This is a genomic window from Enterobacter sp. BNK-8 (assembly GCF_048685095.1).
Taxonomy (GTDB): domain Bacteria; phylum Pseudomonadota; class Gammaproteobacteria; order Enterobacterales; family Enterobacteriaceae; genus Enterobacter; species Enterobacter quasiroggenkampii.
Window position 1 is genome coordinate 3,135,929 of the sequence record NZ_JBLQTN010000001.1, and the last position, 57,671, is coordinate 3,193,599.

Here is a 57,671-nt window from a genome sequence, read left to right on the forward strand (position 1 = left end):
ACGGGCGTCTCGAAATGCGCGACGGCGCAGCCTGGCTGGATGGCGTGAAGTTACCCCCGCAGGGTCATGCTGCCGAAGAGTAGTCTCTTTGAATTGCCCGGCGGCGCTTCGCTTGTACGGGCCTACGGTCCCGTAGGTCGTGATAAGCGCAGCGCCCCCCTCCCCCAACCCTCTAAATTCCCCAACAAAAAAAATAACTGTCATACTTTTCTGGCACTGTTGGACATATCGTGGAAATGCTCGCCATAATAAGGACGAGACGGATTTACCACGTCCTGTGATTGAACTGGAGTGTGAGCTGTAATGGGTCAGGAAAAGTTATATATCGAGAAAGAGCTAAGCTGGTTAGCATTTAACGAACGTGTACTCCAGGAAGCGGCTGACAAAAGTAACCCGCTGATCGAACGCATGCGTTTTTTGGGCATCTATTCCAACAACCTGGATGAGTTCTACAAGGTTCGCTTTGCCGAGCTGAAGAGACGCATCATCATCAGCGAAGAACAGGGCCTAAACTCGCACTCGCGGCACCTGCTGGGCAAAATCCAGTCCCGCGTGTTGAAAGCCGATCAGGAATTTGACGGCCTGTATAACGAACTGCTGCTGGAGATGGCGCGTAATCAAATCTTCCTGATTAACGAACGTCAGCTTTCCGTTAACCAACAAAACTGGCTGCGCCACTATTTTAAACAGTACCTGCGCCAGCACATTACCCCGATTCTCATCAACCGCGAAACCGATCTGGTGCAGTTCCTGAAAGATGACTACACCTATCTGGCCGTAGAAATTATCCGCGGTGAATCCATCCGTTACGCGCTGCTGGAGATCCCGTCCGACAAGGTCCCGCGCTTCGTGAACCTGCCGCCGGAAACCCCGCGTAGACGCAAGCCAATGATCCTGCTAGATAACATCCTGCGCTACTGTCTGGACGACATCTTCAAAGGCTTCTTCGATTACGATGCGTTAAACGCCTACTCGATGAAGATGACCCGTGACGCCGAATATGACCTGGTGCACGAGATGGAAGCCAGCCTGATGGAGCTGATGTCGTCCAGCCTGAAACAGCGCCTGACGGCCGAGCCGGTACGCTTTGTCTATCAGCGCGATATGCCGGACGCCATGGTGGAGATGCTGCGCGAGAAGCTGACCATTTCGCGCTATGACTCCATCGTGCCGGGTGGCCGTTACCACAACTTTAAAGACTTTATTGGTTTCCCGAACGTCGGCAAAGCCAATCTGGTGAACAAGCCGCTGCCGCGCCTGCGCCATCTCTGGTTCGATAAATTCCGCAACGGTTTTGACGCCATCCGCGAACGCGATGTCCTGCTCTACTATCCGTATCACACCTTTGAACACGTGCTGGAACTGCTGCGTCAGGCCTCGTTCGACCCGAGCGTGCTGGCGATCAAAATTAACATCTACCGCGTGGCAAAAGATTCCCGCATCATCGATGCGATGATCCACGCGGCGCACAACGCCAAAAAAGTGACCGTGGTGGTGGAGCTGCAGGCGCGCTTCGACGAAGAGGCGAACATTCACTGGGCGCGTCGTCTGACGGAAGCCGGTGTACACGTCATCTTCTCCGCGCCGGGGCTGAAAATTCACGCTAAGCTGTTCCTGATCTCCCGTAAAGAGGGCGACGAGGTGGTGCGCTACGCCCACATCGGTACCGGGAACTTTAACGAGAAAACGGCACGAATCTATACCGACTACTCGCTGCTGACCGCCGATGCCCGCATCACCAACGAGGTGCGCCGGGTCTTTAACTTTATTGAGAACCCGTACCGTCCGGTAAGCTTCGACTATCTGCTGGTCTCGCCGCAGAACTCGCGCCGTCTGCTGTACGATATGATCGATAAAGAGATCGCCAATGCCCAGAAAGGGCTATCGTCCGGCATCACGCTGAAGCTCAACAACCTGGTGGACAAAGGGCTGGTAGACAGGCTGTACGCCGCGTCCAGCTCCGGCGTGCCGGTTAACCTGCTGATCCGCGGCATGTGCTCGCTGATCCCGGAACTGGAAGGCATCAGCGACAATATTCGCGTGATCAGCATTGTTGACCGCTACCTGGAACACGATCGGGTCTATATTTTCGATAATGCGGGTGATAAACAGGTCTATCTCTCTTCGGCAGACTGGATGACGCGCAATATTGACTACCGAATTGAAGTCGCGGCACCGCTGCTGGATCCGCGCCTGAAGCAGCAGATCCTCGACATCATCGAGATTCTGTTCAGCGATACCGTGAAAGCACGCTATATCGACAAAGAACTCAGTAACCGCTATGTACCGCGCGGCAACCGCCGCAAAGTGCGGTCGCAACTGGCGATTTACGACTATATCAAATCACTCGAGCAACCCGATTAACCTATGCCGATAAATGATAAGACCCCACGCCCGCAGGAATTCGCCGCGGTCGATCTAGGCTCTAACAGTTTCCATATGGTCATCGCCCGTGAGGTGGATGGCGCGCTGCAGATCATCGGTCGTCTGAAGCAGCGCGTGCACCTGGCGGATGGCCTTGATGAACGCAGCATGCTCAGCGAAGAGGCAATGGAGCGTGGGTTAAACTGCCTGTCGCTGTTTGCTGAACGCCTGCAGGGCTTCTCGCCCTCCAGCGTCTGCATCGTGGGCACCCACACCCTGCGCCAGGCGCTGAACGCGCCAGAGTTTCTCAAGCGGGCCGAAAAGGTGATCCCCTACCCGATTGAGATCATCTCCGGTAACGAGGAAGCGCGTCTGATTTTCATGGGCGTCGAACACACCCAGCCGGAAAAAGGGCGCAAGCTGGTGATCGACATCGGCGGCGGTTCTACGGAGCTGGTGATCGGCGAAGACTTTGAGCCTCGCCTGGTGGAAAGCCGCCGTATGGGCTGCGTCAGCTTCGCGCAGATGTATTTCCCGGGCGGCACCATCACCCGCGAGAACTTCCAGCGTGCGCGTATGGCAGCTGTCCAGAAACTGGAAAACCTGGCCTGGCAGTACCGTATTCAGGGCTGGAACGTGGCGCTGGGCGCGTCAGGCACCATCAAAGCGGCGCATGAGGTGCTGCTGGCAATGGGTGAAAAAGACGGGTTCATCACGCCCGAACGCCTGACGCTGCTGACCGACGAAGTGCTGAAGCATAAAAGTTTTGACGCCCTCAGCCTGCCGGGTCTTTCCGACGAGCGTAAGGCGGTCTTCGTGCCGGGGCTGGCCATCCTCTGCGGCGTGTTTGACGCTCTCGCCATTAAAGAGTTGCGCCTTTCCGACGGCGCGCTGCGCGAAGGCGTGCTGTACGAAATGGAAGGCCGTTTCCGCCATCAGGATATTCGCAGCCGCACCGCGCAAAGCCTGGCTAACCAGTACAACATCGACCGCGAGCAGGCGAAGCGCGTGCTGGACACCACGGTGCAGATGTACGAGCAGTGGGAAGAGCAGAATCCGAAGCTCGCGCACCCGCAGCTTGCCGCGCTGTTAAAATGGGCCGCGATGCTCCATGAGGTGGGGCTGAACATCAACCATAGCGGCATGCACCGCCATTCGGCCTATATTCTGCAAAACAGCGATCTGCCGGGCTTCAACCAGGAGCAGCAAACCATGATGGCGACCCTGGTGCGGTATCACCGCAAAGCCATCAAGCTCGACGACCTGCCGCGCTTCACGCTGTTCAAGAAAAAGCAGTTCCTGCCGCTCATTCAGCTGCTGCGTCTTGGCGTGCTGCTCAATAACCAGCGTCAGGCGACCACCACGCCGCCCACGCTGAAGCTTAAAACCGACGACCATCACTGGACGCTGAGCTTCCCGCACGACTGGTTCAGCCAGAATGCGCTGGTCCTGCTGGACCTGGAAAAAGAGCAACAGTATTGGGAAGCGGTCACCGGCTGGCTGCTCAAAATTGAAGAAGAGAGCGCTGACGTCGCCGCGTAACGGTTCAGGCGTCCGCGCAGGACGCCTCCGTTTCCAGCAGTGATTCCAGCGGCGCTGGCCTGCCAATCAGATAGCCCTGCACATAATCGATGCCTAGCGCGTGAACCGCGCTACGTATCTCCTCGGTCTCGACATACTCTGCTACCACCAGCATCTTCTTCATGCGCGCCAGATGGCAGATAGACGCCACGATCTGATAATCCAGGCTGTTGTTGACAATATTGCGGATAAAGCTGCCGTCGATCTTGAGAATGTCGGCATCCACGCTTTTCAGCCGCGCATAGCTTGCATAGCCGGTCCCGAAATCATCAATCGCAATGCGTACCCCCATTTTCTGCAACTGCTGGAGGATGTGTAGCGCCTGCTCCCCGCTGCCGAAGGTGCTGCACTCCGTCACCTCAAAAATCAGCTGCCACGGCTCAATGGCGTATTTCGCCAGCAGGCGACTCACCTCAAGCGGGAACGGCACCCGGCATACGGTTGAGGGGGCCAAATTAATGGCAAAACGCTGGCCGGGCAGGCTCTCGCGATGCGCGGCCAGGAAGCGCAGCGTATGCTCAAGCACCCACAGGTCCACCCGGGAGGACAAACCAAACTCCTGCGCGACAGGCAGGAACTGGTCGGGAGAGATCAATAGCCCGTTTGTATCCGGCATCCGCAGCAGGACTTCGTGATAGCGATCGCCACGCAGGCCGCGAACGGGTTGAACCAGCAGGGTGAATTCGTCGTTATCGAGCGCCTTTTGCAGGCGGCTCATCATCGCGACTTTATCCTTCAGGCTGCGCTGCAAATGGACGGCACCACGCTGCTGAAGATTTTCCGGATGGTTTGAGGAGAGTGACATATCGGCCACCACCCCCAGCTCACCCAGCACCAGATAAAGATGGTTAACCGGGGACCGGACATAGCAGTAGCTTACGCCCACCTGCGGCTGCAGCGGCATGCCGTCCCAGACAAAGCGGAACTGCTTGATATGCTCGTCCAGGGTTTCAATTCGCTGCTGGTGCGATTCCGCGTTGAGCCGCACCGCCATGTCATACCCGGTGAGGTGATACACCTGCTCGTTGGGCTGGAGGGTACCGTTTACCCACTGCGCCAGCTGCTGTTTGTACAAAATACGCAGCAGCACGCCGTAATTTCGGCCCAGAATTTCCAGCTCCGGAATGCGCAGCAGGCAGAGCGCCGACCACGGATTCTTCGCCAGATCGCGCGACAGCGCCCGCAGGTTAGGCATATGGACGACCGGGTCGAGCAGCGCCAGCCTGCGGGAACGTTTATTCACGGCGCGCTGGCGAGTCGCCAGCATCGACATATAAATCACCACAAACGAGAAGACCAGGTAACTGGACGAGGTGATCGCCAGCTGAATGTCATACCCCTGGTTCAGCGGGATATAGTGATAATAGTAGTGAATTGACACCAGCAGCACCGGCGTCCAGATCAGCGATATCAGCTTATAGCCAAAACGCATCGCGCCCCAGAGCATCACCGGCATCAGCAGCGACAGGGTATAGTTTGTGGTGAATATGGAACTGTTTTCATTCATCGGGAGCAGCAGCAGCGTAAGCAGTCCGCCTAGCACAATCGCCCACAGCACAAACTCAGCGACCGTCACCTTTTTGTCTATCTGGGCACGGATCTGCGAGAAAAGACTTTTAATATAGCGCGGATGACGAATCAGGCGGATCAGCAGATAGCTCAGCGGCACGCCCGTCAGCCCGCTGACCAGCAGCGCCTGGTAGTTGATGAGCGTACGAATATTAAGAGGGTTTAATCCCGCAAGGCTCTGGCGGCTCTCATACACGCCCAGATACACGGCAAACTGAAACAGCACCAGAAACAGCGTCGCGGGGCAGAAGGCCTGCCAGAAGATGCGCTGCGCCATCAAGCGGATGTCGCCGTACGCCGTCATATTGCGTCTGGGCGCAAACACCCGGTAGCCGCCCCAGCTGAGCACTAAAGGGACGATAAAATGGAGCACACCGGCAACCGTTTCAAACATCCCGACCGACGGGTAATAGCGGATAAACAGGGATAATACGATCCCGGGCAGCGCTTCCAGGCCAAAGAACATCATCAGCGAAAGCAAAAATGAGAGCGGTAAATAATAGAGTGCCACAATGCCGTCGCCCAACTGCGTAAACGTATTCGCAACGCTCAGCGCGGGAAGTAAAACCACAGGTAAAATAAGCGGCAATGCCCACCAGCGGTTTGCATTGTTTTTCAGGAAAGCGAGAATAGTCATAGATGCCCGGTTAAACCCCTATCGCTCCAGAGGGAAATAAAGACAGGCATCCAACCTGACGTACGCGCCGCCCGGCAGCATTTCGGGCGAACAGTGTGGAGGAAGGATTTTAAATATCAGGGCCGGGAATCCGTTGACATAAATCAAACTACTTTACGCAAATAACATTTTGTGGCGTTTTTTCGACATCTTTTTCTTCATATTATCAATATGGTAAATGCATTGATTAATTTCAATAACATTAATTAATGTAAACATTGACGGTTATTTACACATCACAGAATTGACCCCATCTTCCCGCTGTGCCTTAATATCCTTATCGCCCGGAAGGGCTTATCCAGGAAAAACAGAGTGAGTCAGGTCACGCGTATGCGCAAACGACATCGATTTAACACCCGAATGACCCGCATCATACTGCTCATCAGCTTCCTGTTTTTCTTTGGCCGCTTCGTTTACTCTTCGATTGGCGCCTGGTACCACCATCAGGATAAAACCCAGTCGCAGCAATCCAGCCTGACCGTCGACACCGCTGACCGCTAACCCGCCGAAGGATGTTGCACGAGCCGAATAAGGGCCGCGATCCCTTTGCTGAGGATTTTATCCTGCCGCATGACCACCGCCAGCTGCCGCTGCAGCATGGGCTTCAGCGACATCACGCATAGCCCTTCGCGATCGACCTCCTGTTCCACCGCCATGCGCGGCACGATGCTGTAGCCCAGCCCTGCGCGAACCATGCGTTTGATCGCCTCGATGCTGCCAAGCTGCATCACCGGCGCGATCGCTAAACCCTGGGCGGCAAACCAGCCGTCGATCAGCGCCCGGGTCCCACTGCCTGATTCAAAGGCTATCAGCGGATGAGCGTGCAGCGCGGCTGGGGTGAAGTCCCTGAATGCAGCCTGCTGTTCCCTTGAGGCGATAAAGACAAACTCTTCGTCCATCACCGGCATCACGTCCAGCGCTCTGCCACTCACCGGCAGCGTGACCAGCCCCATATCGAGACGGTTCTCTTCGATAGCTCTGACGATGTCGAGGGTGTTGCCCGTCGTCACCCCCACGCTCAGGAGCGGATAGTCGTGGCGTAGCTGCTCCAGCAGCGGCGGCAGAAGATGGATGCAGGCCGTTGCGCCCGTGCCAAGGGTAATGGTGCCGCTTACGTCGTGGCTAAACGCATTCACGGCCCGGATGGCGTCATCCACCACCTGCTGAATACGCTCCCCGTGCGCCAGCAAGGTTTCTCCGGCAGCCGTCGCCTTAATCCCTCGCCCGGTACGCTCCACCAGCCGCGTTTGCAGAAACTGCTCCAGCTGGCGTATTTGCAGGCTGACGGCGGGCTGGGAGAGGCCCAGCACGTCCGCTGCCGCTGAAAAACTGCCGCGCTGGATCACCAGACGGAAGGTGGCGAGATAGCCCAGATTAAGCGTCGTCATTCAAAGTTTCTCTTATACCGCGCATAAGGTTGCGGCCCTGCCAGCACAATACCGCGCCCGTTATGCTCAGGACAACTGCATAGCGGAATGAACACTCATGGAAATACCTGCCCTGCCACACCGCCTCGCCCTCACAGCCGGGTGCAATCAGCTCATCAACTGGGGGATCTCGTTTTATATGCCCGGCACCTTTGCGCTGGCCATTTCAGCCGACCGGGGATGGTCATCACCGCAGATTTACCTCGGCCTGACGCTGGCGATGCTGGTGATGGCGGTAGTATCCCCTTTTGTCGCCCGCCTGCTGGCACGCTTTGGCGGTCAGAAGGTGGTGATGGGCGGAACGCTGCTGATCGCCGCAAGCTGTGCCTGTATGGCGTATACCCGGACGCTTTATGGCTGGTACGGCGCCTGGCTGGTCACAGGCGTGGGAATGCGCCTGTCGCTGTACGATGCGCTCTTCGCCGCGCTGGTCAACCTCTACGGACAGCAGGCGCGAAGAACAATCTCGCGCGTCACGCTGGCGGGCGGGCTGGCCTCCGTCGTCTTCTGGCCGCTGGGCGATGCGCTGCTTCACGTGATGCGCTGGCAGGACGCATTACGCATTTATGCCCTGCTTGGCCTGCTGAGCGCGTTGCTGATCCGCACGCTTCCCCGGCAGCGGCTGACGGTGAAGACGAAAATCGCCGCACCGCCGCTGAACAACGAGCGCCGAAACGGCTGGCTTTATGCCGCCTTCATTGCCCTCATCACCTTTGTCTCTAACGGCACCTCCACCCATCTGCCGGAGTTTATTGCCCACTACGGTCTGCCGGTCGCTATCGGCATGCTGTGGGGAATCGGCCAGACGGGCGCGCGCTCGCTGGAAGTGCTGGCGGGGGCTCGCTTAACGCCCTTCACGTTAACGCTTTTTACCGCTCTCGCCATGCCGCTCTGTTTTCTTGTTGGGTTGAGCAGCGCCCTGTTTGTCTGGTGTGCGGCCGGTTTTGTGCTGGGCTATGGGGCCATCAACGGGCTGGTTACCCTTGTCAAAGCCACCCTGCCGCTGGAACTGTTTAGCGCGGAAAGCTATGCCCGCCGCACGGGCTTACTGCTTATCCCCGGTCAGCTTATGGCCGCAGCCTCACCGTATGCCTATGCGTGGCTAAATAAAACGCTGGGGATCGCGGGTGCAATGGGGGTATCGACGGGCCTGACGCTGCTGATTGCCGGGCTGGCGATAGCCATTGTGCGCCGTCCCGGGAGGCAAACTGTATCGCACTGTATCCCGCGGGCCACGGTGACAAACGGGTACAAAACGCCCCCTCCGGCAAATATCTCCGATACATAAAAATGGTTTTCTTTCCCTGTCGCCATTGAGAACTGATGAGGAGAGAGAGCAATGATTCGTCGCTACGTAATTTTCCCCCTGCTTGTCCTGACATCCGTCGCAGGTGCCCAGGCCACTCCCCTGGACAATCTGAGCGCCGCGGACGTTAACGGCCCCGCCGCCGTTGCCCCGCTGGCGCAGCCGCAGCCGCCTGCAAAACTGATCGTCGATCCGCCGCTTGCCGGGCCGCTGAGCAAAGGCGCGGTGTTTATCCAGTACCGCGCCGAAAACCTTCGCATCGAGCCGGTATTCGGGCCCGACGCGCTCAAGGTCACCCCGCGCATCGGGCACATTCACGTGGTGGTGGATGACGCGCCGTGGCACTGGGCTGACACCAGCGGAGAGCCGGTGATCCTGGTGGGGCTGCCCGCCGGTAAACACAAGGTGACAATAATTCTGGCCGACCCGACGCACAAGCCGCTCGACCACAAAACCGTTGAATTCACCGTCCCGCCCCACGCGGCGGTCCACCATTTTTAAGGAGTCTGAAGATGAAAGCACTGTCTGTAGTCACGGCAGGCCTGCTGGCGCTTTCCGCCAGCGCCTTTGCGCAGAGTAAAACCAGCGTCGTGCTGGTCCACGGCGCGTTTGCCGACGGCAGCAGCTGGAATAAGGTCATTACCCTGTTGCAGAAACAGCACGCAGAGGTCATTGCCGTCCAACTGCCGCTCACGTCGCTAAAAGATGACGTTGCCGCCACAAAGCGGGCCATCGCCCGCGCGCAGGGTGACGTAGTGCTGGTGGGTCACTCCTGGGGCGGCACCGTGATTAGCGAAGCGGGCAACGATGCGCGGGTAAAATCGCTGGTGTATGTGGCGGCTTTCGCGCCGGACTCCGGCCAGTCGACGGCGGACCTGGCAGGAAGCTACCCTGCACCGCCGGGCAGCGCGGGCATTGCCAAAACAGCGGACGGCTATTTATACCTGCCGACGGAAGCCGTCAGGAAGGATTTCGCGCCGGACGTGAAACCGGGTGAACAACAGACCATTGCGGCCACGCAGGGGCCAATAAAGGGCGAAGCTTTCGCAGAAAAAGTGACTCACGCCGCGTGGCACAACAAACCGAGCTGGTATGTGGTGAGTCAGAATGACCGGATGATTAACCCGGCGCTTGAACGCGCGATGGCGAAGACGATCCACGCTAAAACCACCGAGGTGGCGGCGAGCCACGTGTCGATGGTGAGCCAGCCGCAGATCGTTGCCCGGACAATTGAGCAGGCGATTGAAGCAAAGTAATTTTTTGCGAATTGTAGGCCGGGTAAGCGCAGCGCCACCCGGCAAAAACAGCCTCAGCGCCCGCCATCCGCGGGATAATCCCGATTAATCCACGCGTGGTCCTCTTCCCAGGTGAACATCCACTTGCGCACCGGCCCGGCCATCACGTTGAGATAATAGCTGTCATACCCGGCCATCGTCGCCACCGGGTGGTAGCCCTTCGGCACCATGACCACGTCACGGTTGTAGACCGCCATACACTCATCCAGCGCTCTGTCGTCGGTGTAAACCCGCTGCATGCAGAACCCCTGCTCCGGGTTGAGGCGATGGTAGTAGGTCTCCTCCAGGTAAGTCTCCTGGGGCGGGTTATCCGTGTCGTGCTTGTGGCTCGGGTACGAGCTGGTGCAGCCCTCGTTGGTCCAGACCTCCACCACCAGCAGGCTGTCGGCGGGCTTGTCTTCCGGCAAAATGTTGTGCACGTAGCGCTGGTTATGGCCCTTGCCGCGCGCCTCAGCGTCGATATCCTGCGGCGCAATCAGCCGCGTCGGACAGGTGCCCTTGCCCGGCGCAGCGCAGACCGCCAGCTCCAGCGTCGTCAGCGCCTTCACCTGCACCGTCTCCTGCGGAGTGACGTACACCGCCCACGGCTTGATGCGCTCGAACGGGCTCATCCGCTCGCCGATGTCGTTAAACTGCGCGGAAGGCGTGCTGATGGAGGCGCGTCCTGCCACCAGCACCAGGCAGCGCTCTTCGCGGACGGCGGGCAGCGTCAGCGTCTGCCCCTCCTGTAGCTCATACGCCTCAAAGCCGACGTACCCCCACCCTGCGCTTTCCGGCGTGACGGACTGGGTGCACCCCTCCGCGTTCGGCTGTTGCCAGCGTGATAACAGACGTGACATGTCATCTCCTCAAATCAGTCCGGCGTCGCGCGCCAGACGGCTCAGATTGTTATACCCCAGACGGGCGTAGGTCAGCGGATGGGCAATGGCCGGATCCTGCTCCGCCTCCACCACCAGCCAGCCGTGATAGTCCTGCGCCTTCAGCAGCTGCATAATCGGCGGATAATCCACGCAGCCGTCGCCCGGCACCGTAAACACGCCGCTCAGTACCGCATCAAGGAAGCTGGTTTTGCGGTTTTTCACGTCCGCCAGCACGTCGGCACGCACGTCTTTGCAGTGAACGTGGTTGATACGCGACGCCCAGCGCTGCGCCACCGCCAGCGGATCGGCCCCGGCAAAGGTCAGATGACCGGTATCCAGCAGTAGCCCCACCGCGTCGCCGGTGTGGGTCATCAGATTGTCCACGTCGTCGGCGGACTCAATCACCGTGCCCATATGGTGATGGTAGGCAATCTGCACGCCCTGCTGCTGGGTGTAGCGGGCAAATTCGGTAAGCTTCTCGCCATACTCCTTCCAGCGCGCCTGCGGGAAGCGCGGGCGCAGGTGCACCGGGGTCTGCTGCTCGCCGTGAATGCAGCCGCTCACTTCCGCAAAGACCAGCACCTTCGCCCCCAGCTCGCGCAGGAGCGTCAGGTGGGACTGCACGGCGGCGATCTCCTCCTCCACGCTGCGCTCCAGCAGGCGGCCGGAATACCAGCCGGAGACCAGCTGCAGGTCGTGGCGCTGCAGGATGGGGCCGAGCAGGCGCGCTTCGCGCGGGAACTTATTGCCCAGCTCGAAACCGGCGAAACCGGCCTCTTTACCTTCGCTCAGGCAGGTCTCCAGCGACGTCTCCGCGCCGAGAGAAGGCAGATCGTCGTTTGTCCACGTCAGCGGGTTAATGCCCAGTTGTACACTCATTGTCGTCTCCATTATGCGTGTCCGCGCTCGCGCCACCAGGCGATAAGCTGCAGGTAGTTGTCCCGGATGCGCGCCACCAGCTGCGCATCGTCAATATCGTGCTTCAGCCACGCGCGGGAGGCATCGCCAAACAGCGTGCGCCCTACGGCGAAGCCTTTTACTACCGTCTGCCCCGCTGCGGCCCTGAAGTCGGCGCGCAGCTGTTCCGCCGGAGCGTCCAGGCCGAGGATCACCACCCCGCGGCAGTGCGGGTCCCGGCGTTCGATAATCTCGCTCAGCGCCGTCCAGCCCTCCGCTGAGAGCGGCGGCAGCTTCCACCAGTCGGGATAAATGCCGAGGTTGTAGAAGCGGGAAATGGCGCGCAGGTAGAGCTCGTCGCTGCGCGGCATGCTGGCGGGAAGGATCACCTCCAGCAGCAGCTCGTGCCCGGACCGGCAGCAGGCGTGATACACCTCGGCAATTTTCTGCTCCTGCTCCAGGCGCAGGCCGTGAGCGTCTTCCGGATGGAAAAAGACCAGACACTTCACCACGTGCTCCTGCGGCCAGCTGATGAGCTGGGTGCCAATGTTGCCATGCTCCATCTCCAGCGGACGCGAGCCCGGCAGCTCAATGGGGCGACCAATCCACCACCCCTCGCCGGTGATGGCGTTCAGCGCGTCCTGACCAAAGGTGCCGTCGCACAGCAGGCCGGCTTTGCCCTCCAGCCCGGCGCGGCTCGCCGCCTCGCGGCTGGCCTGCAGGATCAGCTGCTTCAGCGCCGGAATGCGCCCGATCGACGCGCCGCACTGCAGCGCCATATCCTCAAGCTGGCTGCGGTGGTCGAAGGCCATCACGCACAGCTCCGGCCACTCGCGGCGGCGGGTGGTCACCCGGTGGAGGTGGTTCAGACGCGGGTCGAGGTCCGGGCGCGGCACATCCGCAGCGCGGGAGAGATAGTCATCCAGCTCGATTTTGCTCGGCATCGCCGGGGCGCAGCCGTGGCGCGAGACCACCAGCGCGCCGCAGGCGTTGGCATAACGACACGCCTGCTCCCAGCCCTCGTCGTTCAGGTAGCCGCGCAGCAGGCCGGACATAAACGCGTCCCCCGCGCCGAGGACGTTCAGCACCTCCACGCGCACGCCGGTCACCGTCAGGCCGTCGTCCAGCCGGGGTGGAATGGCGTCGGTATAGACCGAGCAGCCGAGGGCGCCGCGCTTGCAGACCAGCGTTGCTTCACTCACGGCACGCACCTGCCCCAGCGCCTGCAGGGTCTCCGTGCTGCCGCCCGCAATGTGAAACTCCTCCTCGGTGCCGACAATGACGTCGAAGAGGTGCAGCACCTCCTGCAGCTCGCGGGTGACCTTATCGGCGGCGATAAAGCGCGTTTCACCGTCGCCTAAGGAGGTCAGCCCCCACAGCACCGGACGGTAGTCGATGTCCAGCACCGTGCGCACGCCGTGACGGCGGGCATAGCCCAGCGCCGTCAGCACCGCCTCGCGGGTCTGAGGATGAGAAAGGTGAGTCCCGGTGATGGCAAGACAACGTGCGGAGGCAATGTAGCTTTCGTCCACATCGCTGGCCGTAATGGCCATATCCGCGCAGTTATCGCGATAAAAAATCAGAGGAAAGGTGTCCCGGTCTTTAATGCCGAGTAGCACCAGCGCCGTGAGGCGGTCTTTATCGGTGATCAGATGGCTGGTATCACAGCCCACCTGGTTAAGCTCTTCCCGCAGGAAGCGGCCCATATGTTCATCGCCGACGCGCGCCAGCATCGACGAGCGCAGGCCCTGGCGCGCGGTGCCGTACGCCACGTTGCCGGACGAGCCGCCGAGGTATTTGGCAAAGCTCGACACATCCTCCAGACGGGCACCAATCTGCTGACTGTAGAGGTCTACCGCCACGCGGCCCATGCATATCACATCAAACTGCTTTTCCACGTTGATACCTCATCAGACAATGTCGTTCACGTTCAGCCAGCGGCCTTCCCGGTGCGAGAGCGCGATCGCGTCCAGCACGCGCGACACCTTCCAGCCCTCTTCGAAGTCCGGCCACATCGGCACGTCGGCGGCAATCCCGTCCACCAGATCGCGCACCTCCACCGTTTTTTGATCGTTAAAGCCTATCCCGTGGCCTGCGCCCATGCAGAACGCGGCGTAGTCCGGGTGTGCAGGGCCGACGAGTAAGGTACGGAATCCCTGACGGTTCACCGGATCGTCATGCAGATAGAGCTTCAGCTCCGCCATGCGCTCCTGGGTGAAGCTGATGGCGCCTTTCGTCCCGGTAATGACGTACGACAGCCCCATCTTGCGGCCGCAGGCGACGCGGGAGGTTTCAATCACGCCCTGCGCCCCGCCCGCGAAGCGCACCATCGCGTGGGCCTGATCCTCGTTTTCGACGGCAACCATGTCCGACGAGCCGGCCTTCGCCGGGCGTTCCGGGACCACGATCTTCAGGTCGCCGCAAACCTGCTCAATCTCCCCGACCAGGTACTGGGCCATGTTGACGATATGCGCCGCCAGGTCGCCCAGCGCCCCCAGCCCGGCGGTCTCTTTAAAGCAGTGCCAGTGGATGGGCGAGCGCGGGTCGGCCATATAGTCTTCGTTGTGGGTGCCGTAGAAGTGGATCACCTCGCCAATCTCGCCGCGGGCGATAATCTCCTTCGCCAGCTGCGCCGTCGGGTTTTTCATGTAGTTGAACCCCACCAGCGTTTTCACCCCGGCCCGCTTCGCGGCGTCGACCATCTCGCGCGCGTCGTGGGCGTTCAGCGCCAGCGGCTTCTCCGAGTAGACGTGCTTGCCGTGGCGGATCGCCTCCAGCGCCATCTCTTTATGCAGATGGTTGGGTGAGCAAATATCCACCACGTCGATCGCCGGGTCGGCCACCAGCGCCCGCCAGTCGCTGGTGGAGCGGTTGAAGCCAAACGCCTGCGCGCGCGCTGCCGCCAGCTCCGGCGTGACTTCCGCCACCATCTCGCGCACCAGCCTGCCGCGCAGGTTGAACACCGTCGGGGCCTGGGCATAGGCGATAGCGTGCGCCTTGCCGATATACCCGGTGCCAATCAATCCAATACGAACCTCTTTCATCGTGATCCTCACAGTGCGCCGCGACGGCTCTTGGCGTAGGTATCAAACGCCACCGCCAGAACGATAATTAATCCGGTGATAATCTGCTGGTAGTAGGCCGAGACGTTCATCAGCACCAGGCCGTTAATCAGAATCCCCATGATGATGGAGCCGATAATGGTGCCGCCGATGCGCCCGTAGCCGCCCATCAGCGAGGTGCCGCCAATCACCACCGAGGCGATGACGCGCAGCTCAAAGGAGATCCCGGCCACCGCCTCGGCGCTCCCCAGACGCGCGCTCAGAATGAAGCCCGCCAGCCCCGCCAGGCAGCCAATCAGCACGTAGACGCTGACCAGCACGCGCTTGACGTTCACCCCCGCCAGGCGCGCTGCCTCCGGGTTACCGCCGATGGCGTAGACGAAGCGGCCCCAGCGGGTTTTATGCAGCGCCAGATAGCCGCCGAGGGCGACGATGGCGAAGATCCAGATCGGAATGGAGATGCCGAGCAACTCCCCGCGCCCCCACCAGCGGTAGCCCTGATCGAAACCGGCAATCGGCGCGCCGTCGTTGATCACCAGCGTCAGGCCGCGCCAGATGGTCATCCCGCCGAGGGTCACGATGAACGGCGGCAGGCGCAGGCGGGTCACGCCCAGACCGTGCAGGAAGCCAATCGCCGTGCCCATCGCCAGGCAAATCCCGAGCCCAATCAGCCAGCTCATGCCGCCCCAGGCGTTCGGGTCGACGGTGGTGAAGTTGTCGCCCTTGATCACGTACGCCGCGGTCATGGCGCAGACCGCCAGAATGGAGCCCACGGAGAGGTCAATCCCGGCAGTCAGGATGACGAAGGTCATCCCTACGGCCATGATCCCGTAGATGGAGACTTCGGTCAGGATGTTGAAAATATTGCGTTCAGAGAAAAAATTACTGTTCTGCGACTGGAAGAAGATCAGCAGCAGGATCATGAAAATCAGGACCCCGAAGCGCTCGAAGAAGGCGATGGGATCGATGCGTCCGGCGCGTTTGACCGGGGCCTGCGTTTTAGAAATCATCTGCGTCATGAGAAACTCCGTTATGCCGCGTTCAGGGCGTTGTGGTTGATGGCCATCATCGTCATCAGCCGTTCTTCGTTAGCGTCGTCACCGTGGATCTCGCCGGTCACCCGGCCTTCGCTGAGGGTGATGATCCGGTCTGACACCGCCATCACTTCAGGCAGATCGGAGGAGATTACGATCACCGCCACGCCCTTTTTCGCCATGTCAAACAGCACCTGGTGCACTTCTGATTTGGTCCCCACGTCGATGCCGCGCGTCGGCTCATCGACGATCAGCACCCGCGGGTTGAGCGCCATGCAGCGCGCGAGGATCACTTTTTGCTGGTTACCGCCGGAGAGCTTGCGCACCTCCTGCGTGCTGTTGACCATTTTGATCTGCAGCGCCTTGCGGTAGGACTCGATCAGATCGTCCTCTTTGCGGGTGTTCACGAACCAGCGCCACTGCAGCAGCGAGGAGAGGCAGGAGAGCGACAGGTTGTCGCGAATCGACAGCCCCAGCACCGCCCCCTCTTTTTTGCGGTCTTCCGGTACCAGCGCCACGCCCTGGTCGAGGGCATAGAGCGGGTCGCGCGGCTGGTACGGTACGCCGTCCAGCTCAAAGCTCCCGGCGGTAAACGCGTCTGCGCCAAACAGGCAGCGCGCCACCTCGGTGCGCCCGGCGCCCACCAGTCCGGCAATGCCTAAGACCTCCCCGGCGTGGACGTGGAAGCTGATGTCGTGCAGAGCGATGCCGTGCGGATCCAGCGGCGGCTTTTCGCGGCTCAGCCCCTTCACCGCCAGGCGGACGGGTTTGTCCTCATGATGGGTTTCGCTGGCGGGACGGCGATTAAAGGCCACGTCGCGCCCGACCATCAGGCGGATCAGCTGTTCGACGTTGGTCTCCGCCACCGCACCGGTGCCGGTAAAACGGCCGTCCTGGAAAACGGTGAAGCGGTCGCAGAGCTGGAAAACTTCGTGCAGGCGGTGGGTGACATAGATAATGCTCACGCCACGGTTTTTAAGCTCGCGCACCACGCGGTGCAGGCTTTCCACCTCGCTGTCGCTCAGCGCGGCGGAGGGTTCGTCCATAATGATTAAGCGGGCGTTGAGGGTCAGCGCCCGGGCGATCTCCACCATCTGCTGCTGGGCAACGCTCAGGCGGGCGACCGGGGTGGTCGGTGCAACGTTCAGCTGCAGATAGTCGAGAATGACCTGCGCCTCCTGATTGACCGCCTTTTCGTCGACGATCAGGTTACGTTTACGCGGCTCGCGCCCGAGAAACATGTTTTCCGCGACGGTCATGTTGGGCAGCAGGTTGAATTCCTGATAGATGGTGATAATGCCCTTGTTCTGCCGTTCCACCGGGGAGTCGTCCACCGGCAGCGTTTCGCCGTTGAACCAGATATCCCCGCGGGTTTGCGGCTGCGCCCCTGCGAGCGCCTTCAGCAGCGTGGATTTACCCGCCCCGTTTTCCCCCAGCAGGGCGTGGATCTCGCCCGCGCCGACGGTCAGCTGGGCGCTGCTTAACGCCCAGACGCCGGAAAAGCTTTTTGCCAGGTCGGTCACTTTCAGTAAGGGTTGCGACATCGGTCTGCTCCTCCTTTAGAGTGAGCCGCCGCGCCAGCGGCGGCTGCGGATAAATCAGTTACCGGCCTCACCGATACGCTCAGCCTGCTGCAGGTTCTCTTTGGTGATCAGCGTCGGCGGGTAGTCGGCCCCGGTGATGGCTTTTTTCTCGCGCACGTTGGCCACCAACTGGCTCATCGCCGTCTGCACCGCAAAGCCCGGACGCTGATCCGCCGTCACCGCCAGCCAGCCGTCGCGCACGCGGGCCAGCGCTTCCGGTACCGCATCAAAGCCGGTGACCAGAATTTCGCCCGGCTTCACGCCCTGGCTCTGCAGGGCTTCAATCGCCCCCAGCGCCATGTCGTCGTTGGCTGAGAGGATCACCTGAGGACGTTTCGGCAGCGAGGGCAGCACGCTTTCCACGATGCGCATCCCTTCAGAACGCATCCAGTTGCCGGTCTGATCGGCGACGATCTTGTACTTATCCCCGCCTGCCTTCAGGCTGTCGCGGATCCCTTTGGTGCGTTCGATGTTGGAGGAGGAGCCCGGCTGGCCGGTCAGCAGAATGATCTCCGCCCCGTCGGGGAATTTGGTTTTGACGAAGTCGCCAATCGCCTGGCCGCCTTTGTAGTTGTTGGCGCCAAAGTGCGGCACCTTCTTCTGGCTGTCGACGGAGCGATCAAGGGTAACTACCGGCAGCTTCGCATCCTGAATTTCATCCACCGCGCTGGAGACCGCGTTCACGTCGTTCGGGGAGACGATAAAGCCCTGCGCCCCGCGGGTGATGGCGTTTTCCAGGTCAGCCACCTGCTTCGGTGAACTGCCCTGCCCGTCCAGCACCTGAAGCTTCACGCCCATCTCTTTTGCGGCTTTTACCGCCGTGCGCTGCATGTGAACTTCAAACGGCATGGCCAGGTTTGGCGTACTGAAAACAATTTGCTCGTTTTCGGCGAGGGCGGCCCCGGACGTCATGGCGATGAGGGCGGCTACGATCAGTTTTTTCATTATTATGTCTCTCTGTGTAGGGTTGTGGTGTTTAGAGGACGATCTCGCGCTGGCTGCGCAGTGACTCCAGCGCTTTATCCGCAAGGTACAGCGCACGTTCACCATCATCGCCGCTGCAGTCAGGCACCGCTTCGCCGCGCAGGACCGCGACAAAGTGTTCCCATTCCGCGGCGTAAGCGGATTTGTAGCGCTGCAGGAAGAAGTGTTCCGGCAGCGCGCTGGTGCAGCCCTGTTTGCCGTAGTGCTGCACCTGGTTTTCCAGAATGTTGCCCGCGCACAGCAGCCCTTCGGAGCCGTGCAGTTCCAGGCGCTGGTCGTAGCCATACGAGGAGCGGCGGCTGTTGACGATGGTCGCCATCGCGCCGGAAGCGTATTTCAGGACGATAAACGCGGTATCGATATCCCCCGCCTCGCCAATCGCCGGATCGACCAGGTTGCTGCCCTGGGCATACACCGACACCGGCTCTTCGCCCATGATGAAGCGGGCCATGTCAAAATCGTGAATGGTCATATCGCGGAACATGCCGCCGGAGACGCGCACGTACTCCGCAGGCGGTGGAGACGGATCGCGGGAGATGATCAGCAGCGATTCCGGCTTGCCGATGCGCCCGGCTTGCACGTCGGTTTTCACGCGGCGGAACTGCGGGTCAAAGCGGCGGTTAAAGCCGATAAACAGCGGCACGTCATACTCTTTGACCACCTTCAGGCAGTCGCGCACGCGGGCGAGGTCGAGGTGGACCGGCTTTTCACAGAAGATGGCCTTGCCGTGGCGGGCGGCCATTTCAATCAGGTCCGCGTGGGTATCGGTCGCGGAGGCGATCAGCACGGCGTGAACGTTAGGGTCGGTCATCGCTTCAGTCAGGCTCTGCTGGCGGGCCTGATACTGCGTGGCGAGGCGGGTGGCAAATTCCTGATTCGGGTCAACCACGGACCAGAGCGTGGTCGCGCCGTGGCTGGCGATGTTAGCTGCATGTACCTGGCCAATTCGGCCAGCGCCCAGTAAAGCAATGTTAAACATAACGGCTCCCGGTGTTGGTGAATGCTGTGAACTAACGACCCTATAAATAAAACATTTATTTCATTTTTATAAATAGTGAAAATTATGTTTTTGAGTGCGGGTTAACACTTTTGAGATGAATGAGATAAATTTTGTTATCAATCTCACAACATGGGAGGACATACAGCAGCTCCCCTCACCCCGGCCCTCTCCCGAAAGGGGTGAGGGAGAAAAGAGTGCACCACACCATCCCCTCTCCCCTTTGGGGAGAGGGTTAGGGTGAGGGGAAAATGAAATGAAAATTTCGTTACGACGGAAAAACTTAATACTGACGGGCTTTTTTCACCTGCGCCTGCGTTTGCTCCGCGGCTTCACGCACGGCAGAGGATTCCGCCACCTGCGCATCGCCGGTTCGCCACCAGGAGGCGTAGTCGTGGGTCATGGTCTTCGGCAGCACCTTGATGTCCAGCAGCGTGGGGCCAGGATGCGCGCGGGACGCCGCCAGCGCCGCCAGCAGGGTTTGCTCGTCGTGCACCCGCCACGCGCGACAGCCGTAGCTCTGCGCATTTTGCGCGAAGTCGACCTTCACCAGCGGACCGTCAAGCCGTCCGGTTTCCGGGTTGCGATGGCGGTTTTCCGTGCCAAAGCTGCCCATGCCGTGCCCCATCTGCAGGTTGTTAATGCAGCCGAAGCTGGCGTTATCAAACAGCAGAACGGTGACCTTAATGCCCTCCTGAACGGCGGTTTGCAGCTCGGAGTGCAGCATCATGTATGAGCCATCCCCCACCATGGCGTATACCGGCTGCTGGGGCCGGGCAAGCTTCGCGCCGAGGGCTGCCGCAATCTCATAGCCCATGCAGGAGTAGCCGTACTCCAGGTGATAGCTGTCCGGCGTTTTGACCTGCCAGAGGCGCTGTAAATCCCCCGGCAGCGAACCGGCCGCGCCCACTACGATGGCGTTATCTTCAATATGCTGGTTGATCAGCCCCAGCACCCGCGTCTGGGTCAGGCGGGTATTGAGCGTCTCGCCGTACTCCGCCAGCTGCGCGTCCAGGTGCCCCGCCACTTCGGGCGCGTCGTCCGGACGCCACTGGCGATCCCACAGGCGACGGCACTCGTCGCGCCAGGCGGATTTCGCCTCAGCGATCGCCTCTCCCCAGCCGCTGCGGTAATCACCAAGCGCGTGGGTCAATGCCTCGAGCCCGGTTTGAGCGTCGGCAATCAGCGCCGTGGCGTCCAGCTTCTGGGCGTCAAACTCGGCCACGTTCAGCAGCAGAAATTCGACCTCCGGATGGGAAAAGAGCGCCTTGGAGCCGGTGGTAAAGTCGGTCAGGCGCGTGCCGATGCCAATCACCAGATCAGCCTGCGGCGCGAGCTGGTTGGCCGCCATTCCGCCCGTCACCCCTACGCCACCGAGGTTAAGTGGGTGGTCACTTACCAGCGCCCCCTTTCCGGCCTGGGTTTCGGCAAACGGCAGCTGCAGCGTCTCGACAAAGTCGCGAAACGCCTCATGTGCGCCGGAATAGCGCACCCCGCCGCCGCACACCACCAGCGGACGACGCTTGCGGGCGATCAGCGCCTGCGCCTGCGCCAGACGCTGGGGATCGGGCGGACGGCGCTCGATGTGGTGCACGCGACGCGCGAAGAAGCTCAGCGGGTAATCCCACGCTTCCCCCTGCACGTCCTGCGGCAGGCAAATCGTCACCGCACCGGTATCTGCCGGGTCAGTAAGCGTTCGCATCGCGCTGAGCATCGCGCTCATGAGCTGCTCGGGGCGGTTAATGCGGTCCCAGTAGCGGGAGACCGGACGGAAGCAGTCGTTGGTGCTGATGCTGAGGTCGTGATACTGCTCAATCTGCTGCAGCACCGGGTCGGGCTGGCGGCTGGCATAGATATCGCCCGGCAGCAGCAGCAGCGGAATACGGTTCGCCGTGGCGGTTGCCGCCGCCGTTATCATATTGGCGGCGCCCGGCCCGACGGAGGAGGTGACGGCAAAGATGCGCTGACGACGGTGCTGTTTGGCAAATCCCGTCGCCATATGGGCGATGCCCTGCTCGTTACAGCCCTGCATCACCTGCAGATGGCCGGGATCCTGCTCCAGCGCCTGGCCGATACCCAGCACGTTGCCGTGCCCAAAGATGGTGGCGACGCCCTCCACGAAGGGCGTTTCGTGGCCATCCACGCTAACGTACTGTTGATTAAGGAACCGGACCAGCGCCTGGGCCATGGTCATACGTTCGGTTTGCATAACGCCTCCTGTCAGCCCAGCGTCGGCATGGAGAACGCAGCGCCTGTCTCCTGCTGCATTTCCGGCCAGCGCGCGGTGATGGTTTTCATTCGGGTATAGAAACGCACGCCGTCGTTGCCGTGGACATTGAGCGCCCCGAAGATGGAGCGCTTCCAGCCGCCGAAACTGTGGAATGCCATCGGCACCGGGATTGGCACGTTGACCCCCACCATGCCCGCCTGCACCTCTTCGCAGAAGCGACGCGCGCAGCCGCCGTCGCGGGTGAAGATTGCCGAGCCATTACCATATTCATGGCGGTTAATCAGGTCCACCGCGCTGGCGTAATCTGCTACGCGCACCACAGAAAGCACCGGACCAAAAATTTCTTCTTTATAGATGGTCATCTCCGGGGTGACGTTATCGAACAGCGTCGGCCCGACAAAATAGCCCTGCTCGTGGCCCTTCACGCTAAACCCGCGGCCGTCCACGCGAAGCGTCGCCCCCTGCGCTTCCCCGCTGTCGATGTAGCCCAGCACCTTGCTGCGGTGCGCGGAGGAGATGAGCGGCCCCATTTCGTTTTCCGGCGTCTGGTCGAGCCCCGGTCCGACGCGCAGCACGGCAATCTGTTTTTCGAGCCGGGCGCAGAGGTCATCGGCGGTGTTATCCCCCACGGCCAGCACCACCGAGAGCGCCATGCAGCGCTCGCCCGCCGCGCCGTAGGCCGCGCCCATGATGGCGTTGGTCGCCATCTCCATGTCGGCATCCGGCATTAAAATGCAGTGGTTTTTCGCACCGCCCAGCGCCTGGCAGCGCTTACCGTGGGCGGACGCGGTCTGGTAAATGTATTCCGCAATCGGCGTGGAGCCGACAAAGCTCACCGCCTGCACGCGCGGGTCGGTCAGGAGCACGTCAACGGACTCTTTATCGCCCTGCACCACGTTGAAGACGCCGTCCGGCAGGCCGGCTTCTTTCAGCAGCTGCGCCAGCGCGAGCGCCAGAGAAGGGTCTTTTTCCGACGGTTTCAGCACGAAGGTATTCCCGGTCGCCAGCGCAATCGGGAACATCCACATCGGCACCATCGCCGGGAAGTTAAACGGCGTGATCCCGGCGCAGACGCCGAGCGGCTGCATCAGCGAGTGGCTGTCGACGCCGGTCCCGACGTTCGCCGAGTGTTCGCCCTTTTGCAGATGCGGAATACCGCAGGCAAACTCCACCACTTCCAGGCCGCGGGTCAGTTCGCCCACCGCGTCGGAGAAGACCTTGCCGTGCTCTTCGCTGATGAGGCGGGCCAGGCGATCCATGTTCTCTTCCAGCAGCGCTTTGAAGCGGAACATCACGCGCGCGCGCTTAAGCGGAGCATGACGCGCCCACGCCGGAAACGCCTGCTGCGCGGCGGCAATCGCCTGCTCCGTTTCCTGTGCCGTACTCATCACCACCTGGCGGATCTGCTCGCCGGTGGCCGGGTTGAAGATCGCCTGAACGCGCTGGCCTGAACCGGTGACACATTCGCCGTGAATAAAATTCGCTACCGTCTCCATCCTTAACCTCTCGCTGTTGATACGTGACTGTGACCTGAACACTGTGTACTGACCACTATATATGAAACAAATATTCCATTTTAAGTTGAAATAAAATAAATGATGATTATTGTGATCAAGGATGGATTTTTATGTTAACAGCCAGCACCACAGACGCAGCGTGCGCTATTAAGGAATTTCGGGCGAGGAAATGACTGAAGTTTCTGTTTCATTTTTGCTGCCAGATGGATGGCCGACATTTAAAAGACGCGGTTTTGCGTTTAGAATCATATGACTGTATTTGGGGGAAAAGATGACGACAGCAACCAGCCTGAACGAACTGCAGCAGCAAATCCGCGATCGCTACGATAGCCTGAGCAAGAGGCTGCAGCAGGTCTCCCGCTACGTGCTGGACAATACCAACAGCGTGGCGTTTGATACGGTTGCCGTCATTGCCGAGCGCGCCGACGTGCCGCCCTCGACGCTGATCCGCTTTGCTAACGCCTTTGACTTCACTGGTTTCAACGAAATGAAACAGCTGTTTCGCATGAACCTGGTGGAGGAGACCGCCAGCTACAGCGACCGCGCCCGACTGTTCCGCGAGATGGAGAGCGAGGCCGTGCCGGAAACGCCGCTCGATATCCTGCAGGAGTTTGCCCGTTCAAACGCGCAGGCGCTGCAGCAGCTGGCCGCCCGCGCCGAGCCGGAGATGCTGGAGCGCGCGGTACAGCTGCTGGCCGACGCCGATACCATCTACATCGCCGGACTGCGCCGCTCCTTTAGCGTCGCGGCCTACCTCACCTATGCCCTGAGCCATCTGGAGTGCCGCCCTATCCTGCTCGACGGCATGGGCGGGATGCTGCGCGAGCAAATCAGCCGCATTAAGGCGCGCGACATTGTGGTGTCGATCAGCTTCTCGCCGTACGCGGAAGAGACGGTGATGGTCAGCGAAACCGCCGCCAGCGTTGGCGCGCGGCAGATTGTGATCACGGACAGCCAGATAAGCCCCCTGGCGACGTTCAGCGATCTCTGCTTTGTAGTGAAAGAGGCGCAGGTGGACGCGTTTCGGTCTCAGTCGGCGACGCTGTGCCTGGTGCAGTCGCTGGTGGTGGCGCTGGCGTATCGGTTGGGTGGCGGGGATAAATAGCCCACGGTACCGCTCAACAGGCCGGGTAACATAAACACGCTACCCGGCATAATCGCCGTTTCCGGTGTACATCCGCCCGATCTTAGCGGTTTTCGATCTCAGGACACTCAGGATAGCTGACCGAAGCGAGGGCATTTAGACGCTGCCCCGTAATCTGTAACACGCGCAGCAAAAGCATGATGCCGCGGCGGGTATCAGGGTCGTTGAGCATAGTAAACACCTGCCGAAGTGAGATATCCCCTTCCCGGTTAATTTGCTCCCCCCATGCCATGCGTAACGCGGTTCCCCCTTCCCAGCCGACGGTCACGACATCGTCAAAAACGCCAGCCAGTTTTTCGACCATCGCGTTATCGGCCATTTCCAGCAGGTCTGCGACGACGGCAAGCAGATCAACCAGATTATTCAGACGATTGCCCGCCATAAGCGGGGCAAGGCTTTTTAGTAACTGTTCCTGGTCACTCATCAGAACATCCCCCTCACGACGCCCCAATACAGTCCACGGTTAAAACCGTTTCGCAGCATGCCGCCGAGTTTTGTCGCCGGCATGGGGGTCACGTCATTGCGATAGTCATATACCAACGGCATGCCGGCCCAGAGCCCCATCTGCGCGACGGCCTGAACCCGTCCATCATAATGATTACCGCTTCCGGGCGGTCTGCCGTAGAGCTCCGCCACAATGTTATCCGCGATGATGGGCGCCTGGTTGTGGCACGATCCTCCCGCTTTACTGATCGGCAGATCGACGGTATCGCCGATCACATATACGCCTTCCAGACCGTAGACGCCCAGCGTCTGGTGATCCGTCGGCAGCCAGCCTTCACCGTTCTGAACCTCGCTAAGCCCGGTATCACGCACCGCGTCGACTGCCCGGATGGGAGGCGTTGCCATCAGGATGTCGAAATTCTGTGAATCGCCCTCGGCGGAATAGGCAATTTTGCTGTCAGGATCGACATGGCTTAAGGTAAAACCACGCTGATGCTGTATTCCTTTGGCGGCAAAAATATCGCCAAGCGCCTCCCCCACCGGACGTTGCAGGAACAGGCAGTTTCGCAGCAGCTGCGCGACGGTCGGATAGGTATAAACAATCTCAACCTGATTACGTACGCCACGCTGACGCAAATAGTCATCAACCATCAGCGTGGTTTCAATGGGGGCGATGCCGCACTGGTGGGGCACATTCGGCGTTTCCGGGAAAGAGACGGTAATAAATATTCGCCCCTTTTTAATGGTGGAGAGCTTATGCGCTAATTGTCTGGCCGCCGCGTATTGATAAAAATGATCGCCCGCGTCGGCAAGGCCAGGGATTTTTTGTGTAAAAGGTGTGCAGCCGGTGGCAATAACCAGCAGATCCCAGTCGTAATGTCGCTTACTGGCTCCGTACAGTCGACGCTGCTTAAAATCGAAAGATTCAATCCTGTCGGTAATAAATTGAATTTCCGGACTCAGTAATTGCCGTTCAGGCCGGGCCAGTTCATGGTGATGGAAGAGGTTAAAGGCGACATACATAAAAGCGGGTTTGTAGTAGTGCACTGGTGATTCGGAAATCAGTACCAGCTCTACCTGACCGGCAGCAATTTCACGTCGTAATTTCCTGGCCAGCAGGTTGGCAACAATGGTTCCTCCCGTGCCGCCGCCGACAATCATTATGCGGTTTTTCATTCCTTTATTCGCTCATGGTAGTGAATGGGAATTCACGTAACCAGACCGCTTCACTGTTACGCTCAGCTAAAGCGTAGTAACAGCGTAATATTCCGCAATATAACCCTTAATAAGAAATTTAATTTTGACAACCCGATCATCATTTATAATATACACTATAAAATATAATTTATATCTCTATAACGTAGCCTTTTACTGTGGTCTCTTTTCATCACCATTATTCGCCAAAGAGCAGCGCTGTGTACTTTTTAGATACCGCCCCGGAGCGCTGTCCGTTCGCGCCATAATAGCGATCTTCACGGCACAGTCGCTCCTTCACATCGCAGAAAATACCGTTGGCAAAGGTGAATTCAGTCAGATCGACATTGCTCGACGTGAACACCTCGTTTGCAGCAGCCTTCTTACCGAGATAGGTCTCTGTCAACGTGCGGGATAATCCCTTGTCATTGGCGCATACATATCGGTCGCAGAGCACGCCCGATACTGGCGACTTGAGCCTGGCGGGGGTCCTGGCCTGGGCGGACATGGCGGACACGGCCAGCAGCGCGGCCACAGAGCATGCGAGTATTGATTTGTTCAAGATGATAATCTCCGTTGGTTAATGAATGTCGGCTTTACGCCGGGCGCGGTGGAACCATCATGAGGGTGAACAACCCTGGAGGGTTCTGAGTTTCAACAGGAAACGGCCCGTTTAGCTTTTTGTTGACCTAACATTCGTCGAAAGTTCAGCCCGGAGGCAATTGTAAGGGCCCTATCCCGGTGAGTCATGCGATTTTAAAGAGCTGAACTAATATGCTGTATACGGAGTGGGTTTGTGGGGCGGGTTAGGTCCGCTCTGAGCGAAGAGCGGAAGATGGTAATTGTTGAAACCATCAAGGCGGACATTACGTGCATTGTCGTGTATTAATTAACGGGTAGAAAGTCAAAGTGAGTGAACAGGAATGAGTGTAGGTGAATTGTACTTGGATGGAGCGCACGTCCTATCTGAAAAAGAGTTTCATTCCATTATGTCTGCATCATTAGACTTTGGGCCTTACTATGGTAGAAATCTCGATGCATTGTGGGATCGCCTTAGCACCGATGTTGAAAGGCCGGTAAAAATAATATGGTTAAACTCTGACTTATCCAGAATATATCTTGGCAGTTATTTCGACGAAATTATCAAGGTTTTTGAGAGGGCAAAACTGCAAGACCTGAATTCAAATTGGGAAGAAAAGTTCGAGTATGTATTGAAATAACCCGTACCCGCAGGATAGTCCGGCGTAGTGGCATTCCGATTTTGGCAACATAGACAGAAGTGTGAAATGTCCGTTCTTGGCACTCAGGTGACCTACACAACGGCGATCATGAGGCTCAACTGGACAGTAAGATGTTTTTGTCCAGTTGTACCTGCCTGTGGCATTTATCTCAGTAATACCTGAATCAGCTGAACAAAGATATACACTGTCGCTGCCACTTGTATAGTCCGGAACCCCCATCTGAGATAGCGCCATTCATGGCGTTCTCTGGCATCAGCTGCTTCAATAGCGGGGTCAGAACATTTTCTTTTCCTGGCCCTGAATTCATCGATTACCCACAGGATGAGAATAAAGGTAATGATGGTTTTCTGAAGGATGGATTATCCACAAAGAGTGACTCCGCCCTGCCCGCTGATACAAGCAGAATAGATGAACCACCTTCACGTAGCCACCACTCACCACTAAATGTAGGGGTGATATTCGTTTTCGTTCTGGTGGATTTTGCAGTGATTCTGTCCATGGCAGTTTGCTCCCCTGCTATCTGACCAGCGGACATTGCTAACAGCATTCTGAGCGAATCAACAGGGTGCAGGTCAATGCTTGTCTGTCTGAACCTGAACGAAGGGGCGCGCGTATAGATGACAGTTTATGACACTTCATCCTAACTGCTGTTAAAATAACATTTCTACTCATTATGAGATGCTATGTGCCGCCTAACACTGATAAGGAGTTCAGATGTCTATCTGGCAGCCAAAGAGCCGCGAAAATAGCCTTAAATTGCTACTCAGAGATATTCCTGATTGTAATTGGGTGCCTTGTGTCAAGAGGGCTGTAGGTGGTTTAACCGAAGTCGCTTTTTCACGCAATTATAACCACTTGCTCCTGATCATTTCCTCTTCCGGAAGAGGGGTGCTTGATTGCCTGAGTGGAGAGATTATTGCCAGAGATTATGAAGAATATGGTAACTGGTACGACTCAATTGGCCTTGCATGTACAGGTATAGGACCGCTGAGCGGTGAAACTCTTTCCATCGCCGGTCTGTGTGGCGGTGGTTTACCAATGTATAACCGGTATGGAGAAGCACTCGAGCGAGTATCGCCAGAGTGGCCTCTGGAAATGTTAATCTGGTGCCCGCCGGGCAAGAGTGCATTAATCGCATCCCATAAAGAAGGGTGTCTCAGACTTGCGAATGATTACTTTCACTGTGTTGGTTTCTCATGGGATGGTGAGTTAATTATATCGGCAACAAGCAGTGACATCACTGTCTGGAAAAGACAGGGCTAATTAATATGACTGCTACGTGGTGTTAAAAATGAAGGAAATTGACGATGAGTTTGTAGAATATGATTTGGACTGGTTTTTATCCAGCCAGGGAGGGTACCTCACGCATTTTACAACGCTTCTGGCCCATAATGCGGCTTTTGTTCCATGGATCTATTGTCATGTTCAATCTCCATTGGGTTAGTAGATGTGATTATGGTTGTCCTATATGAGCCAGGAGTGGAAGTGAGCTTTATGATTAACTCGACCATTTTAGGACAATTTTCTAAAAACGAATGTTCTGTTTTGATGGGGTATTTACCCTTCGTTTGAGCGGAGTATACCTATCACCGAAGCCAGAAACTTGACTATGACTCACCATAAACGGGAGTATTAACTGCCCCCGTAAGATGCTAAGCTTTTACAGTTTGTTCTCCCCGTATTATCGCGGCTGCTGACCCGATTAATCTGAGAGAGTAAAACAATGGAAACAAAACGTACTCGAGATTGGCGCAATGCACAGAAGCGACGTAACAAGTCTCGTGATATCCGCAAGACCTTATTAAAATTCCGTGGCGAAAAAAACTGGAAGATGCTTTACACGCGGTCGGATAAATTGTTGCGTGCCGCACAACTGGGGCTTGAGTATCCACGTATTACTAACCAACAGCTTGCCTTGAGAGGTCTGGAAGAGTACCTCTATTCGGATGAACGTACTTTTTATATGCAGTCGTAATCAATGGCGAAGCCCCACGGCGGAACAGGTGTTCCGCCGTTATCCATCCCTTGCCGTACTTTCCGCTGGGACTAGCCGGAATGCAAAAAAAAGAGTCTCTGCCGAATTGCTTCAATGGGCTGATGTTGTCTGTGTGATGGAGCAGAAGCACAAAAATCGCTTAGTGGCCCAATATGGCAGGATCATCGCATTCAAGCCTCTGCATGTGCTCGATATCTCTGACGATTATCTTTTTATGGATCCTGAGTTGATAGCAATATTCAAAGATATCGTACCGGAAAAATTGGGACTAACCGATCAAGAAACAGAGAGCCAATAAGAGTTTTATCTTTCTGTTATTTATTTCTACACATCCTTCTTCGACAATGTCCGCTTCTGGCACGGAGCGGACACTGGGTTTACCCTTTCGGTAAAACTTAACTGGAGGATTTCGATACGACTCCAGACCCGCTAAACAACATGCGGATACCGAGGCCTATCATGACAACACCTGTAAATCGTTCCTGCCATTTGATAAAGCCAGGGTGTTTACTTAGCCAGTTTCCAAATGTCCCTGATGCCATCGCGACTGACCCCAGGGAAATAATTCCTGCCAGCTTCTGGATACTACCCAGAACAAGCAATTGCAGCCAGACAGGACCCGCGGCAGGATCGACAAACTGAGGAAGAAAAGCAAACATGAACAGCAGGGATTTTGGGTTAGTCAGGCTGTTCAGGGCGCCTTCCTTAACGGCACTCCAGTCAGAAATTTTGGCCGTTTTTCGCAGCCGCGTATCTGTGCCTGAAGTCGCAATCATTTTTATGCCCAGCCACATCAGATAAGCCGCACCAGCCCACCTTAACAGATCTAGTGCAACCGGCCAGGCATGAACAACGGCTACCAGCCCCAGGACAAGAAAAGAAACTTGCACAAAACCCGCTACAAATACATTACCCAGTACCGTAAACAGTGCAATACGTCTTCCCTGACCGACGCCTCTGGCGATAGTTAGCATCATGTCTGGCCCCGGAGAAATCTCCAGAAGCGTCAGCGCGAGAAGAAAAGTGATAAACGTTTCGATGGAAGGCATCTTGGTTGAGTCCGGATAAATATTTCTGCTACGTTACCTCAGTCCGATTCGAGCCGAAAGTGGAATATACTGCAGCGTCTGCTGCAGGCACAGAGCAGACAGAGCAGATACAGAAGCATGATGTCCACTGTGAGCGAGATGCGAACGCTGACCTTTCAGCTTTGTACGATTTACGCTCTGGCCTGATCTGACATGTATCATTGATACAGGAACTCATTAGCATGATCGGAGATTGCATATGCTGATATATAACGTTTTTGGACGGCATATTGGCGTTCAACGTAAGCATGATCGATGGCTGGTATTTCGTGCTGACCTGACGGAGAGAAAGTTTTCTCGACTCTATGACATCGCTATTCCTGACGATATGACTGAAGGCGAGATTGCCGGCTGGCTGGGTGACATTTTCCATGAAGCCGCAACCGATCGTCATCCAAATGTGGAACGCATCGAATAAGGATTTAATGGATAGCCTTACGTTGCGCCCGCTCCTGGCACTCACCTGACATGGTATTGCCAGCCATGGCCCAAAAAAAGCCCGCAATCCGCGGGCTTAGAGATAATTTAGAACCTGTTAGTACCAGACGTATCCGGTTGGGAAATCATTCCCACTCAATCGTAGCCGGTGGCTTACCGCTGATGTCATACACCACGCGGGAAATGCCGTTCACTTCGTTGATGATGCGGTTAGACACGCGGCCTAAGAAATCATACGGCAGGTGCGCCCAGTGCGCGGTCATGAAGTCGATGGTTTCCACCGCACGCAGGGAAACAACCCAGTCGTACTTACGGCCATCGCCCATTACGCCGACGGAGCGAACCGGCAGGAACACGGTGAACGCCTGGCTTACCTTGTTGTACAGGTCAGCTTTGTGCAGCTCTTCGATGAAGATCGCGTCCGCACGACGCAGCAGGTCGCAGTACTCTTTCTTCACTTCGCCCAGCACGCGCACGCCCAGACCCGGACCCGGGAACGGGTGACGGTAGAGCATGTCGTACGGCAGACCCAGTTCCAGACCGATCTTACGCACTTCGTCTTTGAACAGTTCGCGCAGCGGTTCAACCAGACCCATCTTCATCTCTTTCGGCAGGCCGCCCACGTTGTGGTGAGATTTGATGACGTGCGCTTTGCCTGTGGCGGATGCCGCAGACTCGATCACATCAGGATAGATGGTGCCCTGCGCCAGCCATTTGACGTCGTCCAGCTTCAGCGCTTCTTCGTCGAACACTTCCACGAACACGCGACCGATGATCTTACGTTTTGCTTCCGGATCGTTCTCGCCTTTCAGCGCGTCCAGGAAGCGCTGCTCGCCTTCCACGTGAACGATGTTCAGACCGAAGTGGTCGCCGAACATGTCCATAACCTGCTGGGCTTCGTTCAGGCGCAGCAGGCCGTTGTCCACGAAGACGCAGGTCAGGTTTTTGCCGATAGCGCGGTGCAGCAGCATCGCGGTCACGGAGGAGTCCACGCCGCCGGAGAGGCCGAGGATCACTTTGTCATCGCCAACCTGCTGGCGGATACGCTCAACGGCGTCGTCGATGATTTTTGCCGGGGTCCATAGGGCTTCACACTGGCAGATGTCGCGCACGAAGCGCTCCAGCATGCGCATACCCTGACGGGTGTGGGTCACTTCCGGGTGGAACTGCACGCCGTAGAAGCGTTTTTCTTCGTTCGCCATGATGGCAAACGGGCAGCTTTCGGTGCTGGCAACGGTCACGAAGTCAGACGGGATAGCGGTGACTTTGTCGCCGTGGCTCATCCACACGTCCAGCAGCGGTTTGCCATCTGCGGTCAGGGAGTCTTCGATACCGCGCACCAGCGCGCTGTCGTTAACCACTTCAACCTGCGCATAGCCGAACTCGCGCTCGCTGGAGCCTTCTACGTGGCCGCCCAGCTGCATTGCCATGGTCTGCATACCGTAGCAAACGCCGAATACCGGCACGCCAGCTTCGAATACGTACTGCGGCGCGCGCGGGCTGTTTTCTTCGGTGGTGCTTTCCGGGCCGCCGGACAGGATGATGCCGCTTGGATTGAATTCGCGAATCTGTGCTTCCGTGACATCCCACGCCCACAGTTCACAGTAAACGCCCAGTTCACGTACGCGACGCGCCACCAGCTGAGTGTACTGAGAACCAAAGTCCAGGATGAGAATGCGATGTTTATGAATGTTTTCCGTCATTGACGCTAATTCCGAGGCAAGTGAAACAAAAACAGAGCGCCCGGCAGGAGCCGGGCGCGGAAACTTATCAGGAGCCCAGACGGTAGTTCGGGGACTCTTTGGTGATCGTCACGTCGTGAACGTGGCTCTCCTGGATACCCGCACCGCTGATGCGTACGAATTCCGCTTTAGTACGCAGCAGATCAATGGTACCACAGCCGGTCAGACCCATACAGGAGCGCAGGCCGCCCATCTGCTGGTGGATGATCTCTTTCAGACGGCCTTTATAGGCAACGCGACCTTCGATACCTTCCGGCACCAGTTTGTCTGCAGCGTTATCGGTCTGGAAGTAACGGTCGGAGGAACCTTTGGACATCGCGCCCAGGGAGCCCATGCCGCGGTAGGATTTGTAAGAACGGCCCTGGTAGAGTTCGATTTCACCCGGGGATTCTTCGGTACCGGCCAGCATGGAGCCTACCATCACGGCAGCGGCGCCAGCGGCGATGGCTTTGGCGATGTCGCCAGAGAAGCGGATACCGCCATCAGCGATAACCGGAATACCGGTTCCTTCCAGCGCTTCAACCGCATCAGACACCGCGGTGATCTGTGGAACGCCCACGCCGGTCACGATACGCGTGGTACAGATAGAGCCAGGACCGATACCCACTTTCACCGCGCTGCAGCCAGCGTCAGCCAGCGCGCGAGCGCCTGCGCCAGTGGCCACGTTACCGCCGATGATCTGCAGGTCAGGGTATTTGGCACGGGTGTCGCGAATACGCTGCAGCACGCCTTCGGAGTGGCCGTGAGAGGAGTCAATCAGCAGGACGTCAACGCCCGCAGCAACCAGCGCGTCAACGCGCTCTTCGTTACCAGCACCTGCGCCTACCGCAGCGCCAACGCGCAGACGGCCATGCTCGTCTTTACAGGCGTTAGGCTTACGTTCTGCTTTCTGGAAATCTTTAACGGTGATCATGCCGCGCAGGTGGAAGTTGCTGTCAACAACCAGCGCTTTTTCAACGCGTTTTTCGTGCATTTTTGCCAGCACTACGTCGCGGGTTTCACCTTCGCGAACGGTGACCAGACGCTCTTTTGGCGTCATGTAGACGCTGACAGGCTGGTTCAGGTCAGTCACGAAACGCACGTCACGACCAGTAATAATACCGACCAGCTCGTTCTCTTCGGTCACCACCGGGTAACCGGCGAAGCCGTTACGCTCGGTCAGGGCTTTCACTTCGTGCAGGGTGGTGGTTGGCAGAACGGTCTGTGGATCGGACACGATACCGGATTCATGTTTCTTCACGCGGCGAACTTCTTCCGCCTGACGTTCGATAGACATGTTTTTGTGAATAAAGCCAATGCCACCTTCCTGTGCCAGGGCAATAGCCAGGCGCGCTTCAGTCACGGTGTCCATTGCCGCAGAGAGCATAGGAATGTTCAGGCGAATGGTTTTCGTCAACTGCGTGCTGAGATCGGCAGTATTCGGCAGAACAGTGGAGTGAGCGGGAACGAGGAGGACGTCGTCAAACGTCAGTGCTTCTTTAGCGATACGTAGCATGGGCAATATCTCTGACCTGGGTGGTTAAATATTGCCGTGGCATTATACAGAGCGTAACCGATTGCATCTACACTTTTTTATAAAAAAGCTTGCGATTGCCTCTCAGCAGGTTACTATCGACTGAATAACTTGCTGATTTAGAATTTGATCCCGCTCACATGTTATCCTCTCAATCCCCCTCAATTTATACCGTCAGCCGCCTGAATCAGACGGTGCGTTTGCTGCTTGAGCAGGAAATGGGGCAGGTCTGGATCAGCGGTGAAATCTCTAACTTCACGCAGCCCTCCTCCGGCCACTGGTACTTTACGCTAAAAGACGATAGCGCCCAGGTGCGCTGCGCAATGTTCCGTAACAGTAATCGTCGCGTGACGTTCCGTCCTCAGCACGGCCAGCAGGTTCTGGTGCGCGCCAATATCACCCTGTATGAGCCGCGCGGTGATTATCAAATTATCGTCGAGAGCATGCAGCCTGCGGGCGAAGGCCTGCTGCAGCAAAAGTACGAACAGTTAAAGGCTAAGCTCTCGGAAGAGGGACTTTTCGACCAGCAGTTCAAAAAGCCGCTGCCCTCGCCTGCCCACTGCGTGGGTGTCATCACCTCGAAAACCGGTGCGGCACTGCACGATATTTTGCACGTCCTGAAACGTCGCGATCCTTCCCTGCCCGTCATCATCTACCCGACCGCCGTGCAGGGTGACGATGCGCCGGGGCAGATTGTGCGCGCCATTGAGCTTGCGAACGCGCGTCAGGAGTGCGACGTCTTAATCGTCGGACGCGGCGGCGGCTCGCTGGAAGATCTGTGGAGCTTTAACGACGAGCGCGTGGCGCGGGCAATCTTTGCAAGTCAGATCCCCGTGGTGAGCGCCGTCGGCCACGAAACGGACGTGACGATCGCCGATTTTGTCGCGGATCTCCGCGCGCCGACGCCGTCCGCGGCGGCAGAGGTGGTCAGCCGCAACCAGCTGGAGCTGCTGCGTCAGATCCAGAGCGGCCAGCAGCGTCTTGAGATGGCGATGGACTACTACCTCGCCAACCGGACCCGGCGCTTTACCCAGCTTCATCACCGTCTCCAGCAGCAACATCCGCAGCTGCGTCTGGCGCGTCAGCAAACCGTGCTGGAGCGTCTGCGCCAGCGCATGAACGTGGCGATGGACACGCAGATCAAGCGCGCGGTGTCGCGCCAGCAGCGCGTGACGCAGCGTCTGAACCAGCAGAACCCGCAGCCGAAAATTTATCGCGCGCAAACGCGGATTCAACAGCTGGAGTACCGTCTGGCGGAAACTCTCCGCGCGCGACTGAGCACCACCCGCGAACGCTTTGGCAATGCGGTGACCCACCTTGAAGCGGTCAGCCCCCTCTCAACGCTGGCGCGCGGCTATAGCGTGACGACGGCGACGGACGGCAAGGTGCTCAAGCAAACCAAACAGGTGAATACCGGCGATGTGCTGACGACGCGTCTGTCAGACGGCTGGGTAGAAAGCGAAGTGAAATCAATTAAACCGGTGAAAAAGACGCGTCAGCGTAAAACCGGATAATTCTTCGCCGGTTACTTACTATACTGCTGCTATTCCCTTTTTTAATAAGGAGAGCAGCATGTCCCATCTTTATAGCGTGATCCCCCCGTATATTCTTCGTCGTATTATCGAAAGCGGTTCCGAACCGCAGCAGCGCTGTGCCCGCCAGACCTTAACCCACGTCCAGACGCTGATGGCCCACATGCCGGGCAAACCCGCCGCGCCGCACGTGAATAAAGCCGGACAGCTGGAGCGGGATATCTACGACGCGAAGCAAACTCAGGAGCTACCGGGTACGCAGGTGCGTTATGAAGGTCAGCCGTCGAACGGCGATGTGGCGGTAGACGAAGCCTACGAGTATTTGGGTATTACCCATGATTTCTTCTGGAAAGAATATCAGCGCGATTCGCTCGATAACAAAGGGCTTATTTTAACCGGTACCGTTCACTATGGCCGGGAATATCAGAACGCCTTCTGGAACGGTCAGCAGATGGTATTTGGCGACGGCGACGGGGAAATATTTAACCGCTTTACCATCGCCATAGACGTCGTGGCGCATGAGTTGAGCCACGGCGTGACCGAGACCGAAGCCGGGCTTATCTACTTTGAGCAGTCCGGCGCGCTGAACGAATCGCTGTCAGACGTGTTTGGCTCACTGGTGAAGCAGTACCATCTGAAGCAAACCGCCGATAAAGCGGACTGGCTGATTGGTGAGGGATTACTGGCGAAAGGCATCAACGGCAAAGGGCTGCGCTCGATGTCTGAACCGGGCACCGCCTACAACGATCCGCTGCTCGGCAAAGACCCGCAGCCTGCACACATGAAGGATTTCATCAAAACGCGTGAGGATAACGGCGGCGTGCATCTGAACTCCGGCATCCCCAACCGGGCATTTTATCTGGCCGCGACAGCGATCGGCGGCTACGCCTGGGAAAAAGCGGGTTATGCCTGGTACGACACGGTTTGCGATCGCAATCTGGCGCAGGATGCGGATTTTGAGGCCTTCGCAAAACTGACGATCGCGCACGGAGAGAAACGCTCCGGCGGCGACGTTGGGGCGGCCATTAAACAAGCCTGGGAACAGGTGGGAGTGTTGTAAATGCAGGTTCCGGAACTGACGGATGACGCCGTGGTTGAGCTGGCCCGGGAAGGCGGCGTCGCCTATATTCCCAAGCTGAGCGGCCAGCGCACCATCGCGCTCTCCTCGCTCAATGAGGCCCAGCGCCAGCGCCTGGTAAGCATCCTGGAGCAGGCCTTTCCGCGCGGCCAGCCGCCGGGACAGGCCTCGTCCCCCGGCAGCGGCGACCAGCGCTATTTCCGCATCCAGATTATCTGGACCGGGCAAAATCAGGCGCACTACGCCGATATCATCGTGCTGGTACCGGAGCAGGAAGCGCCCGAGTCGCTGGTCGAGCTGTGGAAGAAAGGCGAAGGCTGCGTGTGCGATTAACCTTCGGCCCGAACAAACTCCACGCGTTTTTTAGAGATAAGACCGTGGCCGTTCTGGCAGAAGTAGTCCACCGCCCCGCAGGCTTTTAAGACCTGGAGTGGCTGATGGCACTCCGGGCAGCGGGCTTCAAGCGCAATATCCTTATTACAGCTCTCGCAGTGTGCCACCCCGTTCAGGGGCTCAAGCGGTGCCTGGCAATTCGGGCAGGTAATCGTCATGGTGACTCCTTAAAGCATTCTGGTCTGCAATAATTTTACCACGTTGCGTTCAGTGCGGGCCACGCAGCTGTTGCTGCAAGGTCAGCAGCAGCTCAACTTCCTCGATTCGGCGACGCGTTGTGCGGCTCACCTCGTGCGGATCCCGTTCAAACAAGCTGTTGGTGCCCAGAATGTGCCCGGCAAGACAGTGCTCGTAGATTGTCCCGGGATATGCCAGCGCTGAATGTTCTGACCATCAATCAGCTCCAGCACATCCTCCGCACCGCGCCGGTCGTAGCTAATGATGCGCCCGTCGCGCAACCAGATCCGTAAGCCTTTTTGCCCGCCAGCGGGTCCCGCATATTTATTAAGCCAGATATCCACCGGCACGCCGCTGATGCGGCCCTGCAGATGCGCCTCGCCCTCCGCCGTGGTCAGGTCGCCTTTGGCAATAGCGCGGCCCAGGTGGTCTTTAGCCGTCACTACCTGCAACGTCATCTCATCATTCCCGCCCAGATAACGCAGCGTTTCGCGCAGCATCGCCAGCACGTGCGTGCCGATATCCAGAATCACGCCGTCCGGGTGGCGAAGCGTACGGGTGTCCGGTTCGCCGGTAGCAAAGTTAAGCGCGATGGGCTCCCCTGCAGCGTTAAATCCGCTCGGCTCCTGCAAAAAGCCGTCGATTTTGACGATGTCAGAGACAGTGCCCACCAGCGACCGCTTCACCGTTTCGAGGCGCGCCATCCAGTGATCGAGCGCCAGCACGCGGGGTGCAACGTCGGGGTTTGCCAGCAGCGCGTTGAGCTTTTCGATTTGAGCAAGCGTGGCAACGATCGGTTTTTCAACCACGATGCGGGAAACCGATGAGGCGAGAGCGTGTTCAAGCACCTCAAGATGGTGCAGCGACGCCGTGGTAATAAACAGGGTATCAAGCGGCCGGGAGAGGAGTTCAGCCAGTGTGGCACAACGTGTTACCCCCTCCGGCTGTTTTACGGGCTGGATATCAAAGCCTAAACAGTGCGGGGGATTATCAAAGCATTTTCGTATTGCGGGCAGGTAAGCTGTTTCAACGACTGCGCCAAGACCAACAAACCCTAACAGCATGTTCTTACCTCGTTGAGTAAATTGCCGGGGCATAACGCCGCCCCGGCAAGCCCGAGGTTTATGAGGCGTTAGCTGCCGGTTTAGTCTGCGCATTTTCCAGCATGCGGCGAACCGGAACAATGAGGACGATCAGTACCGCGGCACAAATCAGCAGCGCGACGGAGCAGCGCGCAAAGAGATCCGGCAGCATATCCAGCTGGTCGGCCTTCACATGGCCGCCAATCAGACCCGCCGCCAGGTTACCCAGCGCGCTGGCACAGAACCACAGCCCCATCATCTGACCGCGCATTCTCTCCGGCGCCAGCAGCGTCATGGTCGCCAGGCCAATCGGGCTCAGACACAGTTCGCCGAGCGTCAGCATCAGGATGCTGCCTACCAGCCAAAACGGCGATACGCCCGCCCCACCGCTGCTCAGCACGTTCTGTGCCGCCAGCATCATCAGGCCAAAGCCCGCTGCGGCACACAAAATACCGATAACAAACTTGGTGATGCTGCTCGGGCGAATGTTCATGCTCGCCAGCTTCGGCCACGCCCAGCTGAATACCGGTGCCAGCAGGATGATGAACAGGGCGTTGATTGACTGGAACCACACCGCCGGGATTTCGAAATCGCCGATCATGCGGTTAGTGTAGTCGTTGGCAAACAGGTTGAACGAGGTTGGCTTCTGTTCAAACGCGGACCAGAAGAACGCCGCGGAGATCAGCAGAATAAAGCAGACCAGCAGTCTGGCGCGCTCTTTACGGTTCAGGCCCGCAAAGACAAACAGATAGATAAAGTAGAGGGCCACGGACGCCGCAATCACGTAGACCAGCACGCTGGCTACCGCGACCGGGTTAATCACAATCACGCCCTGCGCAATCAGCGTCACGAGCGTTGCCACGCCTGCCGCCAGCGCCAGCAGCCAAACGCCCACGCCGTTACGCTTCACCACCGGGCTGTTCCAGGTGGAGTCGAGGCCGACTTCGCCGTCATAGCGTTTCATGGCCGGAACGGCAAACACGCGGAAGATAATCAGCGCCACCAGCATCCCGATACCGCCAATACCAAAGCCCCAGTGCCAGCCGTGGGTTTTAATCAGCCAGCCGGAAATCAGCGGCGCGATGAACGAGCCCATGTTGATACCCATATAGAACAGCGAGAAACCGCCGTCGCGACGCGCGTCGCCTTTTTTATACAGGGTACCGACCATGACTGAAATACAGGTCTTGAACAGCCCGGAGCCGAGCACGATGAACATCAGGCCGATAAAGAACAGGTTGTTGCCCATCACCGCCGAGAGCGCAATCGACAGGTGACCGAGCGCAATCAGGATCGAACCGTACCAGACGGCTCTCTGCTGACCGAGCCAGTTATCCGCCAGCCAGCCGCCCGGCAGCGCAGCCAGGTACATGGTACCGGCAAAGATACCGACAATCGCCGAGGCGTTTTCACGCGCCAGACCCATCCCGCCGTCATAGACGGTGGCGGCCATAAACAGGATCAGTAACGGACGAATGCCGTAAAACGAGAAACGCTCCCACATCTCGGTGAAGAACAGGGAACCGAGCGGATAAGGATGGCCGAAGAACGTTCGGCTTTCTTTTTGATTAACAGAGGATTGCATAATTCTCCCGAAAGGTATGTCGTCGTGCTTGTAAACACCAGCAGGTACGCCGGCCAGTTACGTATCTGGCCGATTTTTTACATGCGGCGAAAAGTTAGTTAACCATTTGATAACCAGGCGCTAGTTTTGTCTAGTACCGGACCCTGGACTTTAAGATGAAAATTCGACGATTGTCTACTTTCTTAGATTTAAACATGGTTAAAAGTGAATAGTGATTGACTTCACACAGGGAAAACCGGCGGTATGATTGGGCAAAAAAAAGCCCGCGATCATCGTGGGCTTTCGTGAGAGCAGTAAAGCTTATTTGCTTTTCTTAATGTGCTTAATCAGGCGCTTACGCTTACGCATCTGGTTTGGCGTCAGGGTGTTGCGCTTGTTGGCGAACGGGTTTTCCCCTTCCTTGAACTGGATACGGATAGGCGTACCCATTACGTCCAGCGATTTACGGAAGTAGTTCATCAGGTAGCGCTTGTAGGAATCCGGCAGGTCTTTCACCTGGTTGCCGTGAATCACCACGATTGGTGGGTTATAACCACCGGCGTGGGCGTATTTCAGCTTCACGCGACGACCGCGCACCAGCGGCGGCTGATGGTCTTCAGCAGCCATATTCATGATACGGGTCAGCATGGCGGTGCTCTGACGACGGGTGGAGCTGTCGTAAGCTTCGCGCACGGATTCGAACAGGTTACCCACGCCGCTGCCGTGCAGCGCAGAGATGAAGTGTACGCGAGCAAAGTCGATAAAGCCCAGACGGAAGTCGAGGGTCTCTTTCACCTGCTCACGAACCTCGTTGCTCAGGCCATCCCATTTGTTGACCACGATAACCAGTGAGCGCCCACTATTGAGGATAAAGCCGAGCAGAGAGAGGTCCTGATCGGAGATCCCTTCGCGTGCGTCGATAACCAGCAGCACGACGTTGGCATCTTCGATCGCCTGCAGGGTTTTGATAACGGAGAATTTTTCCACAACATCGGTGATTTTCCCGCGCTTACGCACCCCGGCAGTGTCGATGAGGACATACTCACGCTCATCGCGCTGCATCGGGATGTAGATACTGTCGCGGGTGGTGCCCGGCATGTCGTAAACGACCACGCGCTCTTCACCCAGAATACGGTTAGTAAGTGTAGACTTACCTACGTTTGGACGGCCCACGATAGCCAGCTTGATCGGCAGATCCTGCGGGTTGAAGTCGTCTTCAGGTTCTTCTTCTTCGCCCTCTTCTCCGTCTTCAAACTGCGCCCAGTATTCAGCGTCTTCGTCCACCTCTTCCGGCGGGTTCACTTCGTCAACCCACGGCAGCAGAACGGTTTCCAGCAGGCTGGTGACGCCACGGCCATGCGATGCCGCGATAGGATAGATGTCGCCCAGGCCCAGAGACCAGAAATCCGCGATGGCCTGATCGGCATCGATGCCGTCGGTTTTGTTCGCCACCAGGAAGGTTGGCTTTTCGCGTGAACGCAGATGTTTAGCGATAGCGGAGTCCGCTGGCATCAGGCCAGCGCGTGCATCCACCATAAACAGCACCACGTCCGCTTCTTCAATCGCCAGCAGCGACTGTTCCGCCATGCGGGTTTCCACACCGTCTTCTGTGCCGTCAATACCACCGGTATCAATACAGATGAACTCGCGTCCTTCCACCTCTGCACGACCGTACTTACGGTCACGCGTCAGCCCCGGGAAATCCGCAACCAGCGCATCACGGGTGCGTGTTAAACGGTTAAAAAGAGTGGATTTTCCAACGTTAGGGCGCCCGACAAGCGCGACCACAGGTACCATGTTTGAAGCCTCATAAAATTCAAAATAACGTCGCTTTCGCGGCGTTTTTAAAAATGTCAAAACGGCTCCTGAGTGAACAGGAGCCGTTTAGTATACTACAACCGCCGGGTAATTAACGCGTGATCGCGTACAGCGTGCCGTCTTTTGCCTGAATCAGCAGTTTGCCGTCGGCCACAACCGGGTCGGTCAGGAAACCGGAGCTGTCGACTTTTTGCTGCGCAACAAAGCGGCCGTTATCCGGATCGATCCAGTGCATATACCCTTCGCTGTCGCCCACAACCAGGCTACCGTTGTACAGCGCTGGCGCAGTCAGCAGACGGTGCAGCAGGTCGCTTTGCGTCCACAGCGTCACGCCGCCTTCGGTACTCAGGGCCAGCAGACGGTCGTTCTGGTCAACCATATAGATGCGGTTACCCTCAACGATGAAATCATTTACCGAGCCCAGCTCACGTTTCCACATGATCTGGCCGCTGCGCAGATCCAGCGCGGTCAGGTTGCCGTTGTAGGCCAGCGCGTAAACCACACCGTTAACGATAACCGGTGTTGTGTCCACGTCGCTCAGACGGTCAATTTCCGTTGAGCCAGTGGCCTGAGAGATACGCTGCTGCCAGATCATCTGGCCCTGCTGCATCAGCACGGCGCTCACGCGACCGTTGTCACCGCCCACAATGGCAGCACCAAATGCGGTAGCCGGGGCAGATTCGCCACGCAGAGAGAGCGCAGGCATATCCAGGTTAACGGTCCATTTCACCAGGCCGTCCGCTTCGTTCAGCGCCTGCAGCTGGCCGTTGCTGGTATGAATCAGCACCAGGCCGTCGCTCACTACCGGACGCGACAGGGATTCACCCGCCACGGTTGTTTGCCAGGCAATGGAGCCGTCGCTGCTGTTCAGGGCATAAACCTGCGCTTTTTCGCTGCCCACGTAGACGTGACCACCGGCAACGGTCAGGCCGCCAGACAGCAGTGCAGGCTTACGGGAGAACCAGCCGTCTTTTTCCGCCAGGTTAACGGACCACACTTCTTTTCCGTCATCCGCGTTCACCGCTTTCACGGTACCTTTGCGGTCAGCCGCATAGACAACGCTGTCTGCATACGCTGGATGAAGGTTGGAATAGAAATCACCAATCCCATTGCCCACGGAGACATCCCACGCGGTGGATGGGGTAAACTGGTTTTCAACCGTCGGCAGTGGGGACATTTTCACAACGTCTTCTTCGCCACTGAACAGTGAACAACCACTCAATAACGTAACAGAAAGCAGTCCTGGCAGAAGTAATTTACGCAATTGCATCGGGTCCCTCTCAGACGGACAAATTATTTATTTTCATCTGCATCATTTCGCTCAGCGCAGGTGAAGCATTGCTCTCTACGCCAGCTTGCCACGCTTTACGCGCGCCCGCTTTGTCACCTTTGCTCAGCAGTGCTTCACCGCGCAGATCGGCAACGATGGCAGCAAAGCCTTCGCCTTTGATGGTATCGAGCGTTTTCAGCGCATCGTCAGCTTTCTTCTGCTGAACCTGAATACGTGCCAGGCGCAGATTGATCACCGCTTTCAGGTTTTCATCACTGGCGGCAGCAAGGCCCTGAGACAGCTGTGCTACGGCTTTATCCAGTTCGTTCTTATCAACGTACTGCTGAGCCACTTCCAGCGCAGCCAGTGCACCGTAGGTGTTTTTGTTGTCAGCCGCAAATTTTTCTGCCGCCGTCAGCGTTTGCGGCTGATCGGCACGAATTGCGCTCACGGTATTTTCATAGGACAGGGACGCGCCGCGCGCGGAATCCGCCTGATGATTGTTCCAGTAACGCCAGCCTACCAGCGCACCGACACCTAAAATAACCCCAACAACCAGCGCTTTGCCGTTTTCAGCAAAGAAGCGTTTAATCGCGTCGACCTGATCGTGTTCGTTCTCGTAAATTTCCACGCAGTCCTTCTCCTTAGCCCAATAGAGTGCGCAAGTGCGCCGCAACGCCGTCCTGCGTTACCGTTGTCTGCTCACCAGAGCGCAGGTCTTTCACCACCACTTCGCCGTTGGCCACTTCGGACTCACCCAGCACCAGTGCGATACTTGCGCCCCACTTATCGGCACGAGCAAACTGTTTTTTGAAGTTGCCGCCGCCATGGTTGGTCATCAGCTTAACGCCCGGCAGCGCATCGCGCACGCGTTCGGCAAGCTGCATTGCCGCAGACTGCGTTTCCGCGCCTGAGGCCACCAGGTATATATCGACAACGGAATCTGCTTTAAATTCCGGATTAACTGCCTGAACCAGCAAAACAAGTCGCTCAAGACCCATCGCGAAGCCTACAGCAGGTGCTGCGCGACCGCCAAGTTGCTCAACCAGACCGTCATAACGACCGCCCGCGCACACGGTGCCCTGAGAGCCGAGGCTCGTGGTCACCCACTCAAACACGGTACGGTTGTAGTAGTCCAGACCGCGTACCAGGCGCTGGTTTACGGTGTAGGCGATGCCAGCCGCTTCAAGCAGCTTGCACAGGCCCGCGAAGTGTTCGCGAGATTCTTCATCCAGATAATCACCCAGCGCAGGCGCATCGTTCAGCAGTGCCTGAACATCTGCGTTTTTGGAATCCAGAACGCGCAGCGGGTTGCTGTACATGCGACGTTTGCAGTCTTCGTCCAGCTTCTCTTTATGCTGTTCCAGGAACGCCACCAGCGCATCGCGGTAGTTAGCGCGCGCTTCCAGAGAACCGATAGAGTTCAGCTCGAGGGAAACGTGATCGGCAATACCGAGCGCACGCCACCAGCGGGCGGTCAGCATAATCAGTTCAGCGTCGATGTCCGGGCCCTGCAGGCCAAAGACTTCCACACCCAGCTGATTGAACTGGCGATAACGCCCTTTCTGAGGACGTTCGTGGCGGAACATCGGGCCGATATACCACAGGCGCTGCTCCTGATTGTACAGAAGACCATGTTCGATGCCGGCGCGTACGCAGCCCGCCGTCCCTTCCGGACGCAGGGTCAGGCTGTCGCCGTTGCGGTCCTCAAAGGTGTACATCTCTTTTTCAACCACGTCGGTAACTTCACCAATCGCGCGTTTGAATAACGGGGTCTGCTCTACAATCGGCAAACGGATTTCGCTGTAACCGTAGCTGCCGAGCACCTGCTTCAGCGTGCCTTCAATGCGCTGCCAGATGGCGGTTTCGCCAGGCAGATAATCGTTCATGCCGCGGATGGCTTGAATGTTTTTTGCCACGTTTATTCTCTTTCTATATACAAAAAAAACCCAAAGAATGGGTTCAATCATACATGGGAAGCTCGCGGCTTCCCATCACGTTATTTTTCAACCTGCTGAACGTTAATACGCTGTGTCTCGTCCATCATGGCGGCTTTCGCACGGATGCGGGCTTCAAGCTGGTCGATCATGTCGCTATTATCCAGACGATCTTTACGAACGCCATCTTCATAGAGACCACTTTTCTTGTTACCGCCGGTCACGCCCAGGGTTGACACCAGTGCTTCACCCGGACCGTTCACCACGCAGCCGATGATAGAGACGTCCATCGGGGTGATAATGTCTTCCAGACGTTGCTCCAGGGCATTTACCGTCCCGATCACATCAAACTCCTGACGCGAACAGGTTGGGCAGGCAATGAAGTTGATCCCACGCGCGCGAATACGCAGCGACTTCAGGATATCGAAACCGACCTTGATCTCTTCGACCGGATCGGCCGCCAGCGAGACGCGCAGGGTGTCACCGATCCCTTCAGAGAGCAGCAGCCCCAGACCGATCGCGGATTTTACCGAGCCGCTGCGCAGGCCGCCCGCTTCGGTGATCCCGAGGTGCAGAGGCTGGTCGATCTGCTTTGCCAGCAGGCGGTAAGATTCTACGGCAAGGAACACATCGGAGGCTTTTACGCTGACTTTGAACTGATCGAAGTTGAGACGATCGAGATGATCGACGTGACGCATCGCGGATTCGAGCAGCGCCTGTGGCGTCGGCTCACCGTATTTTTCCTGCAGATCTTTTTCCAGCGAACCGGCGTTAACGCCGATACGGATAGGAATATTTTTATCGCGGGCGCAGTCCACAACCATGCGGATACGCTCTTCGTTACCGATGTTGCCCGGGTTAATACGCAGACAATCGACGCCGTATTCGGCCACTTTCAGTGCGATGCGGTAGTCGAAGTGAATATCCGCCACCAGCGGAACGCTGACCTGCTGTTTGATCAGTTTGAACGCCTCAGCGGCATCCATGGTCGGGACGGAGACGCGAACAATGTCCGCGCCTACACGTTCTAATGCTTTGATTTGATTGACCGTCGCTTCCACATCGGTGGTGCGCGTGTTGGTCATCGACTGAACGGCGATAGGTGCCCCATCGCCGATTGGCACATTCCCAACGTAAATCCGTTTCGATTTTCTACGTTGAATCGGAGCCTGGTTATGCATGAAAAATCTCCCGCGTTGCCCGTCTGTTACTGTGCTGCTGATTGTTCGGCATTAACGGTAAGACGTGCAACCTGGTTAGTTCTGATAAAGCGGCTCAGGTCGACAGGTTTTCCTTGATACTGGATCTGTACCGCTGCCGGAGCGCCGATTTTAAGTTTATAGGGAGCCTGGCCTGTTAGGTTTAACGTGCCATCTTTGCGCTGCAGGCCGCTGAACAGTTTTTTACCTGTCGCGTCAGTCACTTCCAGCCAGCAGTCAGCGCTGAAGTTCATTACCAGCGCGTTAGGATCGGCTGCTGTTGTCGCCGTACCCGCCGGGCTGGTTGGCAGAGACGCTGCGGTATTGTCTGCAGGCTGAGTAGCTGCAGGCGCGTTCGCCGCCGTATCAACATTTGCCTGAGAAGGGGCAACCACCGCGTTTTGATCCTGAGCCTGCGGCGCAGCGGTGTTAGCCGTCGCTGCCGGGGCCTGTGCTGCACCAGTCGCCGATGCGTCTGGCGCTGCGGTCTGTGGCTCGCTGGAGGACGCCGCACCGTCGGTATTCAGCGGCACGCTCTGGGCGTTATCATTTCCGGCCTGGTTGAGTTCTGCGGAGGATTGATCGGCCATGGTGGTGATCTCTTCCTGCTGCGCCTTGTGGTTTTGCCACCACCATGCACCGGTCAGACCGACCACCACAAACAGCACCAGCCAGGTAAAGCTCATCAGCCAGCCATCACGTTTTTTACGACGTTTCCCCAGGGAGAAGGTCTGCATCGGCGCAACTTTTGCTGCACGGACCGGCGCCTGCTTCTCCATCATTGGCAGTAATTCGTTTTCGGGGATGTGCACCAGTTTTGCGTAAGAGCGGATATAACCGCGCAAGAACGTTGAAGCCAGATCGGCAGGCGCCTTATCTTCTTCAATATCGCGAACCGTGGAAACCTTCAGGCACAAGCGTTCCGCAACGGCTTGCTGGCTGAGTCCGAGTTGTTCACGGGCGTTGCGAAGACGAACGCCAGTGGAGAGTGCTTCATGTTGGTCGTGAGTGGCTTCAGTATTCATTCGCTACAACTACTGGTACGTGAAAAATAAGGGTTCAGGCGCCGGTGAGTCACAATGCCACCCGCACCGCGAAACTTCTGGTCAGTTAACCTTGAACAGAGAGTATAAGACTGTCAGCCCGGAGATGACAGTACAGCCCTGCCCGTACGGCTAAACTGTTGTTACGTCGTTACATACTGCCCGAAAGTCGGATGAAACGCACCGTAATTATTGATCAGTCTTCACGAATCTGACTGATTATTCAGTAAGGTTATGTCTCACGGCGCAGATAATGCGCCGCGAGTGCATAATAATCAAACAGCTTTAACCGCTATAGTCTCGCCCTGCATGCGTTTACGCAGGGTACGCTTGGTACGGTCAATAACATCACCAGCCAGCTGTCCACATGCGGCATCAATATCATCACCACGCGTTTTACGCACGATGGTGGTGAAACCATACTCCATCAGTACCTTGGAGAAACGGTCGATACGGCTGTTCGAGCTACGGCCATACGGCGCGCCCGGGAACGGGTTCCATGGGATCAGGTTGATTTTACATGGCGTATCTTTCAGCAGTTCAGCCAGCTGATGCGCATGTTCGGTGCCGTCGTTGACGTGGTCCAGCATCACGTACTCGATGGTCACGCGGCCCTGGTTGGCGTTGGATTTCTCCAGGTAGCGACGTACGGCAGCGAGGAAGGTTTCGATATTGTACTTTTTGTTGATCGGCACAATTTCGTCACGAATTTCATCGTTTGGTGCATGCAGGGAGATCGCCAGCGCGACGTCAATCATGTCGCCGAGCTTGTCCAGCGCAGGCACAACGCCTGAGGTCGACAGCGTGACACGACGCTTGGACAGGCCAAAGCCAAAGTCATCCAGCATGATTTCCATCGCCGGAACGACGTTGGTCAGGTTCAGCAGCGGTTCACCCATCCCCATCATCACCACGTTGGTGATAGGGCGCGTACCGGTGACTTTTGCCGCGCCCACGATTTTCGCGGCACGCCAGACCTGGCCGATAATTTCTGAAACACGCAGGTTACGGTTAAAGCCTTGCTGCGCGGTTGAGCAGAATTTGCACTCCAGCGCACAGCCAACCTGGGAGGAGACGCACAGCGTCGCGCGGTCTTCTTCCGGGATGTAGACGGTTTCAACACGCTGATCGCCGACCGCAATCGCCCATTTGATGGTGCCATCCGCGGAGCGCTGCTCTTCCACCACTTCCGGTGCACGGATTTCAGCCACTTCTTTGAGCTTATTGCGCAGGACCTTGTTGATGTCAGTCATGTCATCAAAATTGTCGCTGCAGTAATGGTACATCCACTTCATGACCTGATCGGCACGAAACGGCTTTTCGCCCATCTCTTTGAAGAACTCGCGCATCTGCTGACGGTTCAGATCCAGCAGGTTGATTTTTCCATTTTTATTGGGAACCGCAGGAATGGCGACTTCGGAGGTATTCACTAATTCAGACATAATATTTACCGGCCTCGTTGTTACACGTTATGGCCCATGGAGGGTTGAATAGAAACGCCCCGGAAAGCGGTCTGCTCGTCCGGGGCGTTGCATTGTACAAAGTCTGGCGCAGGGATGCCACGTCTGGACGCGGCATTTACGAAAATAATGTGTAAACGAAACCGTTAAATTAACGGGTACGTGGACACACTTCGCCTTCTGCGAAGAAGAAAGCGATTTCGCGTGCAGCAGATTCAACAGAGTCAGAACCGTGGGTGCCGTTCTCGGTGAAGCTGTCAGCGTAGTCAGCGCGCAGAGTTCCTGCCAGCGCGTTGTCCGGGTTGGTTGCACCCAGCAGATCGCGGTGACGCTGTACGGCGTTTTCGCCTTCCAGTACGGATACCACGATTGGACCGGAGGTCATGAACTCCACCAGGCCGTCAAAGAATGGGCGACCTTCGTGCTCAGCGTAGAAGCCGCGCGCCTGCTCAACGGTCAGGTGCAGCATTTTGGTGCCAACAATTTTGAACCCTGCAGATTCAAAGCGAGCGAAGATGCTGCCAATAACGTTTTTTGCCACCGCGTTTGGTTTGATGATGGAAAAAGTACGTTCAATAGCCATGATAACCTCTGTCAATGTTCTGTTGTTTTGCATACCTGAGTATGGTGTGGCGCGGATTATAATGAGCAATGGCGCCATTGCCTATGGATTCAGGTAACATTTTTTTAAAATAAGACGAGTTTTAGCAACAGCTCACATCAGAAAGCTGTTTTCAGGTCACTGAAGCGTAAAATTCACCGTCGCGACCTGCCCGGTCTCATCCATAACGAGTAACTGATAATCCCCCGACTTATCAAGCTGTAATGTGTAAACGCTTCCTTTCACATTCAGCGGTTCACCGTTCAAAAACCACCAGCGCTCACCGCTGTTGCCGGTCGCCTGAAGCGGCAGCGAAACGCGGAATTCCCCCGGCAGACGTTTAATAACGGCCCCTTCACGCACGCCGGTCAGAATGAGTGGCGCAGGTGCGTCCTGCAAGAGTGGAGGACAAATTCTTGATGAAGGCGGAATCCGTACCGCACGACGCTCGGTTGCAGGCAGCCACGGCTCCAGCGGCAGCGGCCATACATCCAGGACTTTTTCAGTAGCATCCGGGCAATCTGCGGCCACGCGTTTGCCGGTTTTATCCAGCCAGACCGGGAAACGGATCCCGCGTATGCCCTCCTGTTCGGGCAGGAGCAGCGTGGGCGGTTCACTCCCTTCCAGCAGCCAGGTCGACAGGCGACGTCGACAGTTTTCGCTGCCTTCCGGTAGCGACTGGCCGCCCGGCCAGCAGATCACGCCCCGCCCGACGCTTGCCGGACGCGGATCGCGCGGCAGGCGGGCTTCGTCTACCGTTGAGCGCGACTGAAGCAGGTTATTGACCTGGTTTAATAGCGGAACCGCGCTGGCAAACCCAAACTGTCCCGCCACGGGCGTGCCGTCCGGTCGTCCGGTCCAGATGCCTATCACATAACGGGCATTCAGACCGATGGCCCAGGCATCACGGTAGCCGTAACTGGTACCGGTTTTCCACGCCAGCGGCGCAACCTGGGGTAGCGCATTATCCGGCAGCGGCTGCGCTTCATTGGCCAGAATACGGCGAATAATCCACGCCGAGCCCGGTGATAACAGCGGACGTTCAGTTAGCGGATCGCCTGGCTGCAGGCGCAGCCTACCCGCCTTACCGTGTCGGGCAAAAGCACTGTAGGCAGCGGCGATATCTGCCAGCCGCGCGCCTGCCCCGCCGAGGATCAGAGACAGATTCGGCTGCGCCCCCGCAGGCAGGATCAGCGGCAAGCCTGCGTTGCTCAGCATCCCGGCAAATCGTTTTGGTCCGTAGGCTTCCAGCACCTGAACGGCAGGCAGGTTGAGGGAGCGTACCAGCGCTTCACTCATGCTGACCGGTCCATGAAACCCGCTGTCAAAATTCCCGGGCCGATAGTCACCGGTTTTTCTGGGAACGTCCTGAAGCAGCGAGGCGGGATGGATCAGGCCATCATCCAGCGCCATGCCGTAGATAAAGGGTTTTAACACCGATCCCGGCGATCGGATCGCATTGACCATATCCACATGGCTAAAACGCGTGTCATCGTTGATATCCACCGATCCCACCCAGCCGCGCACTTTCATATCGGTATGATCGACCACGATCATCGCCAGCGAGCTGCGTGCCGGCAGGCGGGATTTCCAGTTCATCGCCAGCTCTTCCAGCTGCCGCTGCAGTCCGGCATCCAGCGTGGTGACAATTTTCGTGTCGCGACTTTTGCCGAGCATCATGCGTGCAAAGAGCGGCGCCAGCTGCGGCATCTGCCGGGGCGCCAGCCATACTGATTCTTCACGGGACTCTTTGACCTGCTTTGCGGACCAGACGCCCTGCGTCGCCATGCGGTCGAGCACTTTATTGCGCGCCGCTTCGGCCCGTTCAGGCCAGCGATCCGGGCGTAAACGACTCGGTGCCTGCGGCAGCACCGCCAGCAGCGCCGCGTCGGAATAGCTGAGCTGCGACGGCGGCTTGCCCAGATACGTCCAGCTTGCCGCTCCCACGCCCTGCAGCGTACCGCCAAACGGCGCGCGGTTGAGATAGAGCGTGAGGATTTCGCGTTTGGAAAGATGCCACTCCAGCTGCATGGCACGCCAGAGCTGGCGAATTTTACCGCCGAAGGTGCGCGGATGCGGGTCCAGCAGTCGCGCGACCTGCATGGTGAGCGTGCTTCCGCCAGAGATGACTTTCCCGGAACTGAGATCCTGCCAGGCGGCACGCAGGACAGAAAGCGGGTTTACGCCGGGATGATCCCAAAACCAGCGATCTTCGTACTGGATCAGCGCCTCAAGATAACGGGGAGAGACCTCTTCGATCGTAACCGGATAGCGCCAGATCCCGTCGCTATCGGCAAAACGCCAGAGCGGCGTGCCCTTCTCATCCACCACCACCCGGGCAGGGTTAACCTCTTTCAGCGGCAACGGCCACAGGCGGTCGGCGGCGACAATCAGCCCCCATAAAACGAGAAGCGCTCCCGCCAGCCACAGCCAGCGGGAGCGTGTCAAACGTGCCATTCGCATATTACGGAACAACAATCAGCGGGCCACTGGCCGCACCCGTTGCCCGCCACTGCGGCACATACATAGACTCGACCATCGGAACCGGCACCTGGTAGGTTCCCGGCGTCACGGCGCGCGCCAGATAAACCAGCGTAACCGGCTGACCTTCATTTACCGGCACGGCCGCCACAAAGCGGTCGTCGCGGAATTCCATATGCTGAATGTCCGCCTGCTGCATTTGGCTGAGCAGGTTCTGCACTTCGCTACCGCTGTCCTGCAGGCTGGCGCTGCTGCTTGCCAGATTCTGGTTTTCCAGCTCCAGACCCGCAGGGAGGAGATCCACCACCAGCGCGTCCGGCACGTTCTGGCTGGCTTTGACTTCCAGCCATACCAGCACCAGCTCGCCGCTCTTCAGCGAAGAGAGCGATTTCGTGCTACCGTCCGTTGCCAGAATATGGCGTTCAACCTGCAGCACGTTCGAGCTCGGCTGAGGAGCATAGTCAGGATAACCGGTGCTATCAAGGCGTACCCACAGCGGTGAAGTGCCGGTATTGGTCACCTGCAGCGCGCCAAGCTGGTCGCCGCTCACGTTTTGTACCTGCGCTTTATCGCCACCTGATGCGGAATCTGACAGGGAGGTTTTCGCCTGCCACGCACCGGACAGAGTTTGCAGCGAACGACCGGCCAGGAACAGCGCATTGCTCTCCTGAGTGGACAACCAGCGCTGGCTGAAGGCCTGCTCAGACAGGGCATTCAGCAGCGTATTTTGCGCATCCGGCAGCAGCTTGTACTCCTCCAGAAGAGAGAGCATCAGCGCGTTATCGCGAAGCTGGCTGCCGTAATCGGCCATCCAGTTTTTGCTGTCGTTGCGCGGCGTTTTGAGCGCCAGATCCAGCGCCTGCTGGCTGCGCGGGGCATCGCCCATCAGCTTGAGCGCCATGCCCAGCTGCATCAGCGGCAGGCCGGACGCCGCCTGAGCGTGACGATCCCAGATTTCACGCAGCGCGCCCAACGGCGCTTTTTGCTGACGTGCCAGCACCAGCGCGGCATAGGCCTGCACGGCGAACTTGCTGGCCTGCGTATCGTCGCTGTAGCGAATAGACATCATGCCCGGGTCCTGCAGGTAGCGCAGCAACCGGCTATTGGCATTATTCACCGCATCGGCGGGCACGCTGTAGCCCTGCTCGCCCGCACGGACCAGGAAGTCGGTCACGTAGGCCGTCAGCCAGTACTCTTCCGGACCGTTTTTATCCCACAGCGCGAACCCGCCGTCTTCACGCTGCATCTGCAGCAGACGGGAAATACCGATATCAATGGCGGCACGGCGTTTATCGTCCGTATCACCTTTGATGCCAAGCGCCGTAAGCTGCGCCGCGTTGGTGTAGAGCGACGGGAACAGACCGCTGGTGGTCTGCTCCAGACAGCCATACGGATAGGCCTGCAGTTCGCGAATATAGCGCGCCAGGTTGAGCGGTGGTTTGCCGCTCAGCAGCAGTTGCCCCTGCAGGGTGGCAGGAGAGAAACCGTTGTTGTGCTGCGCCGGTGCAGTCCAGGATTCGCCAGGGTTCAGCATGGCACCGGTATTGACCGTCTGCGCCGGGAACGCCGGACGCACACCGATTTTCCAGCTCTTCTGCTGCGGGACGAAGGTCTCGCCCGGAAGCTGCAGGCCGGTCACCTGCGCGGTCACTTCACCGTCACCATAACCGTCCAGCGCGCGTACCGGAATAAACAGCGTACTGCGCGCCCCCGGTGGCAGCTGAACCGGCTGAGGCTGCGCGCCTTCCAGCGCCAGTTTGCCTGTCGCGTTCAGGGCGATATTCAGCGTTTGCGGCTGGTCGGTCAGGTTAGTGATATCCAGCGTCAGCCGCGAGGTATCTCCGCTTGCCAGGAAGCGCGGGGTATTCAGCTCGGTAATGACCGGTGCGGCCACGATAATCTTGCTTTCGCTGCTGCCAAAATCCTCTTCCGTCCAGGCCTGCGCCATCAGACGCAGCTCACCGTTGAAGTCTCCAATCGGCAATGTAATTGTGCCTTCCCCGTTGGCATCCAGCGTGACCGGCTGTGCCTGCTGGGCAATGATGGTGACGTGGTTCACCGGCGGTTTGCCGCCGCGCTTCAGTTCATCCCCATCGCCACCAAAGCGCAGCGCGGCCAGACGGCCCTGCCCTTCAATGACCTGGCCGTATATATCGTAGATATCCGCGCCGTAACGCTTCTGACCAAAGAAAGCCTGCCACGGATCCGGCGTGACGTAATCGGTAATATTCAGCACGCCGCTGTCCACCGCCGATACCAGGACGTTCACCTTCTGCGGCACGGCCCCCTCTTTCACGCTGGCTTTCACCTTCACCGAGAGCGTCTGGTTTGGACGCATTTTCTGCGGGTTATCGAGCGCAATATTCAGGCGGCGATTTTCGTCACCCATCGGCAGATGCAGCAGGCCGACCGCACGTTTCGGCGTGGCGGATTTGGATTTATCTCCGGGACGTACCACCAGCGTACTCAGGTAGAGGTCGTGACGCTTCCAGGCCTTGTCGACCGGGATAGCGAGATCCAGTCCGTTTGCCGGTACGTCGATCTCTTTCCACCACAGCGGCCCTTCACTGGACTCGATCATCGCATAGCCCTTGCCTGCGGCTGGCGCGGCAATGTGCAGGTTGATGGTGTCGCCTGGCTGATAGGCTGGCTTATCCAGTTTCAAGGTTACGCGGTCAGGGCGTGCAGCGCCGGTGCCGTCGCTGTTATCCTGCCAGCTGTACCCCGCCCAGAAGCGCACGCTGCTGACCATCTCATCAGGCGCTTTCACCTCCAGACGATAAGAGCCCCATTCCACCGGGAAGGTGACTTTACCCGTTTCATCGGCCTTAAGTGTCAGCTCCTGCTCGCCTTCGACCAGGTCTTTCTGATCGAACTGAGACTGCCAGCCTTCGCTCTCAGACCAGTTCCAGAAGTAGTCCCGACGCTCGCGAATCAGACGAACCTGTAACCCGGAAACGGCCTTTTTCGCGCCGCTGGCATCGGCATACACGATATCGAAGCTGGCATTGCCGTTCTCATCAACAATCGGTTGGTTGACGGTCGTATCGGTGCGGTAGTCGTAAACAGCTTTACTGGCGAACTGAGGACGGATACCCGGCAATTCCGCTGCGGGCCAGATGGCCTGCTCAGCACGACGCGTCACCGGGCGACCGCCCGACTCCAGCAGGCTGGCCTGCAGGATCAGCTGCAGCGGAGAGTGCACCTCTTTCCACTGGCTTTCGGTAGAAACCTGCCCACGTCCCTGCTCGTCCAGCGTAAGCTGCACTTCATCCAGGCTGCGGCTCAGGTTCTCTTCGGCGATATCACCAAACTGGAAGCCCGGCAGCGCGGCCACCGCGTCACGCAGCGGACGCAGGAAGAGCTGGCCCTGCAGAGAGTTACCGTTGGCCGGAGCGCCATACAGGTAATAGCCGACCACGTTAAAGTCGACGTTATCCTGCGGTGAAACCGGCGTTTTTTGTCCGCTCAGGTTGAGCGCCATACGCTCTGGCATGAAGTCTTCAACGTGGAAGTCCCACAGACGCTGCAGGTTATCGCCCGTGTTGGCGCGGATATGCCACATGCCGGTCTGCGCCCCGCTGTCCAGCGGATAGTTGAAGCGATAGAGTCCGTTCTCCGGCTTGACGACGATCGTACGCGCGACCTGTCCATCCGGTCGCAGCACGTCGAGCTTCACGGGCTGATCGGGAAGTGGCTTACCGTCACTGTCGCGCAGCAGGCCGTTGAGGATCACCGTTTCGCCCGGGCGGTAGAGATCGCGTGGGCCAAACATAAAGAACTGCTTGCTGTAGCCCGGACTCCCGGCGATATCAAACTCCGCCAGATCAAGAGCCGGTAGCTTGAGGTCAAGCAGCGTGGTCTGGCCGTCTTTACTGGCCAGGATCAGCGCGGCCTCTTTGTCGGTCTCAAGCTTTGCGTGGCCATCACCGTCGCTTTTCGCTTCGGCAAGCGTCTGCCCTTTATCGTTCAACAGGGTGACGGTGACGCCGGACTGCGCCGCACCGTTCTCCAGACTCTGGGTGAAGATGTCCAGGCGATTATGATAACGGTGAGCGGACAGGCCAATATCGCTTAAGGTAAAGAGCGTCGCGGCGTTGCTGTAGTTGTAGTGCCCGGCCTGGTTCATGACCGCGATATAAACGCCAGACTGCTGGAGCGGTTTAATATCCTTCAGGGGCAACAGTAATTTTTCGCGCGTGTTGCGCGCAGGATTAAGATCGAATCGACCGGTATAAACCAGCTCCGCCATCTTCAGCAGGTTGTCGGATTCCCAGTTGGTCAGCGAGTTACGGTACTCCCACTGGCTGACAAGGGAAGCCAGCGATTCCGGCTTCACGCGATAGAAGTTGACGTCAACATTGTTGACGTTGAGCGCCATTACCGGCAACCCTTCCACCACCTTACCCGGCAGCAGCGAGCCGCGGCTGGCAAAACCAACGGTGGGTTCAACGTCCCGGGTGGTCAGGGCTTTCTCATAATCAATGCCGAACGTCGCCTTGTTCAGCGCCTGCAGGCCCCGTTCAACGGTGACGACCAGGTTGCGGTTGGGCTCCAGATGGCGCAGGCGAAGCTCTTTCAGGTTAGGCGCAAGTTCCCACGCCCCGTCAACTTTGCCGCTTTTTTTGTCCACGACATGCACGGTTTTCGCGAAATCCTGATCGGGATTCAGCGGAACCGAGAATGTCAGCACCAGCGTGGCGGCACCGTCGAGCTGAACTTCAGAGGCATCCAGCAGGGTCAGCGCTTTTCCCTGACTCTGGGCGGCGAGCTTAGCCAGCGTTTCAGCATTTGGCTTTTCCGCGGCTTTTGGTGTGGATGCGGTGGATGCCGCGGGAGCCGCAGCCTGAGATTTATCGTCGCTGTTATCACAGCCGACAAGCGTAAACGTGGTAAGCAGCGCAAGGGAGAGCGCGGCTAAGCGAAACGGTTTCATCCTTTGTCCCTGGCCCTGAGGGGGCCTGTTGGTCGTCGTCCGGATAAGTATTATCCGCAAGTTTCATTAATTCAAAAAGTCCAATTTTAGAATCTGGAAAGCGCCTCGCAGAATGGCAACACGCCGCTACGCCGTGATGGAACCGCGATCACAGCCCCAAACGTCACATGTTACCTTTCACGTCATTTGTTTTTAAAACAAGAGGATAGCTGGATAAGCGTCCCTGAAGGCTGCTAGTTTTATAACCATGACGCACCCCGAGTGCGCGGTTCAATAAGAGAGAAAGCCATGAAACGAGCCGTGAATGCCCTACAAAATTTCGGAAAATCATTGTACGGACCGGTGCTTATCTTACCGATCGTCGGTCTGTTTATCGCCTTTGGTAACGTGCTGGGTAACGGTAATCTCGCTGAATACCTGCCCTTTCTTGGCCATCCGCTGATTCAGCATCTTGGTCAGCTTATCGCGAAATCGGCCGTGTCGGTGCTGGTGAACCTGGCGCTGGTGTTTGCCGTTGGTATTCCGATTGGTCTGGCGACGCGTGATAAAGGCTATGCCGCGTTGATTGGCCTGGTCACCTTTGTCGTATTCATCAACGCCATGAACGTCACGCTGCAGCTGCAGGGCGCGCTGGCGCCTGCAGCCGAAATGAAGGCGGCCGGGCAGACCATGGTGCTGGGCGTCCAGGTGCTGGAGATGGGCGTTTTCGCCGGGATCCTGACCGGGGCGCTGTCGGGATACCTGTACAATAAATATTCCGGCGTACAGTTTAACGGTGCGATGGCGATTTACTCCGGCCACTGTTTTGTCGCCATTGTAATGCTTCCGGTCTCCATGGTGCTCGGCGTGGTGATGAGCGAACTGTGGCCGTTTGCCCAGCACGGCATTAGCGCCCTGGCGCTGGCCATCAAAGGCTCC

General features: G+C 57.8%; 48 protein-coding genes and 1 pseudogene (2 of these 49 running past the window's edge). 17 read left to right on the forward strand and 32 right to left on the reverse strand.

Features of this window, described 5'->3' with window-relative positions; translation table 11 throughout:
- The 3 genes from purN to ppx all read left to right on the forward strand — a co-directional run.
- Nucleotides 1–83 carry the 3' portion of a phosphoribosylglycinamide formyltransferase gene (gene purN / locus ACMGGU_RS15130; protein ID WP_395299490.1) on the forward strand. Its footprint begins 559 nt before the window's first position, so the window shows 83 of its 642 coding nt (coding positions 560–642); its start codon lies off the left edge, out of view; it ends in the stop codon at nt 81–83.
- Between the two features lie 220 nt (nt 84–303).
- A complete protein-coding gene (gene ppk1, locus ACMGGU_RS15135) occupies nt 304–2,364 on the forward strand; it encodes a polyphosphate kinase 1 (RefSeq protein WP_048029611.1) in 2,061 nt (686 codons plus the stop codon).
- 3 nt (nt 2,365–2,367) lie between these two features.
- Entirely contained in the window at nt 2,368–3,906 is a 1,539-nt protein-coding gene (gene ppx, locus ACMGGU_RS15140; RefSeq protein ID WP_008501646.1) for an exopolyphosphatase, read from the forward strand.
- Between the two features lie 4 nt (nt 3,907–3,910).
- On the opposite strand, the gene ACMGGU_RS15145 is transcribed toward ppx, so the two are convergent.
- Nucleotides 3,911–6,151 carry an EAL domain-containing protein gene (locus ACMGGU_RS15145; protein WP_420300696.1) on the reverse strand — a complete coding sequence of 747 codons (2,241 nt, stop codon included), beginning with the start codon at nt 6,149–6,151 and terminating at the stop codon, nt 3,911–3,913.
- A 351-nt stretch (nt 6,152–6,502) separates the two neighbouring features.
- Here ACMGGU_RS15145 and ACMGGU_RS15150 point away from each other — a divergent pair, with 351 nt between their 5' ends.
- Nucleotides 6,503–6,691 (forward strand): YfgG family protein, encoded by a 189-nt coding sequence (locus tag ACMGGU_RS15150; RefSeq protein ID WP_021241815.1) that lies wholly within the window; start codon nt 6,503–6,505, stop codon nt 6,689–6,691.
- On the opposite strand, the gene ACMGGU_RS15155 is transcribed toward ACMGGU_RS15150, so the two are convergent.
- Nucleotides 6,688–7,578 (reverse strand): LysR family transcriptional regulator, encoded by an 891-nt coding sequence (locus tag ACMGGU_RS15155; RefSeq protein WP_420300697.1) that lies wholly within the window; start codon nt 7,576–7,578, stop codon nt 6,688–6,690. The genes ACMGGU_RS15150 and ACMGGU_RS15155 overlap by 4 nt on opposite strands.
- Before the next feature lie 97 nt (nt 7,579–7,675).
- On the opposite strand from ACMGGU_RS15155, the gene ACMGGU_RS15160 reads away from it, so the two are divergent.
- Genes ACMGGU_RS15160 through ACMGGU_RS15170 form a run of 3 tightly spaced genes read left to right on the forward strand, consistent with a single transcriptional unit; the run spans nt 7,676 to nt 10,179 of the window.
- A complete protein-coding gene (locus ACMGGU_RS15160; RefSeq protein WP_325841096.1) occupies nt 7,676–8,905 on the forward strand; it encodes an MFS transporter in 1,230 nt (409 codons plus the stop codon).
- Nucleotides 8,906–8,956: 51 nt separating this feature from the next.
- Nucleotides 8,957–9,424 (forward strand): DUF6130 family protein, encoded by a 468-nt coding sequence (locus tag ACMGGU_RS15165; RefSeq protein WP_032675311.1) that lies wholly within the window; start codon nt 8,957–8,959, stop codon nt 9,422–9,424.
- A gap of 11 nt (nt 9,425–9,435) precedes the next feature.
- The gene (locus ACMGGU_RS15170; protein ID WP_420300698.1) at nt 9,436–10,179 is read left to right on the forward strand and encodes an alpha/beta fold hydrolase; all 744 of its coding nucleotides are present in this window, start codon (nt 9,436–9,438) and stop codon (nt 10,177–10,179) included.
- Between the two features lie 53 nt (nt 10,180–10,232).
- Here the strand turns inward: ACMGGU_RS15170 and iolB are convergent, their stop codons facing one another.
- The 10 genes from iolB to ACMGGU_RS15220 all read right to left on the reverse strand — a co-directional run bounded on the left by iolB (nt 10,233) and on the right by ACMGGU_RS15220 (nt 23,361).
- Nucleotides 10,233–11,057: a 5-deoxy-glucuronate isomerase gene (gene iolB, locus ACMGGU_RS15175; RefSeq protein ID WP_420300699.1), complete on the reverse strand. Its 825-nt coding sequence runs from the start codon at nt 11,055–11,057 to the stop codon at nt 10,233–10,235.
- A 9-nt stretch (nt 11,058–11,066) separates the two neighbouring features.
- Entirely contained in the window at nt 11,067–11,957 is an 891-nt protein-coding gene (iolE, locus tag ACMGGU_RS15180; RefSeq protein ID WP_032675314.1) for a myo-inosose-2 dehydratase, read from the reverse strand.
- A gap of 11 nt (nt 11,958–11,968) precedes the next feature.
- Nucleotides 11,969–13,873, reverse strand: coding sequence for a bifunctional 5-dehydro-2-deoxygluconokinase/5-dehydro-2-deoxyphosphogluconate aldolase (locus ACMGGU_RS15185; RefSeq protein WP_196365166.1), 1,905 nt, complete (start codon nt 13,871–13,873; stop codon nt 11,969–11,971).
- Nucleotides 13,874–13,885: 12 nt separating this feature from the next.
- Nucleotides 13,886–15,019: a Gfo/Idh/MocA family protein gene (locus tag ACMGGU_RS15190; RefSeq protein ID WP_420300700.1), complete on the reverse strand. Its 1,134-nt coding sequence runs from the start codon at nt 15,017–15,019 to the stop codon at nt 13,886–13,888.
- A gap of 8 nt (nt 15,020–15,027) precedes the next feature.
- Nucleotides 15,028–16,056 carry an ABC transporter permease gene (locus tag ACMGGU_RS15195; RefSeq protein ID WP_008502116.1) on the reverse strand — a complete coding sequence of 343 codons (1,029 nt, stop codon included), beginning with the start codon at nt 16,054–16,056 and terminating at the stop codon, nt 15,028–15,030.
- Nucleotides 16,057–16,067: 11 nt separating this feature from the next.
- On the reverse strand, nt 16,068–17,615 hold the full coding sequence (locus ACMGGU_RS15200; RefSeq protein WP_420300701.1) for a sugar ABC transporter ATP-binding protein: 1,548 nt from the start codon (nt 17,613–17,615) through the stop codon (nt 16,068–16,070).
- A 54-nt stretch (nt 17,616–17,669) separates the two neighbouring features.
- On the reverse strand, nt 17,670–18,599 hold the full coding sequence (locus ACMGGU_RS15205; RefSeq protein WP_008502118.1) for a sugar ABC transporter substrate-binding protein: 930 nt from the start codon (nt 18,597–18,599) through the stop codon (nt 17,670–17,672).
- Between the two features lie 31 nt (nt 18,600–18,630).
- Complete coding sequence (iolG, locus tag ACMGGU_RS15210; protein ID WP_032675319.1) at nt 18,631–19,617, reverse strand: inositol 2-dehydrogenase; 987 nt, start codon at nt 19,615–19,617, stop codon at nt 18,631–18,633.
- Nucleotides 19,618–19,918: 301 nt separating this feature from the next.
- Nucleotides 19,919–21,844, reverse strand: a complete 1,926-nt coding sequence (gene iolD, locus ACMGGU_RS15215) for a 3D-(3,5/4)-trihydroxycyclohexane-1,2-dione acylhydrolase (decyclizing) (protein ID WP_420300702.1) — start codon at nt 21,842–21,844, stop codon at nt 19,919–19,921.
- A gap of 11 nt (nt 21,845–21,855) precedes the next feature.
- Nucleotides 21,856–23,361 (reverse strand): CoA-acylating methylmalonate-semialdehyde dehydrogenase, encoded by a 1,506-nt coding sequence (locus ACMGGU_RS15220; protein WP_048226210.1) that lies wholly within the window; start codon nt 23,359–23,361, stop codon nt 21,856–21,858.
- Nucleotides 23,362–23,653: 292 nt separating this feature from the next.
- Between ACMGGU_RS15220 and ACMGGU_RS15225 the strand changes: the two genes are divergently transcribed.
- The gene (locus ACMGGU_RS15225) at nt 23,654–24,487 is read left to right on the forward strand and encodes a MurR/RpiR family transcriptional regulator (protein ID WP_023344667.1); all 834 of its coding nucleotides are present in this window, start codon (nt 23,654–23,656) and stop codon (nt 24,485–24,487) included.
- Nucleotides 24,488–24,569: 82 nt separating this feature from the next.
- Here the strand turns inward: ACMGGU_RS15225 and ACMGGU_RS15230 are convergent, their stop codons facing one another.
- The 3 genes from ACMGGU_RS15230 to ACMGGU_RS15240 form a co-directional block, all read right to left on the reverse strand.
- Nucleotides 24,570–24,950, reverse strand: a complete 381-nt coding sequence (locus tag ACMGGU_RS15230; RefSeq protein WP_214575065.1) for a DUF1641 domain-containing protein — start codon at nt 24,948–24,950, stop codon at nt 24,570–24,572.
- Nucleotides 24,950–26,146: an NAD(P)/FAD-dependent oxidoreductase gene (locus tag ACMGGU_RS15235; protein ID WP_395299496.1), complete on the reverse strand. Its 1,197-nt coding sequence runs from the start codon at nt 26,144–26,146 to the stop codon at nt 24,950–24,952. Before ACMGGU_RS15235 ends, ACMGGU_RS15230 begins: the two co-directional genes overlap by 1 nt.
- A 217-nt stretch (nt 26,147–26,363) precedes the next feature.
- Nucleotides 26,364–26,726, reverse strand: coding sequence for a YcgJ family protein (locus ACMGGU_RS15240; protein WP_420300703.1), 363 nt, complete (start codon nt 26,724–26,726; stop codon nt 26,364–26,366).
- 361 nt (nt 26,727–27,087) lie between these two features.
- Between ACMGGU_RS15240 and ACMGGU_RS15245 the strand changes: the two genes are divergently transcribed.
- Nucleotides 27,088–27,384: a barstar family protein gene (locus ACMGGU_RS15245; protein ID WP_032651264.1), complete on the forward strand. Its 297-nt coding sequence runs from the start codon at nt 27,088–27,090 to the stop codon at nt 27,382–27,384.
- A 164-nt stretch (nt 27,385–27,548) separates the two neighbouring features.
- Here ACMGGU_RS15245 and ACMGGU_RS15250 read toward each other — a convergent pair whose 3' ends face one another.
- Nucleotides 27,549–27,761 carry a hypothetical protein gene (locus tag ACMGGU_RS15250; protein ID WP_072001482.1) on the reverse strand — a complete coding sequence of 71 codons (213 nt, stop codon included), beginning with the start codon at nt 27,759–27,761 and terminating at the stop codon, nt 27,549–27,551.
- Between the two features lie 358 nt (nt 27,762–28,119).
- Here ACMGGU_RS15250 and ACMGGU_RS15255 point away from each other — a divergent pair, with 358 nt between their 5' ends.
- The 3 genes from ACMGGU_RS15255 (at nt 28,120) to ACMGGU_RS15265 (ending at nt 29,699) form a co-directional block, all read left to right on the forward strand.
- Nucleotides 28,120–28,668: a hypothetical protein gene (locus ACMGGU_RS15255; protein WP_072001477.1), complete on the forward strand. Its 549-nt coding sequence runs from the start codon at nt 28,120–28,122 to the stop codon at nt 28,666–28,668.
- 460 nt (nt 28,669–29,128) lie between these two features.
- The gene (locus ACMGGU_RS15260) at nt 29,129–29,380 is read left to right on the forward strand and encodes a hypothetical protein (RefSeq protein WP_023292816.1); all 252 of its coding nucleotides are present in this window, start codon (nt 29,129–29,131) and stop codon (nt 29,378–29,380) included.
- The gene (locus ACMGGU_RS15265) at nt 29,352–29,699 is read left to right on the forward strand and encodes a low molecular weight protein tyrosine phosphatase family protein (RefSeq protein WP_032651266.1); all 348 of its coding nucleotides are present in this window, start codon (nt 29,352–29,354) and stop codon (nt 29,697–29,699) included. The genes ACMGGU_RS15260 and ACMGGU_RS15265 overlap by 29 nt, the downstream gene beginning before the upstream one ends.
- Nucleotides 29,700–29,796: 97 nt before the next feature.
- On the opposite strand, the gene ACMGGU_RS15270 is transcribed toward ACMGGU_RS15265, so the two are convergent.
- Nucleotides 29,797–30,450, reverse strand: a complete 654-nt coding sequence (locus tag ACMGGU_RS15270; protein ID WP_032675326.1) for a LysE family translocator — start codon at nt 30,448–30,450, stop codon at nt 29,797–29,799.
- A 238-nt stretch (nt 30,451–30,688) separates the two neighbouring features.
- Between ACMGGU_RS15270 and ACMGGU_RS15275 the strand changes: the two genes are divergently transcribed.
- Entirely contained in the window at nt 30,689–30,907 is a 219-nt protein-coding gene (locus ACMGGU_RS15275; RefSeq protein WP_032648750.1) for a DUF7661 family protein, read from the forward strand.
- 145 nt (nt 30,908–31,052) lie between these two features.
- Here ACMGGU_RS15275 and guaA read toward each other — a convergent pair whose 3' ends face one another.
- Nucleotides 31,053–32,630 (reverse strand): glutamine-hydrolyzing GMP synthase, encoded by a 1,578-nt coding sequence (gene guaA / locus ACMGGU_RS15280; RefSeq protein WP_008502126.1) that lies wholly within the window; start codon nt 32,628–32,630, stop codon nt 31,053–31,055.
- A gap of 67 nt (nt 32,631–32,697) precedes the next feature.
- Nucleotides 32,698–34,164: an IMP dehydrogenase gene (guaB, locus tag ACMGGU_RS15285; protein ID WP_008502128.1), complete on the reverse strand. Its 1,467-nt coding sequence runs from the start codon at nt 34,162–34,164 to the stop codon at nt 32,698–32,700.
- 158 nt (nt 34,165–34,322) lie between these two features.
- Here guaB and xseA point away from each other — a divergent pair, with 158 nt between their 5' ends.
- From xseA to ACMGGU_RS15300, 3 genes are read left to right on the forward strand one after another with little or no spacing between them, the layout of a single operon-like run.
- Entirely contained in the window at nt 34,323–35,696 is a 1,374-nt protein-coding gene (xseA, locus tag ACMGGU_RS15290; RefSeq protein WP_420300704.1) for an exodeoxyribonuclease VII large subunit, read from the forward strand.
- 58 nt (nt 35,697–35,754) lie between these two features.
- Nucleotides 35,755–36,774: a M4 family metallopeptidase gene (locus ACMGGU_RS15295; protein WP_048226222.1), complete on the forward strand. Its 1,020-nt coding sequence runs from the start codon at nt 35,755–35,757 to the stop codon at nt 36,772–36,774.
- Nucleotides 36,775–37,125, forward strand: a complete 351-nt coding sequence (locus tag ACMGGU_RS15300) for a protealysin inhibitor emfourin (protein ID WP_021241848.1) — start codon at nt 36,775–36,777, stop codon at nt 37,123–37,125.
- Here ACMGGU_RS15300 and ACMGGU_RS15305 read toward each other — a convergent pair.
- From ACMGGU_RS15305 to ACMGGU_RS15365, 13 genes and pseudogenes are all read right to left on the reverse strand, one after another.
- Nucleotides 37,122–37,343, reverse strand: a complete 222-nt coding sequence (locus ACMGGU_RS15305) for a zinc ribbon domain-containing protein (RefSeq protein WP_063622259.1) — start codon at nt 37,341–37,343, stop codon at nt 37,122–37,124. The genes ACMGGU_RS15300 and ACMGGU_RS15305 overlap by 4 nt on opposite strands.
- Before the next feature lie 49 nt (nt 37,344–37,392).
- Nucleotides 37,393–38,426, reverse strand: a pseudogene (locus tag ACMGGU_RS15310) (Gfo/Idh/MocA family oxidoreductase).
- A 58-nt stretch (nt 38,427–38,484) separates the two neighbouring features.
- The gene (locus ACMGGU_RS15315; RefSeq protein WP_111967887.1) at nt 38,485–40,029 is read right to left on the reverse strand and encodes a peptide MFS transporter; all 1,545 of its coding nucleotides are present in this window, start codon (nt 40,027–40,029) and stop codon (nt 38,485–38,487) included.
- 300 nt (nt 40,030–40,329) lie between these two features.
- Nucleotides 40,330–41,805 (reverse strand): ribosome biogenesis GTPase Der, encoded by a 1,476-nt coding sequence (der, locus tag ACMGGU_RS15320; protein WP_061714918.1) that lies wholly within the window; start codon nt 41,803–41,805, stop codon nt 40,330–40,332.
- A gap of 112 nt (nt 41,806–41,917) precedes the next feature.
- Nucleotides 41,918–43,096 carry an outer membrane protein assembly factor BamB gene (bamB, locus tag ACMGGU_RS15325; protein ID WP_008502135.1) on the reverse strand — a complete coding sequence of 393 codons (1,179 nt, stop codon included), beginning with the start codon at nt 43,094–43,096 and terminating at the stop codon, nt 41,918–41,920.
- 10 nt (nt 43,097–43,106) lie between these two features.
- Entirely contained in the window at nt 43,107–43,727 is a 621-nt protein-coding gene (locus tag ACMGGU_RS15330) for a YfgM family protein (protein WP_008502136.1), read from the reverse strand.
- 13 nt (nt 43,728–43,740) lie between these two features.
- Complete coding sequence (gene hisS / locus ACMGGU_RS15335) at nt 43,741–45,015, reverse strand: histidine--tRNA ligase (protein WP_032622984.1); 1,275 nt, start codon at nt 45,013–45,015, stop codon at nt 43,741–43,743.
- 80 nt (nt 45,016–45,095) lie between these two features.
- Nucleotides 45,096–46,214 carry a flavodoxin-dependent (E)-4-hydroxy-3-methylbut-2-enyl-diphosphate synthase gene (ispG, locus tag ACMGGU_RS15340; RefSeq protein WP_008502138.1) on the reverse strand — a complete coding sequence of 373 codons (1,119 nt, stop codon included), beginning with the start codon at nt 46,212–46,214 and terminating at the stop codon, nt 45,096–45,098.
- Between the two features lie 26 nt (nt 46,215–46,240).
- The gene (rodZ, locus tag ACMGGU_RS15345; protein ID WP_048029590.1) at nt 46,241–47,257 is read right to left on the reverse strand and encodes a cytoskeleton protein RodZ; all 1,017 of its coding nucleotides are present in this window, start codon (nt 47,255–47,257) and stop codon (nt 46,241–46,243) included.
- Nucleotides 47,258–47,550: 293 nt separating this feature from the next.
- Nucleotides 47,551–48,717, reverse strand: coding sequence for a bifunctional tRNA (adenosine(37)-C2)-methyltransferase TrmG/ribosomal RNA large subunit methyltransferase RlmN (locus tag ACMGGU_RS15350; protein ID WP_014171168.1), 1,167 nt, complete (start codon nt 48,715–48,717; stop codon nt 47,551–47,553).
- A gap of 169 nt (nt 48,718–48,886) precedes the next feature.
- Nucleotides 48,887–49,318, reverse strand: coding sequence for a nucleoside-diphosphate kinase (gene ndk, locus ACMGGU_RS15355; protein WP_003860625.1), 432 nt, complete (start codon nt 49,316–49,318; stop codon nt 48,887–48,889).
- A 156-nt stretch (nt 49,319–49,474) separates the two neighbouring features.
- Complete coding sequence (pbpC, locus tag ACMGGU_RS15360) at nt 49,475–51,799, reverse strand: peptidoglycan glycosyltransferase PbpC (protein WP_420300705.1); 2,325 nt, start codon at nt 51,797–51,799, stop codon at nt 49,475–49,477.
- A gap of 1 nt (nt 51,800) precedes the next feature.
- Entirely contained in the window at nt 51,801–56,753 is a 4,953-nt protein-coding gene (locus ACMGGU_RS15365) for an alpha-2-macroglobulin family protein (RefSeq protein ID WP_420300706.1), read from the reverse strand.
- A gap of 288 nt (nt 56,754–57,041) precedes the next feature.
- Between ACMGGU_RS15365 and ACMGGU_RS15370 the strand changes: the two genes are divergently transcribed.
- Nucleotides 57,042–57,671 carry the beginning of a PTS transporter subunit EIIC gene (locus ACMGGU_RS15370; protein WP_045908554.1) on the forward strand. The gene runs 915 nt beyond the window's last position, so 630 of the gene's 1,545 nt are visible here — the first part of the coding sequence; it begins with the start codon at nt 57,042–57,044; its stop codon lies off the right edge, out of view.

Excerpts from the sequence above, each read along its gene's own strand:
- ppk1 (WP_048029611.1), top strand. The coding sequence starts at position 304 with ATGGGTCAGGAAAAGTTATATATCGAGAAAGAGCTAAGCTGGTTAGCA.
- ppx (WP_008501646.1), top strand. The coding sequence starts at position 2,368 with ATGCCGATAAATGATAAGACCCCACGCCCGCAGGAATTCGCCGCGGTC.
- ACMGGU_RS15145 (WP_420300696.1), bottom strand. The coding sequence starts at position 6,151 with ATGACTATTCTCGCTTTCCTGAAAAACAATGCAAACCGCTGGTGGGCA.
- ACMGGU_RS15155 (WP_420300697.1), bottom strand. The coding sequence starts at position 7,578 with ATGACGACGCTTAATCTGGGCTATCTCGCCACCTTCCGTCTGGTGATC.
- ACMGGU_RS15160 (WP_325841096.1), top strand. The coding sequence starts at position 7,676 with ATGGAAATACCTGCCCTGCCACACCGCCTCGCCCTCACAGCCGGGTGC.
- ACMGGU_RS15165 (WP_032675311.1), top strand. The coding sequence starts at position 8,957 with ATGATTCGTCGCTACGTAATTTTCCCCCTGCTTGTCCTGACATCCGTC.
- ACMGGU_RS15170 (WP_420300698.1), top strand. The coding sequence starts at position 9,436 with ATGAAAGCACTGTCTGTAGTCACGGCAGGCCTGCTGGCGCTTTCCGCC.
- iolB (WP_420300699.1), bottom strand. The coding sequence starts at position 11,057 with ATGTCACGTCTGTTATCACGCTGGCAACAGCCGAACGCGGAGGGGTGC.
- iolE (WP_032675314.1), bottom strand. The coding sequence starts at position 11,957 with ATGAGTGTACAACTGGGCATTAACCCGCTGACGTGGACAAACGACGAT.
- ACMGGU_RS15190 (WP_420300700.1), bottom strand. The coding sequence starts at position 15,019 with ATGAAAGAGGTTCGTATTGGATTGATTGGCACCGGGTATATCGGCAAG.
- ACMGGU_RS15195 (WP_008502116.1), bottom strand. The coding sequence starts at position 16,056 with ATGACGCAGATGATTTCTAAAACGCAGGCCCCGGTCAAACGCGCCGGA.
- ACMGGU_RS15200 (WP_420300701.1), bottom strand. The coding sequence starts at position 17,615 with ATGTCGCAACCCTTACTGAAAGTGACCGACCTGGCAAAAAGCTTTTCC.
- ACMGGU_RS15205 (WP_008502118.1), bottom strand. The coding sequence starts at position 18,599 with ATGAAAAAACTGATCGTAGCCGCCCTCATCGCCATGACGTCCGGGGCC.
- iolG (WP_032675319.1), bottom strand. The coding sequence starts at position 19,617 with ATGTTTAACATTGCTTTACTGGGCGCTGGCCGAATTGGCCAGGTACAT.
- iolD (WP_420300702.1), bottom strand. The coding sequence starts at position 21,844 with ATGCAAACCGAACGTATGACCATGGCCCAGGCGCTGGTCCGGTTCCTT.
- ACMGGU_RS15220 (WP_048226210.1), bottom strand. The coding sequence starts at position 23,361 with ATGGAGACGGTAGCGAATTTTATTCACGGCGAATGTGTCACCGGTTCA.
- ACMGGU_RS15225 (WP_023344667.1), top strand. The coding sequence starts at position 23,654 with ATGACGACAGCAACCAGCCTGAACGAACTGCAGCAGCAAATCCGCGAT.
- ACMGGU_RS15230 (WP_214575065.1), bottom strand. The coding sequence starts at position 24,950 with ATGAGTGACCAGGAACAGTTACTAAAAAGCCTTGCCCCGCTTATGGCG.
- ACMGGU_RS15235 (WP_395299496.1), bottom strand. The coding sequence starts at position 26,146 with ATGAAAAACCGCATAATGATTGTCGGCGGCGGCACGGGAGGAACCATT.
- ACMGGU_RS15245 (WP_032651264.1), top strand. The coding sequence starts at position 27,088 with ATGAGTGTAGGTGAATTGTACTTGGATGGAGCGCACGTCCTATCTGAA.
- ACMGGU_RS15255 (WP_072001477.1), top strand. The coding sequence starts at position 28,120 with ATGTCTATCTGGCAGCCAAAGAGCCGCGAAAATAGCCTTAAATTGCTA.
- ACMGGU_RS15260 (WP_023292816.1), top strand. The coding sequence starts at position 29,129 with ATGGAAACAAAACGTACTCGAGATTGGCGCAATGCACAGAAGCGACGT.
- ACMGGU_RS15265 (WP_032651266.1), top strand. The coding sequence starts at position 29,352 with ATGAACGTACTTTTTATATGCAGTCGTAATCAATGGCGAAGCCCCACG.
- ACMGGU_RS15270 (WP_032675326.1), bottom strand. The coding sequence starts at position 30,450 with ATGCCTTCCATCGAAACGTTTATCACTTTTCTTCTCGCGCTGACGCTT.
- ACMGGU_RS15275 (WP_032648750.1), top strand. The coding sequence starts at position 30,689 with ATGCTGATATATAACGTTTTTGGACGGCATATTGGCGTTCAACGTAAG.
- guaA (WP_008502126.1), bottom strand. The coding sequence starts at position 32,630 with ATGACGGAAAACATTCATAAACATCGCATTCTCATCCTGGACTTTGGT.
- guaB (WP_008502128.1), bottom strand. The coding sequence starts at position 34,164 with ATGCTACGTATCGCTAAAGAAGCACTGACGTTTGACGACGTCCTCCTC.
- xseA (WP_420300704.1), top strand. The coding sequence starts at position 34,323 with ATGTTATCCTCTCAATCCCCCTCAATTTATACCGTCAGCCGCCTGAAT.
- ACMGGU_RS15295 (WP_048226222.1), top strand. The coding sequence starts at position 35,755 with ATGTCCCATCTTTATAGCGTGATCCCCCCGTATATTCTTCGTCGTATT.
- ACMGGU_RS15300 (WP_021241848.1), top strand. The coding sequence starts at position 36,775 with ATGCAGGTTCCGGAACTGACGGATGACGCCGTGGTTGAGCTGGCCCGG.
- ACMGGU_RS15305 (WP_063622259.1), bottom strand. The coding sequence starts at position 37,343 with ATGACGATTACCTGCCCGAATTGCCAGGCACCGCTTGAGCCCCTGAAC.
- ACMGGU_RS15315 (WP_111967887.1), bottom strand. The coding sequence starts at position 40,029 with ATGCAATCCTCTGTTAATCAAAAAGAAAGCCGAACGTTCTTCGGCCAT.
- der (WP_061714918.1), bottom strand. The coding sequence starts at position 41,805 with ATGGTACCTGTGGTCGCGCTTGTCGGGCGCCCTAACGTTGGAAAATCC.
- bamB (WP_008502135.1), bottom strand. The coding sequence starts at position 43,096 with ATGCAATTGCGTAAATTACTTCTGCCAGGACTGCTTTCTGTTACGTTA.
- ispG (WP_008502138.1), bottom strand. The coding sequence starts at position 46,214 with ATGCATAACCAGGCTCCGATTCAACGTAGAAAATCGAAACGGATTTAC.
- rodZ (WP_048029590.1), bottom strand. The coding sequence starts at position 47,257 with ATGAATACTGAAGCCACTCACGACCAACATGAAGCACTCTCCACTGGC.
- ACMGGU_RS15350 (WP_014171168.1), bottom strand. The coding sequence starts at position 48,717 with ATGTCTGAATTAGTGAATACCTCCGAAGTCGCCATTCCTGCGGTTCCC.
- ndk (WP_003860625.1), bottom strand. The coding sequence starts at position 49,318 with ATGGCTATTGAACGTACTTTTTCCATCATCAAACCAAACGCGGTGGCA.
- pbpC (WP_420300705.1), bottom strand. The coding sequence starts at position 51,799 with ATGCGAATGGCACGTTTGACACGCTCCCGCTGGCTGTGGCTGGCGGGA.
- ACMGGU_RS15365 (WP_420300706.1), bottom strand. The coding sequence starts at position 56,753 with ATGAAACCGTTTCGCTTAGCCGCGCTCTCCCTTGCGCTGCTTACCACG.